Origin of the sequence: Pseudomonas sp. SID14000 (assembly GCF_002165135.1) — a bacterium.
Taxonomy (GTDB): domain Bacteria; phylum Pseudomonadota; class Gammaproteobacteria; order Pseudomonadales; family Pseudomonadaceae; genus Aquipseudomonas.
Genome location: NZ_NFZQ01000003.1, coordinates 1 through 55,567, shown reverse-complemented (window position 1 = coordinate 55,567; position 55,567 = coordinate 1). Strand labels below are relative to the sequence as shown.

General features: G+C 62.4%; 54 protein-coding genes and 1 pseudogene (1 of these 55 cut by a window edge). 27 read left to right on the top strand and 28 right to left on the bottom strand.

The genetic code is table 11. The features are described from left to right. On the bottom strand, positions 1 to 148 hold the 5' portion of the coding sequence (locus tag CAY82_RS05345; protein ID WP_003254922.1) for a cold-shock protein. The gene continues 62 nt to the left of window position 1, outside the view; 148 of the gene's 210 nt are visible here — the first part of the coding sequence; the start codon lies at positions 146 to 148; the stop codon falls past the left edge of the window. A 328-nt stretch (positions 149 to 476) separates the two neighbouring features. Between CAY82_RS05345 and dcd the strand changes: the two genes are divergently transcribed. Together dcd and CAY82_RS05335 are read left to right on the top strand one after the other, a co-directional pair. After that, complete coding sequence (gene dcd, locus CAY82_RS05340; protein WP_003258001.1) at positions 477 to 1,043, top strand: dCTP deaminase; 567 nt, start codon at positions 477 to 479, stop codon at positions 1,041 to 1,043. Positions 1,044 to 1,137: 94 nt separating this feature from the next. Beyond that, positions 1,138 to 1,365, top strand: coding sequence for a hypothetical protein (locus CAY82_RS05335; RefSeq protein ID WP_087500256.1), 228 nt, complete (start codon positions 1,138 to 1,140; stop codon positions 1,363 to 1,365). 24 nt (positions 1,366 to 1,389) lie between these two features. Here the strand turns inward: CAY82_RS05335 and CAY82_RS05330 are convergent, their stop codons facing one another. The 3 genes from CAY82_RS05330 to CAY82_RS05320 form a co-directional block, all read right to left on the bottom strand. Next, positions 1,390 to 2,505 carry a succinylglutamate desuccinylase/aspartoacylase family protein gene (locus tag CAY82_RS05330; protein ID WP_087500255.1) on the bottom strand — a complete coding sequence of 372 codons (1,116 nt, stop codon included), beginning with the start codon at positions 2,503 to 2,505 and terminating at the stop codon, positions 1,390 to 1,392. A 288-nt stretch (positions 2,506 to 2,793) separates the two neighbouring features. Next, positions 2,794 to 5,235: a penicillin acylase family protein gene (locus CAY82_RS05325; protein WP_087500254.1), complete on the bottom strand. Its 2,442-nt coding sequence runs from the start codon at positions 5,233 to 5,235 to the stop codon at positions 2,794 to 2,796. A gap of 185 nt (positions 5,236 to 5,420) precedes the next feature. After that, entirely contained in the window at positions 5,421 to 6,776 is a 1,356-nt protein-coding gene (locus CAY82_RS05320) for a PLP-dependent aminotransferase family protein (protein WP_087500253.1), read from the bottom strand. Between the two features lie 155 nt (positions 6,777 to 6,931). Here CAY82_RS05320 and CAY82_RS05315 point away from each other — a divergent pair, with 155 nt between their 5' ends. Then, positions 6,932 to 8,128: an MFS transporter gene (locus CAY82_RS05315; protein WP_087500252.1), complete on the top strand. Its 1,197-nt coding sequence runs from the start codon at positions 6,932 to 6,934 to the stop codon at positions 8,126 to 8,128. Between the two features lie 62 nt (positions 8,129 to 8,190). Here the strand turns inward: CAY82_RS05315 and CAY82_RS05310 are convergent, their stop codons facing one another. The 3 genes from CAY82_RS05310 to CAY82_RS05300 are packed head-to-tail and all read right to left on the bottom strand — an operon-like array spanning position 8,191 to position 9,360. Next, entirely contained in the window at positions 8,191 to 8,388 is a 198-nt protein-coding gene (locus tag CAY82_RS05310; RefSeq protein WP_003258907.1) for an SEC-C metal-binding domain-containing protein, read from the bottom strand. Between the two features lie 7 nt (positions 8,389 to 8,395). Further along, positions 8,396 to 8,881, bottom strand: a complete 486-nt coding sequence (locus CAY82_RS05305) for an LEA type 2 family protein (RefSeq protein WP_087500530.1) — start codon at positions 8,879 to 8,881, stop codon at positions 8,396 to 8,398. 2 nt (positions 8,882 to 8,883) lie between these two features. Beyond that, complete coding sequence (locus CAY82_RS05300; RefSeq protein WP_087500251.1) at positions 8,884 to 9,360, bottom strand: YchJ family protein; 477 nt, start codon at positions 9,358 to 9,360, stop codon at positions 8,884 to 8,886. 521 nt (positions 9,361 to 9,881) lie between these two features. Here CAY82_RS05300 and CAY82_RS05295 point away from each other — a divergent pair. Next, entirely contained in the window at positions 9,882 to 10,460 is a 579-nt protein-coding gene (locus CAY82_RS05295) for a hypothetical protein (RefSeq protein WP_087500250.1), read from the top strand. A gap of 72 nt (positions 10,461 to 10,532) precedes the next feature. Here the strand turns inward: CAY82_RS05295 and CAY82_RS05290 are convergent, their stop codons facing one another. From CAY82_RS05290 to CAY82_RS05275, 4 genes are all read right to left on the bottom strand, one after another. After that, complete coding sequence (locus CAY82_RS05290; protein ID WP_087500249.1) at positions 10,533 to 11,549, bottom strand: hypothetical protein; 1,017 nt, start codon at positions 11,547 to 11,549, stop codon at positions 10,533 to 10,535. A gap of 51 nt (positions 11,550 to 11,600) precedes the next feature. Further along, positions 11,601 to 12,002, bottom strand: a complete 402-nt coding sequence (locus CAY82_RS05285) for a hypothetical protein (protein ID WP_087500248.1) — start codon at positions 12,000 to 12,002, stop codon at positions 11,601 to 11,603. Between the two features lie 198 nt (positions 12,003 to 12,200). Next, positions 12,201 to 12,491 (bottom strand): hypothetical protein, encoded by a 291-nt coding sequence (locus tag CAY82_RS05280; RefSeq protein ID WP_087500247.1) that lies wholly within the window; start codon positions 12,489 to 12,491, stop codon positions 12,201 to 12,203. Between the two features lie 520 nt (positions 12,492 to 13,011). Then, complete coding sequence (locus tag CAY82_RS05275; protein WP_087500246.1) at positions 13,012 to 13,626, bottom strand: hypothetical protein; 615 nt, start codon at positions 13,624 to 13,626, stop codon at positions 13,012 to 13,014. A gap of 309 nt (positions 13,627 to 13,935) precedes the next feature. On the opposite strand from CAY82_RS05275, the gene CAY82_RS05270 reads away from it, so the two are divergent. Then, positions 13,936 to 14,181, top strand: coding sequence for a protein L (locus CAY82_RS05270; RefSeq protein ID WP_087500245.1), 246 nt, complete (start codon positions 13,936 to 13,938; stop codon positions 14,179 to 14,181). Between the two features lie 57 nt (positions 14,182 to 14,238). Here CAY82_RS05270 and CAY82_RS05265 read toward each other — a convergent pair whose 3' ends face one another. Both CAY82_RS05265 and CAY82_RS05260 read right to left on the bottom strand, forming a co-directional pair. Next, complete coding sequence (locus CAY82_RS05265; protein ID WP_087500244.1) at positions 14,239 to 15,501, bottom strand: site-specific integrase; 1,263 nt, start codon at positions 15,499 to 15,501, stop codon at positions 14,239 to 14,241. Positions 15,502 to 15,728: 227 nt separating this feature from the next. Continuing rightward, positions 15,729 to 16,223: a DUF6231 family protein gene (locus CAY82_RS05260; protein ID WP_087500243.1), complete on the bottom strand. Its 495-nt coding sequence runs from the start codon at positions 16,221 to 16,223 to the stop codon at positions 15,729 to 15,731. A 159-nt stretch (positions 16,224 to 16,382) separates the two neighbouring features. On the opposite strand from CAY82_RS05260, the gene CAY82_RS05255 reads away from it, so the two are divergent. The 4 genes from CAY82_RS05255 to CAY82_RS05240 all read left to right on the top strand — a co-directional run bounded on the left by CAY82_RS05255 (position 16,383) and on the right by CAY82_RS05240 (position 19,009). After that, on the top strand, positions 16,383 to 17,075 hold the full coding sequence (locus CAY82_RS05255; RefSeq protein ID WP_087500242.1) for an OmpA family protein: 693 nt from the start codon (positions 16,383 to 16,385) through the stop codon (positions 17,073 to 17,075). Between the two features lie 89 nt (positions 17,076 to 17,164). Next, complete coding sequence (locus CAY82_RS05250; RefSeq protein WP_087500241.1) at positions 17,165 to 17,884, top strand: OmpA family protein; 720 nt, start codon at positions 17,165 to 17,167, stop codon at positions 17,882 to 17,884. Positions 17,885 to 17,982: 98 nt separating this feature from the next. Continuing rightward, positions 17,983 to 18,258 (top strand): DUF1145 domain-containing protein, encoded by a 276-nt coding sequence (locus tag CAY82_RS05245; protein WP_087500240.1) that lies wholly within the window; start codon positions 17,983 to 17,985, stop codon positions 18,256 to 18,258. After that, a complete protein-coding gene (locus tag CAY82_RS05240; protein ID WP_087500239.1) occupies positions 18,251 to 19,009 on the top strand; it encodes a hypothetical protein in 759 nt (252 codons plus the stop codon). Before CAY82_RS05245 ends, CAY82_RS05240 begins: the two co-directional genes overlap by 8 nt. A 36-nt stretch (positions 19,010 to 19,045) precedes the next feature. Here CAY82_RS05240 and CAY82_RS05235 read toward each other — a convergent pair whose 3' ends face one another. Continuing rightward, positions 19,046 to 19,510, bottom strand: a complete 465-nt coding sequence (locus tag CAY82_RS05235) for a CopD family protein (RefSeq protein ID WP_087500238.1) — start codon at positions 19,508 to 19,510, stop codon at positions 19,046 to 19,048. A 98-nt stretch (positions 19,511 to 19,608) separates the two neighbouring features. Here CAY82_RS05235 and dinG point away from each other — a divergent pair, with 98 nt between their 5' ends. The 5 genes from dinG to pdxH all read left to right on the top strand — a co-directional run bounded on the left by dinG (position 19,609) and on the right by pdxH (position 27,114). Beyond that, complete coding sequence (gene dinG / locus CAY82_RS05230; protein WP_087500237.1) at positions 19,609 to 21,753, top strand: ATP-dependent DNA helicase DinG; 2,145 nt, start codon at positions 19,609 to 19,611, stop codon at positions 21,751 to 21,753. A 79-nt stretch (positions 21,754 to 21,832) separates the two neighbouring features. Next, positions 21,833 to 24,067: a beta-galactosidase gene (locus tag CAY82_RS05225; RefSeq protein ID WP_087500236.1), complete on the top strand. Its 2,235-nt coding sequence runs from the start codon at positions 21,833 to 21,835 to the stop codon at positions 24,065 to 24,067. A 158-nt stretch (positions 24,068 to 24,225) separates the two neighbouring features. Beyond that, positions 24,226 to 25,371: a serine hydrolase domain-containing protein gene (locus tag CAY82_RS05220; protein WP_087500235.1), complete on the top strand. Its 1,146-nt coding sequence runs from the start codon at positions 24,226 to 24,228 to the stop codon at positions 25,369 to 25,371. A 99-nt stretch (positions 25,372 to 25,470) separates the two neighbouring features. Next, complete coding sequence (locus tag CAY82_RS05215; RefSeq protein WP_087500234.1) at positions 25,471 to 26,448, top strand: OmpA family protein; 978 nt, start codon at positions 25,471 to 25,473, stop codon at positions 26,446 to 26,448. An 18-nt stretch (positions 26,449 to 26,466) separates the two neighbouring features. Then, entirely contained in the window at positions 26,467 to 27,114 is a 648-nt protein-coding gene (pdxH, locus tag CAY82_RS05210) for a pyridoxamine 5'-phosphate oxidase (RefSeq protein ID WP_087500233.1), read from the top strand. Between the two features lie 40 nt (positions 27,115 to 27,154). Here the strand turns inward: pdxH and CAY82_RS05205 are convergent, their stop codons facing one another. After that, positions 27,155 to 27,388, bottom strand: a complete 234-nt coding sequence (locus tag CAY82_RS05205) for a hypothetical protein (RefSeq protein ID WP_087500232.1) — start codon at positions 27,386 to 27,388, stop codon at positions 27,155 to 27,157. Between the two features lie 148 nt (positions 27,389 to 27,536). Between CAY82_RS05205 and CAY82_RS05200 the strand changes: the two genes are divergently transcribed. After that, positions 27,537 to 28,001, top strand: coding sequence for a glycine zipper 2TM domain-containing protein (locus CAY82_RS05200; RefSeq protein WP_013973925.1), 465 nt, complete (start codon positions 27,537 to 27,539; stop codon positions 27,999 to 28,001). A 67-nt stretch (positions 28,002 to 28,068) separates the two neighbouring features. Here the strand turns inward: CAY82_RS05200 and nhaA are convergent, their stop codons facing one another. The 8 genes from nhaA to CAY82_RS05160 form a co-directional block, all read right to left on the bottom strand. Beyond that, complete coding sequence (gene nhaA / locus CAY82_RS05195; RefSeq protein ID WP_087500231.1) at positions 28,069 to 29,244, bottom strand: Na+/H+ antiporter NhaA; 1,176 nt, start codon at positions 29,242 to 29,244, stop codon at positions 28,069 to 28,071. 249 nt (positions 29,245 to 29,493) lie between these two features. Continuing rightward, the gene (locus CAY82_RS05190; protein WP_087500230.1) at positions 29,494 to 31,101 is read right to left on the bottom strand and encodes an NAD(P)/FAD-dependent oxidoreductase; all 1,608 of its coding nucleotides are present in this window, start codon (positions 31,099 to 31,101) and stop codon (positions 29,494 to 29,496) included. A 103-nt stretch (positions 31,102 to 31,204) separates the two neighbouring features. Then, a complete protein-coding gene (locus CAY82_RS05185) occupies positions 31,205 to 31,879 on the bottom strand; it encodes a COG3650 family protein (RefSeq protein WP_087500229.1) in 675 nt (224 codons plus the stop codon). Positions 31,880 to 32,115: 236 nt separating this feature from the next. Next, entirely contained in the window at positions 32,116 to 32,817 is a 702-nt protein-coding gene (locus CAY82_RS05180) for an ABC transporter ATP-binding protein (protein WP_087500228.1), read from the bottom strand. Beyond that, a complete protein-coding gene (gene livG / locus CAY82_RS05175; RefSeq protein ID WP_013973920.1) occupies positions 32,818 to 33,585 on the bottom strand; it encodes a high-affinity branched-chain amino acid ABC transporter ATP-binding protein LivG in 768 nt (255 codons plus the stop codon). Beyond that, entirely contained in the window at positions 33,582 to 34,838 is a 1,257-nt protein-coding gene (locus CAY82_RS05170; protein ID WP_087500227.1) for a high-affinity branched-chain amino acid ABC transporter permease LivM, read from the bottom strand. Before CAY82_RS05170 ends, livG begins: the two co-directional genes overlap by 4 nt. Further along, complete coding sequence (gene livH / locus CAY82_RS05165) at positions 34,835 to 35,758, bottom strand: high-affinity branched-chain amino acid ABC transporter permease LivH (RefSeq protein ID WP_087500226.1); 924 nt, start codon at positions 35,756 to 35,758, stop codon at positions 34,835 to 34,837. Before livH ends, CAY82_RS05170 begins: the two co-directional genes overlap by 4 nt. 185 nt (positions 35,759 to 35,943) lie before the next feature. Continuing rightward, a complete protein-coding gene (locus CAY82_RS05160; protein ID WP_087500225.1) occupies positions 35,944 to 37,059 on the bottom strand; it encodes a branched-chain amino acid ABC transporter substrate-binding protein in 1,116 nt (371 codons plus the stop codon). Between the two features lie 358 nt (positions 37,060 to 37,417). Here CAY82_RS05160 and CAY82_RS05150 point away from each other — a divergent pair, with 358 nt between their 5' ends. Together CAY82_RS05150 and CAY82_RS05145 are read left to right on the top strand one after the other, a co-directional pair. Next, positions 37,418 to 37,729, top strand: coding sequence for a DUF2288 domain-containing protein (locus tag CAY82_RS05150; protein ID WP_087500223.1), 312 nt, complete (start codon positions 37,418 to 37,420; stop codon positions 37,727 to 37,729). 207 nt (positions 37,730 to 37,936) lie between these two features. Continuing rightward, positions 37,937 to 38,824 carry an NAD(P)-dependent oxidoreductase gene (locus CAY82_RS05145; protein ID WP_087500222.1) on the top strand — a complete coding sequence of 296 codons (888 nt, stop codon included), beginning with the start codon at positions 37,937 to 37,939 and terminating at the stop codon, positions 38,822 to 38,824. Here the strand turns inward: CAY82_RS05145 and CAY82_RS05140 are convergent. Together CAY82_RS05140 and rapA are read right to left on the bottom strand one after the other, a co-directional pair. Further along, a complete protein-coding gene (locus CAY82_RS05140; protein WP_087500221.1) occupies positions 38,724 to 40,988 on the bottom strand; it encodes a bifunctional diguanylate cyclase/phosphodiesterase in 2,265 nt (754 codons plus the stop codon). The two genes, CAY82_RS05145 and CAY82_RS05140, sit on opposite strands and share 101 nt — an antisense overlap. A 234-nt stretch (positions 40,989 to 41,222) precedes the next feature. Beyond that, positions 41,223 to 44,069 carry an RNA polymerase-associated protein RapA gene (gene rapA / locus CAY82_RS05135; protein ID WP_087500220.1) on the bottom strand — a complete coding sequence of 949 codons (2,847 nt, stop codon included), beginning with the start codon at positions 44,067 to 44,069 and terminating at the stop codon, positions 41,223 to 41,225. Between the two features lie 163 nt (positions 44,070 to 44,232). Here rapA and CAY82_RS05130 point away from each other — a divergent pair, with 163 nt between their 5' ends. The 7 genes from CAY82_RS05130 (at position 44,233) to CAY82_RS05105 (ending at position 49,033) form a co-directional block, all read left to right on the top strand. Then, positions 44,233 to 44,928, top strand: coding sequence for a M949_RS01915 family surface polysaccharide biosynthesis protein (locus CAY82_RS05130; RefSeq protein WP_087500219.1), 696 nt, complete (start codon positions 44,233 to 44,235; stop codon positions 44,926 to 44,928). A gap of 63 nt (positions 44,929 to 44,991) precedes the next feature. Next, positions 44,992 to 45,321 (top strand): aspartate-semialdehyde dehydrogenase, encoded by a 330-nt coding sequence (locus CAY82_RS05125; protein ID WP_085590175.1) that lies wholly within the window; start codon positions 44,992 to 44,994, stop codon positions 45,319 to 45,321. A 67-nt stretch (positions 45,322 to 45,388) separates the two neighbouring features. Next, positions 45,389 to 45,550, top strand: a complete 162-nt coding sequence (locus CAY82_RS26625; RefSeq protein WP_087500218.1) for a hypothetical protein — start codon at positions 45,389 to 45,391, stop codon at positions 45,548 to 45,550. A 135-nt stretch (positions 45,551 to 45,685) separates the two neighbouring features. Beyond that, complete coding sequence (gene ccoM, locus CAY82_RS27210) at positions 45,686 to 45,802, top strand: cytochrome c oxidase subunit CcoM (RefSeq protein ID WP_003254862.1); 117 nt, start codon at positions 45,686 to 45,688, stop codon at positions 45,800 to 45,802. A gap of 179 nt (positions 45,803 to 45,981) precedes the next feature. Continuing rightward, positions 45,982 to 47,970, top strand: coding sequence for an FUSC family protein (locus tag CAY82_RS05115; protein ID WP_087500217.1), 1,989 nt, complete (start codon positions 45,982 to 45,984; stop codon positions 47,968 to 47,970). Then, complete coding sequence (locus CAY82_RS05110; RefSeq protein WP_087500216.1) at positions 47,957 to 48,163, top strand: DUF1656 domain-containing protein; 207 nt, start codon at positions 47,957 to 47,959, stop codon at positions 48,161 to 48,163. The genes CAY82_RS05115 and CAY82_RS05110 overlap by 14 nt, the downstream gene beginning before the upstream one ends. A gap of 12 nt (positions 48,164 to 48,175) precedes the next feature. Then, the gene (locus tag CAY82_RS05105) at positions 48,176 to 49,033 is read left to right on the top strand and encodes an HlyD family secretion protein (protein ID WP_087500215.1); all 858 of its coding nucleotides are present in this window, start codon (positions 48,176 to 48,178) and stop codon (positions 49,031 to 49,033) included. Between the two features lie 25 nt (positions 49,034 to 49,058). Here the strand turns inward: CAY82_RS05105 and CAY82_RS05100 are convergent. Further along, positions 49,059 to 49,196 (bottom strand): annotated as a pseudogene (locus CAY82_RS05100) (SDR family oxidoreductase); the annotation flags it as partial. Between the two features lie 177 nt (positions 49,197 to 49,373). On the opposite strand from CAY82_RS05100, the gene CAY82_RS05095 reads away from it, so the two are divergent. Continuing rightward, a complete protein-coding gene (locus CAY82_RS05095) occupies positions 49,374 to 49,709 on the top strand; it encodes a DUF2025 family protein (RefSeq protein WP_087500214.1) in 336 nt (111 codons plus the stop codon). Between the two features lie 175 nt (positions 49,710 to 49,884). Here the strand turns inward: CAY82_RS05095 and CAY82_RS05085 are convergent, their stop codons facing one another. After that, a complete protein-coding gene (locus CAY82_RS05085) occupies positions 49,885 to 52,470 on the bottom strand; it encodes an EAL domain-containing protein (protein WP_087500212.1) in 2,586 nt (861 codons plus the stop codon). A 46-nt stretch (positions 52,471 to 52,516) separates the two neighbouring features. Further along, positions 52,517 to 53,590: a diguanylate cyclase gene (locus CAY82_RS05080; protein ID WP_087500528.1), complete on the bottom strand. Its 1,074-nt coding sequence runs from the start codon at positions 53,588 to 53,590 to the stop codon at positions 52,517 to 52,519. Between the two features lie 130 nt (positions 53,591 to 53,720). Here CAY82_RS05080 and CAY82_RS05075 point away from each other — a divergent pair, with 130 nt between their 5' ends. Further along, complete coding sequence (locus CAY82_RS05075) at positions 53,721 to 54,812, top strand: MBL fold metallo-hydrolase (protein WP_087500211.1); 1,092 nt, start codon at positions 53,721 to 53,723, stop codon at positions 54,810 to 54,812. Between the two features lie 528 nt (positions 54,813 to 55,340). After that, positions 55,341 to 55,567 (top strand): hypothetical protein (locus CAY82_RS26900; protein ID WP_218190826.1); only part of this gene is annotated, 227 nt, incomplete at its 3' end.

Below are 55,567 nucleotides of genomic sequence, written 5' to 3'. Positions count from 1 at the left end.
CAGCCTGGCCTTCTTTCAGGGTTTTGAAGCCGTCAGCTTGGATGGCTTTGAAGTGCACGAACAGGTCGTCGCCCGACTGAGGGGTGATGAAGCCGTAGCCTTTCTCATCGTTGAACCACTTAACAACACCGGATTGACGGTTGGACATTTTTCTGTCTCCTTGGACAATTTGATAACGGTCAGGAAAAACCCTGGCCGGGACTGAGCGCAAAGAGAGCAGAAAATTCAGCGATGGGCCGATCAGGATCGTGCATCAAACTAGAGATTCTCGGTGTCACGTGCAGCACAGTGGCGCCACCTTACCCCACTTTCCGCAACCTGCCAATGGTCAGAAGGCGCTTTACGCAATTTCGGATCGGCGGCGGCTGCAGCCCCCGCCCGGCGCGGGATGAGGGATGGAACTTTAACCTGGGCGCCGGGACCGGTAAGATGCGCGTCTCGATTTTCACCTCGCAACTCTCTCAGGACACCCCGCCATGAGCATCAAATCGGACAAGTGGATTCGCCGCATGGCGCAGGAACACGGCATGATCGAACCGTTCGTCGAGCGCCAGGTGCGCGGCGAACAGGACAGCCGGGTGATCTCCTTCGGCGTCTCCAGCTACGGCTACGACGTGCGCTGCGCCGACGAATTCAAGGTGTTTACCAACATCAACTCGGCCACTGTCGACCCGAAGAACTTCGATGCCGGTAGTTTCGTCGACATCAAGAGCGACGTGTGCATCATCCCGCCGAACTCCTTCGCCCTGGCGCGCACTGTCGAGTATTTCCGTATTCCGCGCGACGTGCTGACCATCTGCCTGGGCAAGAGCACCTACGCCCGCTGCGGCATCATCGTCAACGTCACCCCGCTCGAGCCGGAGTGGGAAGGCCACGTGACGCTGGAATTCTCCAACACCACCACGCTGCCGGCGAAGATCTACGCCAACGAAGGTGTGGCACAGATGCTTTTCCTGCAGTCCGACGAAGAATGCGAAGTGTCGTACAAGGACCGTGGCGGCAAGTACCAGGGCCAGCGCGGCGTCACCCTGCCGCGTACCTGAGCCGACGAGCGCGGGGAATTTCCCCGCCCCTTTGGCACTCTAACGGGTAACGCCGGTGCGCATCATGCGCAGCGGCTCTCCTCAGGAGCTGCCAATGAAACTCCACCCCGCAATCAGTGCCAAGCTGGCTGGCCTGCAGCCCAATCACGTCGGTTTGCTGTCATGGTCACTGCTGGCGTACCCGCTGCCTGTACAGGCGGGGGGCGTACCTCACCAGCCAGATCCCGATGACCCGCAGCCACCGGATCCCGGTGAAAAACCACCTATGGAGCCGGGCGAGCCGACCCTGCCTGACGAGCCGCCACCCGCGCCTGTGGCCTGAGCAACACTGCGACGGTTTGCCTGATCAGTTGCCCAGCAGGTAGCCGCTGCGGCATAGCTGCTCGCCGGCGACATGGGCGATGACCATGCCAGCGGTTGCCATGCGCCGCACGCTGCGGGCATACAGCAGGCCAGGCTGGCTGTTGTGCACGGCGGTCACCCGGTCGCTGAGCGGGTCGATGACTTCGGCAATCAACTGGCCGGCCTCAAGGTGCTGCCCCGGTTTTGCGTGGTACACCAGCAGCCCGCCCAGTGGCGCTATCACTGGTTCGACGGCGGCCAGCGGCGTGGCCGGGCAGCGCAAGGCGGGCAGGGCGGCTATGGCACCTTCGATTACCCCCGCGTGGGTCAGGAAGTCGAGGATTGCCTGGCAGTCCTTGCTGGCCAGGTCGTGGCTGACATCTGCCTGGCCACGCAGCTCGACGGTGACCGAGCAGCAGCCGAGCGGGATCGGGAAACGTTTGCCGAAGCGTTGCTGCAATTGCCACCAGACCAGGCTGAAGCATTCATCGAACGACTGCCCGCCCGAGTCGGTGGCCAGCAGGCTGGCCTGGGCCCCCAGGTAGCGGGCCAGCGGTTCAATCTGCGGCCAGGCATCGGGCGTGGTGTACAGGTGCTCGACCGCCTCGAAGTCGCAGTGCAGGTCCAGCACCATGTCGGCATCGCAGGCCAGGCGTTGCAGGATCAGGCGCTGGGCCTGCAGCGGCGTGCGCGTGGGGTGCGCGTCCAGCCCTCGGCGCAGGTATTCGCGGATCAGCGCAAGGTTGTGTTCCGGGTCCGCGGTCAGGTGCTGCTCGATCTGGTCACCGATATTGTCTGACAGATCGACGAAATTGCGGTTGAAATTTTCCCCGCTTTGCAGCTCGAAGCGCCCCAATGGCGCATCCAGCAACACCTGTTCCAGGCCGACCGGGTTGGCCACCGGGACCAGGATGACCTCGCGCTGCAGGCGGCCTTGCTGCTCCAGTTCGCCCAGGCGGCGCTTGAGGTGCCAGGCCACCAGCATTCCGGGCAGTTCGTCGGCATGCAGCGAGGCCTGGATATAGACCTTGCCACCACCGCGAGGGCCGAAGTGGAAACTGTGCAGTTGGCGCGTGACGCCCGGAACGGGGGAAAGCAGGTCGTGGGTCGAATGGTGCATGGTGGTCCTGGCTGCGTGGCGAAAACGGTCTGCGACACGGGTCGGCACACAGATAGAAGCATAGATTTGCCGGGTGTGCCTCTTTGCAGGCTCGGTGAACCTGTACTGGCCCTGTAGGGGCGAGCGTGTCGAGGCGTCGAACCGCCGCGAACACCGGCGCAGCCGGTGCAAGGCACCGTGTGGGATTCTTCGCGGGCACGCCCGCTCCCACACGGTATCGCACTGAGTTCTCTGCGCGACGGCGCAGCCCAAAGGGCTGGGCGATCTCCCACAGGGATCCCCCTGCTATTACCTGCCTGGCACCAGGGTCAAGCGTTGGTTGCCATACGCCCGCCCGAAGTTCTGCTGCTGCAGTGGCAAGCTCATGAAGCGCCCTTTGAACCAGGCATCCAGCCCGTCGCTGTAATGCTTGCTGGCCGGGTTGCCGGACTGCCCGCTGCTGGTCAGCACCTGCAACGGCTCGGCCTGGCCGAAGTCGACGATTATCCGTGCCGAAGCCGGCAGGCGGGTGTCGAAGTCGCTACCCCAGGCGTATGGCGTCAGGGCCAGGGTGGTGAAATCGCCACCGGCTGCCAGCGGCGAGCGGCTGATGGCATCGCCCAGACCATGGGAGGCCGGTGCCGGCCAGCGGTACTGGTGCAGCTTGCCCCACTGCCAGGTGCGGCGGTCTGCGCCCAGTCGCGCGGTGCCGGCATCCACCGCGCCAGCCAGGCTGCGGGCGAGGACGGCCGGCTTGTCTTCCTTCTGCGGGGTGTTGCGGTCATCCCAGAACGGGCTGTCGTCGCGGCCCAGCAAGTGGTCGGCCTGCGCCGAGAACGACAACCGCGCATTGCCGACGAAGGCCTGCCAGGCCGGGCCTGATTCCGGGCCCAGGTCGTCAAGGAAGGTTTGCCGGGCCACTTCCTGGAGGAATAGTTCGTACAGTGCGGCATCGGCTGACACCGGGCTCAGGCGGCCATCGAAGGCCTTGAGCCGGGCCAGCGCATCACGGGCCTTGTCGCGCTGCGCGGCGGGTAGGGCATCGATCGCCTGTTTGAGTGGCTGGGCCATGCCGGGAGCGTCGAACATCTGCTTGAGCTTGTCGGCCAGCAGAGTGGTCTGATCGTTCTGCAGGGCCATCAGGCTGCGGCTGTCATGGCGGCCGTTGCCGGCCAGCTGGGCCAGGCGTTCGGCCCGTTCCGGGTAATACCAGGTGCTGGACAGCTGCATGCCATAGCCCCGTGGCAGGCTGCGCTGGTTGGCGTGGCCGATCCAGCCTGCAGGTGGGTCCTGGTCGTAAGGGTGCAGCATCGGGTCGGCATAACCGTCCCAGTCGTAGCGCCCGTCCCAGCCCGGCGAGGGCAGCAGGCCCTGGCCTTCGCGGCGGTTGGGGTAGCGGCCACTGACCTGCCAGCCGATGTGCTCGGGTTCGGCGAAGACGAAGTTGAGGGCGGCGGCGGTCACTTCACGGGTACTGTCGAAGGCACGCTCCACGCTCTTGGCGCGGGTCAGGTCGAACAGCGCATCCAGGCTGCGATCGCCTTTGAACTGTGGCAGGTTCAGCGCCAGGCCCAGGCTGGCATTGCCTGGCTGGGCCAGCAGGGTGCCGTGGCGGGTGTCATACATCACCTCGCGCAGCGGGCGCTGGCCGCGGACGAAGAAGGTTTCGCTACGGGCGCGGGCCGGCAGCCATTTGCCGTCGGCCAGGTAGCTCAACTGGCTGCCCTGGTGGCGCAGTTGCTCCAGGTACAGGTCCTGGTTGTCGGCCATGACCGCGCTGCTGCTCCAGGCCAGCTTGCCGTTGTAGCCGGCCAGCACGATCGGCAGGCCGGGCAACGACAGGCCGGCGACTTGATACTTGCCGGTGTGGATCTGCACCGGGCTCAGGGCCCAGGCGGCTCGGCTGTCGCTGGCCAGCAGGCTCTTGCCACTGCGGCTGCGCTGCGGCGCCAGGGCCAGGTTGGCCGAGCCCGGGCTACCCAAAAGGTCGAGGTCGGCCAGCTTCTGGCTGGCAGCAGCCAAGGCCGGTAGCCCCGGTAACTGGCTGGCCAGGTTCAGGCCTTTGAGCTTGTCCACTTCTGCTTCGGCCAACGGCTCGTCCGGGGCACCTGGTAGCAGCCAGGCCAGCTTGTCGCTACCGGCTTTCTGCGCCAGGGCCAGGGCACTCAGTTCTTCCTGCAGGTTCACCGACTGGCTGAAGGCGTACAGGCTGAAGATCAGCGCCGAGTCTTCGGGTTTCCAGTATTCGGGGCGGTAGCCACTGCTGGCCAGGCCGGCAGGCAGTTTGTCGCGGTAGCGGAACAGGTAGGCGTTGACCCCGCGTGCGTACACCTCGAAGAAGCGCTTGAGCCGTGGCGAGGCGTCGGCGTACTGCTGGGCGGCGCTCTGCTTGAGGTTGGCCGCGCGCATCAGGCGGTCGATGTCCAGCGCATCGCTGCCGGCCAGTTCGGCCAGGCGGCCCTGGGCGAGCAGGCGCATGGCGACCATCTGCTCGATACGGTCGCCGGCGTGCACATAGCCCAGGCTGAACAGGGCGTCATGGAAGCTGCTGCTTTCGATCAGTGGCGCACCCATGGCGTTGCGCCGTACCGAGACGTTCTGCGCCAAGCCCTTGAGCGGCTGCACGCCGCTGGTTGGCGGCACGCTGTCCTGATAGCCGCCCGTCTGGCAACCGGCCAGCCCGAGCATGCCGAGCAGCGTGGCAGCGGTTACGAACCGCGGGCGGAAGGGAGGAAAGGCGGGGGCGGCCATGACAAGGGCTCCTGCAAGGCGTGGCGGGTTTGGAAAGGCGCTAAGGTAGTTAGCGCACAGGCGCCGTGCAAGGTCCCTGTGCGGATTATTTTCAGGCTTGGCGTGGGTTGTGTGGCGCCTGTGAGATCGAGCGCCGCGCGGGCGGCGCTCGATTTGCGCGCCACCTCAAAAATCAAGACATGCACTCAAACCTTGAAATGCTCGGCCACGGCGTCGGAAAAGTGCGTGCAATTGATGCGCGCATGGCGCTGATAGTCACGGCTGACGGCGAAGGCCGAGCCTGGCATCAATAGCACCTTGTGTTGTTCCAGGCGAACCATGAAGGGCTGCAGGTCGGTCAGTTCGGGGTGATGGACCCACAGGAACATACCGCCTTGCGGCGTTATGTCGAACTGCCAGCCACGCGCCCGCAACAACCGCTGGGTCTGTGCCTGCTGCCGGATCAGGCGCTGCTGCAGGTCTTGCATGTGCCGGGTATAGGTGCCGTCGGACAAGATGGTGTTGACGAAACGTTCGCAAAACGCCGGCACCGCCACGCAGGTCAGCAGCTTCAGGCGCGTCAGCGGCTCTATGAGCTCTGCCGAGCAGGCGATGTAGCCAACGCGCAATGAAGCGGACAGGCATTTGGAGAAGCTGCCGATGTAGATGACCCGCTCAAGGTTGTCCAGTTCGGCAAAGGTCTGGCGCACGCCCGGGCTGAAGTCGCCGTAGACATCATCCTCGACTACGAAGAAGTCGTGTTCCACCGCCAGGCGCAAGACGCTGAAGGCATTGTGCGGGCTGATATTGCCGCCCGTCGGGTTGTGGAAGGTACTGTTGCAGAAGAACGCCTTGACCTTGTGCCTGGCCAGGTGGTCCTTCATGTCTTCCACGCTCGGTCCGTCCTGGGTTCGCCGCACCCCGACCACGTGGCCACCGGCCAGCTGTATCAGCTTGATCAGGTTGCCATTGCCGGGCTCGTCGACGAACACGTGATCGCCTGGCTTGATCAACAACCGCGCCACCAGGTCCAGCGCCTGGGTGGCGCCCAGTGTGGTCAGCAACTGGCTTGGCCGTGTGTCGACACGGGTCAGGCGCTTCATGTGCGCGCATAACTGTTTGCGCATGGGCAGGTAGCCCTGGATGTCGCCATATTCCACCAGCGAACTCTGCTCCAGCCGCGCCGTGCGCCGAATCGCCTTGGCCAGCAGCTCGGTGTTACTCCAGGCAGGTGGCAACCAGCCGCTGCCCAGTTTGGTGTAGTACTGGCCACCTTGCAGCAGCTTGAACAGTGGGTCACCGGCCATGCTAGCGGGGGCATCCGCAATGCCTGCATTAACAGCGCCCGGTTGCCGGGTATTACTGGCGACGAAATAGCCGCGCCCAGGGACAGCGGTCAAAACACCTTCGCTAACCAGCCGGGCATAGCCGGAGACGGCATCGTGATGACTGCAGTCTGCCGCCGCCATCAGTTTGCGAATGGACGGCATGCGTTGGCCAGGCAGCCATTCGCCAGCTTCGAGGCGCTGTTTCAACTGGTCATGAAGGCTATGCAGGCGCATGTCGGGTCCAGCAACTGTTAGAAAAAACAGCCTAACAGTTAACCGGAAAGTGCGTCGACTGTTCGCATTTCAGCACGTGACAGATGCGACCATGCATCTGTCGGCACTTTTCGCGATGTCGAAACCACCCCGTCCACCTACCGTGAGCACATGCTATGTCGAGCACACTTCCGCGGCGCACGTATCTGTTTTTCACCGCGCAATCGATCAACCTGACGACTGCAGTCATGTCCGTGACCATGGCGGCCATCGTCGGGGCGGCACTGGCGCCTGCCGCCACGTGGTCCACGGTGCCTTACGGTTTCCAGTTTCTCTGTATGATGCTGGCTACCTACCCGGTCTCCGGGCTGATGAGCCGTATCGGCCGCAAGCGGGCGTTCATGCTGGGCTCCATACCTTTGGCGGTGTCCGGCATCACCGGTTATCTGGCCGTGCTGTATCAGCACTTCCCGACTCTGGTGATCAGCCATTCGGCATTGGGCATCTATATTGCGTTTGCCAACTTCAACCGCTTCGCGGCCACCGACAATCTGGCCCAGAACCTGAAGCCCAAAGCGCTTTCCCTGGTCGTGGCAGGTGGGGTGATAGCTGCCGTGGTCGGGCCGGCACTCACCGAGTGGCTGCGCGACGTTGGCGGGTATCCGCTGTTTTCGCTGTGTTACGCCGCCTTTGTCGGCCTGGCGGTGATGTCCTTGCTGATAGCGGCTTGCTTGCCAAGCGATAGCGGTATCGCCAGAAACGACGGTGCAGCGAAACCGGCTGGTACAGCCGCCGAGCCGCTGAGCCCTGTCGTTGCCGTGGCCATGGCCGTGGCCGCCCTGGGCTATGGGATCATGAACTTGCTGATGATCCAGGCATCGATGCAAATGAAACACATGCATGAGGACTTTTCCGACGTTCGCCTGGCGATTCAATGGCATGTGATAGCCATGTTTGCCCCGTCGTTCTTCACCGGCGCCATCATCCACAAGCTTGGGATCAGGGCTACCATCTGTCTCGGCCTGGGGCTGTTGATCGGCTGTACGGCCTTGAACATGTGGTCGCACAGCTACGCGATGATGACCTTGTCGCTGATAGCCCTCGGTTTGGGCTGGAACCTGATCTACGTGGGCGGAGGCGCGCTGTTGGCGCAAACGCTGCAGAACAGCCCGGCAGCGATGCAGATGCAGGGCAAAAACGATCTGGCCATTGCGGTGTTCGCGACCGTTGGCGCATTCAGCCCGTCGCTGTTGCTGGGCACGGTCGGCTGGGGCGGCACCAATGCCATTTGCATGGCCCTGTGCATCGTGCTGCTCATGGCAACCGCCGGGTTGTTGCAGCGTAAGGTATCAGGGCCTGCCAGAGCCAGCTAGGCAAGACGGCCCCGACTACCCACAGCGCGGCCCGCAGCAGGGACGCGCAAGTGCTGTTCAGGTCAGGCGCCGTGGCACTTCTTGAACTTTTTCTGGCTACCGCACGGGCACGGGTCGTTACGGCCAACGTCCTTCAGGGCGTTACGTACCGGCTCCTGGTGGCCGTGGTTGCAGTGCGGGCCGTGTACATGGCCATGATCGTGGTGGTGATCATGATCGTGGTTGCAGTCAGGGCCATGAACGTGGGGTTGTTGGGACATTGCAGGGTTACTCCGGGTTGTAATCACCGGGGATTATCTCACCACTGCGCGACAAGTGCAGGTCCCGATGGATGAGCAACCCGGTCGCCAGCTCGCCCTGCAGGCTGTAACGCAGCGGTTGCTCGCTTTTCAGCAGTTTGGCCAATGGTTTCAGGTGCTGCCACAGGTTAGTCCGTGCGGTGATCTTGAAAGTGCGCCGGGCATGCCCGCCTACACTGCGCCACACGCTGGTTTCATCCTGCACCAGCAAGAGGTCGTTGAGGCGTATGGCATACGACAGGTTGCGGATGAACAGGCGGCTATCATTGGGGTTGTCGACCCGCAGGTGCAGCACGAATTCCTGCTCCATCAACCTGGCCTTGACGGTCTCCACCTCGACCAGGTGCACCTCGGGTTCACGCCAGTCGTCACCGCCCCAACTGGCGCAGCCCGCCAGCAGTGCCAGCCATGCCATCAGCGTGGCGAGCAGCAGCGGGCGGGCGCGGGCGATCATGGTCAGTTGCCCACGTAACTGGCGCAGCATTTCTTGAACTTCTGGCCGCTGGCGCAGGGGCAGGGGTCGTTGCGCCCGGCCTTGAGCCCGACCGTAGGGTCGATGAAGTACCAGCGCCCGGCATGCTGGACGAATGCCGAGCGCTCGCGGTGCTGATGGTCGCCCTCTTGGTCGTGCCAGCGTGCGGTGAAGGTGACAAAACCGTGCTCCGGTTGGCCGCCCAGCACTTCTGCGCTTTCAACCTCCAGGCCCAGCCAGGTGCTCTGAGCGCTCCAGGCGGCCATGGCGGCACGGTCCAGGCCGGCTTGCTGGGCTGGCAGGGTGGTAGCCACCAGGTAGTCGATCAGGCCCAGCACATAGGCACTGTAGCGTGAGCGCATCAACGCCTGGGCATCCGGCGCCGGGGTGCCGGCATGGTAATGCCCGCAGCAGGCGTCGAGCAGGTTGCCACTGCCACAAGGGCAGACCGAGACACTCATCATCACCACCAGTACTTGCCGAAGTTTTCAGGGTTGGCCCAGAACTGAGAGGGGCATGGTGGCAGGCCAAGCGTAGCGGGCTTCATAGAGGACCTCAAGGAAATTGGTGACAAAGCTGGTGACAGTGTTGGTGACAGACGGCGAGACCGCAAGGGCGAATTGGCAGGGGTCCTTATCGCCTTTGCGGACCTGCGCGAGGGCCTACGGGGGGAATCTCGGGGAGTAGAGGCAATGAGATGGTCTCTGAGATTTTTTTGTCAGATTTTCGAGGACCCTTAGGGTGCCTATGCGTCCGTGCCCAGACAACGACATGGACAACAATGCAGACCCAGTAGGCAGCGTGTAGCGTGTCCATGAGGTTCTCCTTTACATTGGTTGATAGGCTCCTGCATGACCTTGGGGAGTCACCGAGGATACCGGCCATCTCTCGTAGCGGTGCCAGACTGACTTAAAGGCTTTACCATTGAAATCGCTTTGCTTGGCATCATGTGAGAAATAATCAATATCTATAAGGAATGCTTGTGCTTGATCAAGAGCGCGATAATTTGAGTAGCGATGACAGCGTAACTGGGCCTGATGATGCAGGGGCGTTTATAGGTGTGACCAATTTGGTCAAGGCGGCGAGGACTGAGGATGAGATAGGATGCGTTCTAAGGAGCCACTTGATAGCTGAAAGTATAATGGAGAAGTATTTGGTTAGTAGGACCCAAGAAAAGCTTTCGCGATTTTTCAGGTTCAAGGACGGCCGAATGAGTTTTGCCACAAAGGTCCAAATGTGTCTGGCCTTCGGCATGCCAGCCGAGTTTGGTGATTTCTTAGTAGTGCTGAATAAAATCAGAAATAAATTCGGTCACAATGTTGATTCCGAGTTGAACTCAAAGGATCTTGATGGATTAGCTGTGATTTGCGATAAATATGACTGGTCTGCAGACAAACCTATAAGAGCAAAAAAATTAGAGATCACCACCGATGGCGTCTCTAAGGAGTATCGGTATGGCGAGGTGAGTCGAAGAGTTGACTTTCTGATTATCTTTATTACCTTCCTACCTGTGTTTTCGGGTTGGGCCCTCTTTTTCTGTCGCCGTGACAACATCAATTAAACCCCTGCCGATCCCTCTTGGATCGGTCTTACGGGGCCCTCGTGGACGACAGCTCAAATCTGAGCCGTCCGATTAACTCAGCTTGATATTGGTGATCATTGGGAATGCCACCATCTCGGTCTGAAGGCCATCAGTAGTCAGTTTCACCTTGACCATGCCGTTGGCGATGATGTCCACCTCAGCCATGATCTCAAGGTCCCAGCCTTGGGCGTTCGGGTTGCGGGTCGCTTCGATGCGCCAGATGTTGCCGTCCCGGCGCTCACGGTAGCTTAGCGAGGTGAACAGCTTGGGCAACATGAAGATGCCGTGATTGGTACCAGTATAAAGTTGGATGCCTGCGCCGATGTGAGATTCGACATCATCACCGAGACCCGCACGTTGGGAAGCACGTTCAAGGACAGCCAACAGCGACACTGGCAGCAGGATCACGAAGTCACTCAGCGAGGTCCCTACAGTCTGGTTAACGTGGGTCGTGAGGATGTCGATGAGGTCCTCAGCGATCTCGGCAGGCTTACCCGTAGGCATGGCAACGGAGAAACTCTCGGTGCTTGGGGCAGTCGTCAAGATGGCAGCGACCTTACCGGCTGCACTGTAAGTAATGTCATCAAGCATCTTCTCAGCGGTCTGCTCCATGGACTGGACAGTGAAGCCCGCTTGAATGTTGTGGTCGAGAATGGTGACACGATGGCTGATGGCCAATGCCGTGTCGGTGGCCTCGGTGAAGATCACAGAACCAGCCAGGACTTCGCCCTTCTCGACGGTCTGGTTATCCCAATTCTTGCGAGGGTCGAAGGTGACGGTGCGGTCGGCCATGGTGAAGATCTGTTGTCCAGTGGCCTCAGAGCCAGCCGGACGGAACTCGCACGGGGTTGCCTCCATGGCAGCCTCTCGCCACCCATCGCCGTTCAGGTGCTCATCAAAGGCTTCCACAAGGGCCTCCACATAGACGGACACATCGGTGGCCGCTTGGGTCTCTGGGCGAACATCGGCAGTGTTGAATCGAATCGACCCGCTCAAGTGTCCGTTGCCATCGTGGTAGGTGGCAGTGGTGTAGGTCGAAGGCTTGGTGTACTGGAATGGTTGTTTCATGGGAATGGGTCTCCTGAATAATTGAATGAAGTGGTGTCGGGACTGGCGTGATTACCAACCACCACTATTGGCACGAGAGGCGGCTCGGATACGTTCACCCTGCTCACGAATGGCAGCGGCTCGGGCCACCCGATCAGCCTTCGCTTGGGCGATCTCACGTGGCGTATGCTCACGGCATCGCTCAGCATGGGCGTTGGCCTCAGCCTGCAAGCGAGCACGTTCCTGAGCCTTCTGGTACTGGTCTTGGCGGTACTCTCGGGCGACATCGGGAATCGCTTGGAGCGACAGACCGGCCTCATCGAACGCCTTAACGATCTCGAATTGCTGGCCCTTCACGGTCCCGCATTGGGCGACCAGCATGGGCAACATGATGTTCTCGACGTACTCACGGGTCTGGGTTTGGCCGCAGATGGTGACTTCGTTCTTCAGGACTTTGGTGATGGTGATTTTCATGGTTTGGGTTCTCCTATTGGGGACCCTTTGATTCGTCCTTGCGCCATAGACGCGCACGACCAGACGGCCAAGGAGAAAGCCTTCGCGGGCATCTTCAAGGACGATCAAAAGGTTCTGGGTTTCAAGTGGTGTTGATGACGCTGATTCAGGACATGGCGGGCCTGAAGGGCATCGAAGGATCAACCGTGGCGACGGTCGTCAAGGGCGGGCTGTGAGGGCCACAGGTACTGCATTGACAGCATGGTAGAAACGAATCAAATCGAGGCCGGTGGCCTTTAAGGTTTCCTCAAGGGGAACTAAGAGGAACGCGCCCAGTTTGCCTGACACATACTCAAGGCATCGCTCAGGGCCATTGCTGGTCCGAAGGTTTAGGATCTTGAAGTTAAAGACAGCCAGACGATGGCGACCGGTGGGCATGGCTGCCTCAATAGACAACAGGGTCTCTTGGCGTCCTTGTGGAATACCGTCAAGTACAAAGTGGTAATTCATTGAGACCTCCTTGAAGGCAACTGATCGAATAGGGGGTTATGATCGCAAGATCGATTCCAAAACTTAGAGGTAGAAATTAGATTATCTTTTAGTTCTTGTTTTCAGATTGATACAAAGATATTAATTATAGAGTTACTCAAAGAGAATCTCTAAGTTAAGGCCCCGTACAACTTGAGCGATACACGGTGGCCCCAATCCCGTGCATGGTCTACCCAACGGTGCCCTTCGTGGGCATCGGTTCATGGATCAAGACAATATCAAGCTGTGCTCCTTCCTACTGGAGCCAGACACTGAGGTCTGCTTATCGAGGACTGTTGGCGCTGGCTCGCATCACCGTAGTGGTGGCTGGTCTCTTATCGCTTGGTCGTCGCTGATCGGGATCGCAAGGATGCCCGGTAGGGATGGCAGGACACTTTGAGATTTCTTGGTGGTCTCTGTGTGTCCTGGCCATAGTGAGGGTTTTTAAATTCTGGTTGACAGCGGTACGTTGCTTGACCCTCTGAGACGCCCTTAAGGCGAATTAGCGACTGGTCTCGCCGGTGTTCACATTCAGGTACACCTTGTTGCTTAGGGTCATACCACCGCAATAAGTAAAATACATCCCCTTGCCTTTATTGGGAGAGGACATCCAGCCGCCCATTTCCTGAAAGTCACCCTCAGTGCAAGTCCCGTCATTGATTAACTTTCTTGCACCTTGAGAGAATTGCGTCTTGTAGAGCCGATAGTCATCTGACCCTTTAATAAGGGCATCATCACCGCTTGCCCCACTGGCCGGGTCTTGAGGGCGCTCCACAACCAAATCCTTGGTTTGAACCCACTCAGCAAACTTACCATCAGCAATGCCGTTAGAGGTTACGCACGCTGCATTACCTTCCTTCACATATTCACTTTTCCCGTTGACGCATGACGCTGAGTACCGTTTGGTTACCCTCACCCACCCAGCTTTCTTTTCGAGAACTTCGACGCCCTCTCTAAACATCAGACGACCTGCCACCCCGCAGTCAGTAGAAGGGCAAGTGTGGCGCTCAGTGCGGTCTGTATTAACCCACAACTGATTCTCTGCCATAGCTGGCAAGGAAACCATCTGAAATGCGACACAAAGAGTGGCACTTAAAGCGAAATGTCCTTTAGTCATTTGAAGCTCCTACGGTGTTGCGTTTAGGGTGTACAGGACGCTACTGGATGTTACCGCCTCCCTGCATCCTCAGACCAGTTTCCAGTATCAGGCTCAGAAGATCCATCCCAGAGCCATGGCGGCGCTTATGTTCCGATCATGAGTTCGCTGGTTTTTTTCAGAGCAGCACCACGGGCCATCTTGGTCGCCACAAAAAGCACTTCATGCTGAGGGTGACCCACGAGGACATCAAGCTCGATGCCCATGAAGTCGTATTGACATCACCCGGGTGTTGATGATCCGCTACGTGTGCCATCATACGGAGGATTTATGGCTTACTACACCGATAACTCAAAGTTTGACAAGATCACTAACCCAAGCGATGTGTGGTCAAAACAGTTTGGCCCTGCTGAAACTGTCCCTGCCTCGGGCATATACCGTTGCATCGGCTGCAAAAAGGAGGTCACCTCTAACAAAGGCGACAAATTCCCACCTCAAAACCATCACCAGCATGCAACATCGGCTGGCCCAGTAAAGTGGCAAATGAACGTGTGGACGAATACTGAAGGCAAGTGATGTTGAAGACTGCTCAACAGTTTCTGTGCGGACAGTTGAGCAGTTTCATTCATATAGCTACCTAAAAGCCTTCATCAGGGCCTGATGGAGCGTCCCGACAGGAACCCTCTGAGACCCCGCATAGAGGTCATAAGTGATGTTCCCTGAGCTATGCCCGGTGATGCTCTGCGCGATGACCTCAGGGGTCGCAGCGACCTTCAGCAGCCCCGACAGGGAATGCCTCAGCGAGTGGAACGACTGGTCACTGCCTGCCTTCAATCCCAGCGGCTCACGTAGGGCCTCATTGAGCGGCTTGTTGAAATAATGAGCCTTCGCCTTGAACAGCTTGCCGGGTTCCGATGCGACCCACCCAAGGAAGGTCTTGAGGGAGAACCCATAGGCCCCATCGACCAGAGGCACCTGTCGAACCGAGAAGTCATTCTTCAGGGTTTTACCTTGCTCATCTTTGTTGATGTCGATGACAGTGATGCCATCCACCTGCTTCACATCGGCCTGAGTCAGTTGGTAAAGCTCGCCAATGCGAAGCCCTGTGAGGACACCCAGAGACAGCGCCCAGCGCTTCCAGTCGGTCGCAGGCAAGGCATTAGCGTGGTTCATGATAGTTACCACCTCGTCACGAGAGAACGGCCTACGCTCGCTGTCAGCCCCTTTCTCGATCTTCAACCCCTTGTCAAAGGATCGCTCAAGGAAGCCATTGTTTACGGCCCAGTCCATGACAGTGGATAGCTGGGTCAGCAACTTGTTGACTGTCAGGACCTTGCGACCATCCATGACACGCTCCTTGAGCGCCACCATGTCAGCCCGCGTATGAGCCTTTATGTTGAGGTCTCCGAGAAGCCCCGAGAGCGTCCTACAGTTCGATTGGATGGCCTTTAGGGTTGAGCCTTCCACGTTGCCCTGGCGTTCCTTGATGAACAGTTCAGAGAGGCCCTCGAAGGTAATCGGGTCTGTCGAAGACGCATTTACAGATAGGGACACGGAAGGGGCTACAGACGTGCTACAAGACAGCTCCCCAATTATCTCTGTGAGTTCCTGAGGGCGACCCTCAAGACGCTCCTGAGCAGCCCTGAGAACCCGCTGGCCTGTGCCAATGGCTCGCTGCTGGCTCCCAGTGAACCGACCAAGCGAGGCAGCCTCAGCGAGGTGGTTGCTCATCTGGTCATAGATTTCCATGTAGAGGCCCCGTGAGTCCTCGCTATGGCCCTGTAGGGCGTCCTCAGCGATCTCCTTGAGTCGCTCCTTGAGGTCCTCCCACGAAGCCTCAGGGCGGTCGAGGTGGAAGACAGCCAGTGTCTTGAGGATGTCCTTGGAGAACTGCATAGCGGTTGGCCTATCGGTGGAACGGAGAGAGATGGCGAGACTACGGGTAGAGCATCCCCGAGGGCGAACCCTCAGGTAATAGATTCCTGACCGTCTGTAATGCCAGACCGAAAGGGCCTGAGATAGTCGTTGGTGACAAGGCTGGTTACAGGCTGGTGACAGTTGGCCCTGCTCGGGCATAGCTTCGATAGCGTTCATTGTGATGTAAGCCCTTGATATTCATGGGTTTACCACCAGTACTTGCCAAACATTTCCGGGTTGGCCCAGAACTTGGCATTGAGCCAGTCCGGCACCTGTTTGTAGTCATGTAGATCATAGGTGAACAGGCTCAATACCTGCTGGTCACGGCGGAATTTCTCGCTGGCCGACAGGGCCAGGGCAAAGAAATCGGTATCTTGCCAGCCACATGCGGCCAGGTCGGCCAGCACAGCGACCCGGCTGGCATTGAGGTTGCGAATGCCGCCGAGCAATTCCAGTCCGGTGCGTTTGGGCAGGTGCTCCAGGCAGTCCACCAGTACCGCCAGGTCAAAGCGCTGGGCTGCCAGCTCGGCCGGTAGCGGGCCTGGGGCGGCAGTGGCGATAGTTACCTGTGGGTGCGCCTGGGCGAAGGCGTCCAGCGCCGGGAAGCGCGTGCCCACCAGCAGCAGGCGTTGCGGGGTGAAGCGCTCGAGCAGGGCCGCCAGGGCCTGCTGCGGGGTGCGTTGGGAAAAACCGTCGGTCATTGGCAATCCTCGTTGAAGTCGTCCAAGACTAGCGGGCCGCAGCGTGCGGGCAAAGAGGCATGTGACCGTGTCGTGGCTTATTGGTGGCAGGGATCAAATGCTCGGTCTTTACTCCCAGAGATCGGCCTTATGCCGATTCCCCCTAGGAGAAGCAATGAAATGAGCATAGTACGCACAGCGATACCCCTGGTCCTGCTCACCAGTGTGTTGACTGGTTGTGCAGGTTTGCAAAAGACCGACTGGCCGAAATGTGCCGCCGTCGGGGGTGTAGGCGGCGCTGCCCTGGGCGCCATCGAGAGTTCCAGCTGGGCTGGTTGGGGCGCGTTGCTGGGCGGTGGCCTGGCGGCGGGCTATTGCTGGGCCCATGGCGATGGCGACGAGGATGGCGACGGCGTGCCGGACAGCCGTGACAAGTGCCCCGGCACCCCGCGCGGCGTGCAGGTCGATGCCAATGGTTGCCCGCCGGAGCCGGCTGCGGTGGTCGAGGAAGTAGTGGTGCAGAAGGAAGAGGTCATCGTCATCCGCGATGTGCACTTCGAGTTCGACTCTGCGCGCCTGACCGCCAGCGACAAGGAGCGCCTCAACACAATTGCCACGCGCCTGAAACAGGAAGCGCCGTCCGCCCGCCTGAGCGTCAGCGGCCATACCGACAGCGTCGGCTCCGACAGCTACAACCAGAAACTGTCTGAGCGCCGTGCCCACTCGGTGACCGATTACCTGGTCGAGAGCGGTGTGCCGCGCAGCAGCTTCGTGTCGGTGGTCGGCGCCGGCGAAACCCAGCCGGTGGCAGACAACGCCACGGCCGATGGGCGTGCCATGAACCGCCGTACCGAGATCAAGATCCAGCGGTAGAACGGCGTGCGCCCGTGCCTTGAGCAGTGGCACGGGCGTGCCTTTACGGCGGTCAGCCGTTCGTGGCCAATGACACAGGAGCATTCAGCATGAGTGTGACGTCGAAGGCGGCGCTGCCGCTGTTGGTGGCTGCCAGCCTGCTCGCGGGCTGCGCCACCCACAGCGATGGCAGCGCGCCTCTCAACCAAAGGACCTGGCCCATCTGCAGCCTGCTGGGCGGCCTGGTCGGTGGCGGCTTGGGCGCCATCGAAAGTTCGAGCTGGGCCGCTGGCGGAGGTGCCCTTGGTGCTATTGCCGGGGGGCTGATCTGTTACGCCCAGGATGGTGACGAAGATGGCGACGGCATTTTCGACCGCCGCGATCGTTGCCCCGATACCCCAGCCAACACTGCGGTCGACCACATGGGTTGCCCGCTGAAGCTGTACCCCGCATCGCCGCCTGTCACTGAACCTGAACCCTCGCCAGAGGTGATCATCCTGGATGACAACGGCGTGGTGATGTTCGCCTTCGATTCCGCCGAGCTGACCCCGGCGGCCCAACAGCGCCTGCAAGGCCTGGTAGCTAAACTCGATTCACCGACGGTGGCCAAGGTCAGCGTGATCGGGCATACCGACAACGTAGGCTCCGACAGCTATAACCAGGCACTTTCCGAGCGCCGCGCCAGCAGCGTGGCCGAGTACTTGATCGGCCAGGGGCTGGCGCCGGGCAAGGTCACCAGCCAGGGGCGCGGCGAGAGTGAACCGCTTACCGACAACGAAAGCGAGGAGGGCCGCGCCCGCAACCGACGGGTGGAGCTGCACCTCAACTGAGCAGTGCTGGCGCCTGCCTTGACATTGCAGTTAATGTTGGTCGAACGGCCCGCTCGAACGGGCCGTCTCGACATAACAACAATCTATAGGGGCGGGGTATGAAGTTCATCCTGGGCCTGGGCAAGGCCCTGACAGTCGCTTTCTGGGGTGTGGTGTTGTTCAATCAGTTGATGCCACAACCCTTGCCCTTCAATCTGCTGATCAATGCCGCCGGCATCGCCTTGCTGGGCCTGCACCTGCTCGAAGTGCTGTTCTTCAATGGCAGTCTGCGCGGGCGCAGCCACCGCTGGTTCGATCGTTTGCAGATCCTGTTGACGGGTATCTTCCATGTCATGTCCATTCCCCGTGCGCAGGAGGCGCCGAGAAATGCGTAATCTGATGTTGCTGGCCATGTTGGCCGTTCCCTTGGCCCAGGCTGAAAGCCTGGAGGTCGCTGCCAACTCCATGCTGCGCCTGCCCGACAAGTCGGCCAGCGTGCACCTTGCGCACCTGCGTGTCGCCGACGCCGCAACCCTGCTGCTGCCTGCCACGCTCGCGGAACTGAAGGTCGACCAGCTGGAACTGGGGCGCGATGCGCGTATCGCCATTGCACCGTCCGATAGCCCGTTGCTGATCGAGGCGCGCAGCGCGCGGCTGGGTGAGGGCAGCGAGTTCAGTGCGCCGGGGGCGGCGGGCACCTACCAGCGGGGAGCCCGCTCGGGTCGCAGCCTGGACCTGAAACTGGCTGAAGTGGATGCCGAGCGGCTGGCGATCGATGCCCGTGGCGGTGCTGGTGCGCCGGGTTACGTGGGGCTCGATGGCGCCAACGGCCAAGCCGGTGGCTGCACTTGGGGCCAGGCCAGTCGCGGTGCCAATGGCGATGACGGCGGCAACGGGCACGATGGCGCGCCGGGTGGGCGCATCCGCCTGAGCGTGCCGCAGGGCTTTGCGCAGGAACGCATCGTGGTGCGCCTGGACGGCGGCGCACCGGGCAAGGCCGGGGCGGCAGGCAAGGCCGGTAAAGGCGGCGCGAGCAAGAGTTGCCTGGTGTACCGTACCGATGCCGGTGCCAATGGCCGGCCGGGGCAGCCGGGCCAGCCTGGGTTGGCGGGGGCTGCAGGTGAGCTGATTCTGCAGCGCCTCTGAAGCCTTGCCGCTCCTACAGGGGCGGCGCAGATCCTGTCAGATCACCAGCCGAGAACTGGCCACGGCTACCACCGCCAGGCCCAGCAGCAGGTTGATTCCCACCATCCGCCGAATTCGCCCCAGTACTGCCGCACCCGCCGGCCAGTCCTCGGCCTGCACCGCCGCCTTCAGGTCCGGCAGCAGCAACGCCTGGATGCGCATGAACAGGGCAAACATGGCGATGCCCCCACCGATCATCACCTGCACATACTTCGGTGCGGTCTCGAAGCCGCTGAAGCGCATGTGCAACATGCCGATACCACTTATCGCCAAAATCGCCACGGCCAGCCAGACCCAACCGAAGAAGCGTCGGAAAACTTCCACCCACAAGCGCAGCCGGGCAGGCCCTTCAAGGGCTGCAACCGTTGCCGGGCGCAGTATCAGCCAGGCGAAGAACATGCCACCGACCCACACCAGGGCGGCCAGGACATGCAGTGTGTAGGGCAGGGCAAAGGCAAGCATCCGGATCTCCATGCGGCATAAAGGGCAATAGCGGGGTATGATAGCCGCCCCATGCGAAACACTGAAAATATATCCAGCCCTCCGGGCGCCTGCAGACCATGATCAGCAACGAACTCAAAGCCACCATCCAGGGCGCCTATACGCGTTTTCTCGAAGCCAAGAGCCTCAAGCCGCGCTATGGCCAGCGCCTGATGATCGCCGAAGTGGCCAAGGTGCTTGGCGACATCGCCTGCGACGAAGAAGGCCGCCGTTCCGGCGAACCTGCCGTGGTGGCAGTGGAGGCGGGCACCGGTACCGGCAAGACGGTGGCCTACAGCCTGGCAGCTATTCCGGCCGCCAAGGCCGCCGGCAAGCGCCTGGTGATCGCCACAGCGACCGTGGCGTTGCAGGAGCAGATCGTCTTCAAGGACCTGCCCGACCTGATGCGCAGCAGCGGGCTGAACTTCAGCTTCGCCCTGGCCAAGGGCCGTGGCCGCTACCTGTGCCTGTCCAAGCTCGATATCCTGCTGCAGGAGGGCCACGCCCAGTCGGCCACTGCCCAGCTGTTCGAGGAAGAAGGCTTCCACATCGAAGTCGACGAGCGCAGCCAGAAGCTGTTCAACAGCATGATCGAGAAGCTTGCCGGCAACCGCTGGGACGGTGACCGCGACAGCTGGCCCGAAGCCCTGGAAGACCAGGACTGGGCGCGTCTGACCACCGACCACAGCCAGTGCACCGGCCGTCATTGTCCGAACTTCCAGCAGTGCGTGTTCTACAAGGCCCGCGAAGGCATGGGCAAGGTCGACGTGATCGTCACCAACCACGACATGGTGCTGGCTGACCTGGCCCTGGGCGGCGGCGCAGTACTGCCCGACCCGCGCGACACCATGTACGTGTTCGACGAAGGCCACCACCTGCCAGACAAGGCCATCGGCCATTTCGCCCACTATTCGCGCCTGCGCTCCACTGCCGACTGGCTGGAGCAGACCGCCAAGAACCTGACCAAGCTGCTGGCCCAGCACCCGCTGCCCGGTGACCTGGGCAAATACATCGAGCAGGTGCCGGAGCTTGCGCGGGAAGTGCGCACCCAGCAGCAGTTCATGTTCACCCTGTGCGAGCAGGTTGCCGACTTCCGCCCCAGCGAGGATAACGAAGGTCGTGAGCGCCCGCGCTACCGCTTCGAAGGCGGCGTGGTGCCGGAGCAGATCCGCGAAGTGGGCATCGAGCTGAAAAAAGGCTTTGCCCGCCTCAATGATCTGTTCACGCGCCTCGCCGATCTGCTCAAGGAAGGCATGGACGGCGAAGTCAACATCGGCATCGCCAGCCACCAGGCCGAGGAGTGGTACCCACTGTTCGGTAGCCTGGTCACCCGTGCCCAGGGAAACTGGGAGCTATGGACGGCTTTTACCGCCGAAGACCCGGAAGACAGCCCGCCCATGGCCCGCTGGTTGACCCTGGCCGAGAGCGGTGCGCTGTTTGACATCGAAGTCAACGCCAGCCCCATCCTGGCCGCCGAAATGCTTCGCCGCAGCCTGTGGAGCGTGGCCCATGGTGCGCTGGTGACGTCGGCGACACTGACCGCGCTGGGCAAGTTCGACCGCTTCCGCATGCGCTCGGGGTTGCCGCGTGACGCGGTCACCTGCGTGGTGCCAAGCCCATTCGTGCATGGTGATGCCGGCCTGCTGCGGGTCCCCGACCTCAAGGCCGATCCGCGCGATGCGGCAGCGCATACCGCGGCGATCATCCGCGAGCTGCCGAATATCGTCGAAGACGCCCGCGGCGCGCTTGTGCTGTTCTCCTCGCGCAAGCAGATGCAGGACGTGTTCGATGGGCTTGACCGTGACTGGCGCAAGCTGGTTCTGATCCAGGGCAACCTGTCCAAGCAGGAAACCCTGAACAAGCACAAGGCGCGGGTCGACGATGGCCAGCACAGCGTGCTGTTCGGCCTGGCCAGTTTTGCCGAGGGTGTCGACCTGCCGGGCGCCTACTGCGAACACGTGGTGATTGCCAAGATTCCCTTTGCCGTACCCGACGACCCGGTCGAAGCGGCACTGGCGGAGTGGATCGAGGCGCGCGGCGGCAACCCGTTCATGGAAATTGCCGTGCCCGACGCCTCGCTGCGGCTGATCCAGGCCTGTGGTCGCCTGCTGCGAACCGAACAGGATCGCGGTGTCATCACCTTGCTTGACCGGCGCCTGGTCACCCAGCGCTATGGCAAGGCTATTCTCAATGCGCTGCCGCCGTTCCGGCGGGAAATTTCCTGACCGCCGGAGCACTTGCTCCGGCGCGTTGTCCATTACTCAGTCGTGGGCCATGAGGGCCCTGAAGGAGAGTCCAAGCCTTATGGTCCGCCGCACCCTGCCCGCCGTTTTTGTCCTGTTGTTCAGCTCGCCCTTGCTGGCTGGGCAGCAGATGCTGTTCAGCTTCGTGCGCCCGGCCTCGGTGGTCAACGTGGCGACCGAAGATGCCGGCATGCCGCAGTACAATGCGGAGCAGACGGCTGAAGGCGAAGTGTTGCGGCGCGTGGTGTTCAACCCGGCCCAGCGGCCCACCCTGCGCCTGAGCCCGCAAAGCGGTGTGTGGGACTGGTCCAGCGGGCAATTCCTGACTTTGCGCCTGCAAAGTGCGATGGATTGGGCGCTGACCGTGGATGTCATGGTGCAGGGCAGTGATGGCCGCACGTTGACCAGCCGCATCGACCTGCCCGCCGGTCCTGCACAAACCGTAATGGTACCGCTGAAGGCCAGTTCGCCGCTGAGCCAGGGCATGCGCGCCGGCCCGCCCATGCCCTGGAGCCATGGCGGCCAGCGCCTGCTGCTGACCAGCAGCGCTGGCGTGGTCGACCTCAAGCAGGTGGCTTCGGTCAGCCTGAGTATTCCCAACCCCAAGGTGGCGCAAAGCCTGCTGATCGAGCGGGTGGGCATCCAGGATGACGACCAGGCCTACAAGGCGGCATACCACCAGCTCATTGATGCCTATGGCCAGTCCACCCGCGGCCATTGGCCAGAGAAGGTTGCCAATGACAAGCAGCTCAAGGCGGCTGATGTGCGCGAGCAGCAACAGCTCAAAGGCTGGCTGGCAGAGCGTGGCAAGCAGCAACTGGACGCGTACGGTGGCCTGCTGGCCGGGCCAGCGTTCGAGGCCAAAGGTTTCTTCCGCACCGAAAAGCGTGACGGCCGTTGGTACCTGGTAACGCCCGAGGGGCATCCGTTCTATTCCCTGGGGGTGAATGCCGTGGCCGCGGATGGCGGGCGCACCTACGTAGCCGGGCGTGAAGGGATGTTCAAGGCCTTGCCGGGCGAGGGCGATGCACTGGCCGCATTCTATGGCGACGGCAACAACGACGACGGCAATGCCTCGTCGCAAGGGCGCAACTTCAAACAGGGGCGCTGGTTCGATTTCTATGCCGCAAACCTGCAGCGCACCTATGGCAAACCCTGTCCGCCCGCGGTAGAGGGGCAGCCGGCCAACTGCCCACCTTTGGCGCTGGATGCCACCCGCTGGCAGGCGCATGCGCTCGACCGCCTGCAAGCCTGGGGTTTCAACACGCTCGGCAACTGGAGCGAGCCGGCCCTGGGCCAGGCCAAGCGCATGCCGTACACCTTGCCGCTGTCGATCGTGGGGGACTACGCCAGTATCAGCACCGGCATGGACTGGTGGGGCAGCATGCCCGACCCGTTCGACCCGCGTTTTGCCATGGCCACCGAGCGCGCCGTGGCCATTGCCGCCCGCGATCACCGTGACGACCCCTGGCTGATCGGCTATTTCGCCGACAACGAACTAGCCTGGGCCGCTCCCGGTAGCGACCCCAAGGCGCGTTACGGCCTGGCCTACGGAACCTTGCGCCTGACCACCGATGTGCCGGCCAAGCGCGCCTTCCTCAAGCAGTTGCGCGACAAGTACCGTAACCAGGAAGGGCTGTCCAGGGCCTGGGGCATCGAACTGACCGCCTGGGAGCTGATGGAGGACCCGGGCTTCGAGGCTCCGTTGCCCGACCCGGAGCACCCGGAAATCGAGCGTGACTACCAGCACTTCCAGCAGGTATTCGCCGAAACCTACTTCAGGACCATTGCCGACTCATTGAAGTGGCATGCGCCCAATCACCTGCTGTTGGGGGGGCGCTATGCCGTCAGCACGCCGGAGGCGGTCAAGGCCTGCGCCGAGTTCTGCGATGTGCTCAGCTTCAACTTCTATACCCTCAAGCCGCAGGACGGCTACGACTTCGCCCGCCTGGCCGAGCTGGACAAGCCGGTGCTGGTGTCCGAGTTCCAGTTCGGCTCGCGCGATCGCGGGCCGTTCTGGCCGGGGCCGCTGGAAGTGGCGCGGGAAGAAGACCGCGGCCCGGCTTACGGCAGCTTCCTCAAGGCGGCCCTGGCGCAGCCGATGATCGTTGGCGCGCACTGGTTCCAGTACCTCGACCAGCCGGCCAGCGGGCGCCTGCTCGATGGCGAGAACGGCCACCTCGGGCTGGTGGCGATTACCGACATACCGTATTCAGGGTTTGTCGAGGCCGTGCGCAAGAGCAACCTGCAGGTTATGACCCAGCTGCGCTCCGAGTTGGAAAAACCTGCGCCCTAGGTAAAGAAAGGCTGACGCGGTCTTGCTTTTGTGGGAGCGGCCTTGTGTCGCGAAAGGGCGCTCCCACAGTGACCACCCAGCCCAAGCCAGTTTGCAAAACGCCAAACTACTGAAACAATGCACACCATTTTCGGAAATGGTCGTACGGAGAACAGCGGGTGCAGATCCAGGGTCACTATGAGCTGAAGTTCGAAGCAGTGCGCGAAGCGTTCGCCGCGCTGTTCGATGATCCCCAGGAGCGTGGCGCTGCGCTGTGTATCCAGGTCGGGGGCGAAACCGTGGTCGACCTTTGGGCTGGCAGTGCCGACAAGGACGGCCAGCAGGCCTGGCACAGCGACACCATCGCCAACCTGTTCTCATGCACCAAGACCTTCACTGCCGTCACTGCCCTGCAGCTGGTAGGCGAGGGCAAGCTGGCCCTCGATGCCCCGGTAGCCAACTACTGGCCCGAGTTCGCCCAAGCCGGCAAACAGGCGATCACCCTGCGCCAGTTGCTCAGCCACCGTGCCGGCTTGCCGGCCATCCGCGAGCTGCTGCCGGCCGAGGCGCTGTATGATTGGCAGGCCATGGTCGATGCGCTGGCCGCCGAAACACCCTGGTGGGCACCTGGCACCGAGCACGGCTATGCCGCCATCACCTACGGCTGGTTGATCGGCGAACTGATCCGCCGTGCCGACGGCCGTGGTCCCGGCGACTCGATCGTCGCCCGTACCGCCCGGCCGTTGGGGCTGGATTTTCATGTAGGCCTGGCGGACGACGAGTTCCATCGTGTGGCGCATATCGCCCGTGGCAAGGGCAACGCTGGGGATGCTGCGGCGCAGCGCTTGCTGCAGGTGACCATGCGCGAGCCAGAAGCCCTGTCGACCCGTGCCTTCACCAATCCGCCGGCGATCCTGACCAGCACCAACAAACCGGAATGGCGGCGCATGCAGCAACCAGCGGCCAATGGCCATGGCAACGCGCGCAGCCTGGCAGGCTTCTATGCCGGGTTGCTGGACGGCAGCCTGCTCGAATCCGAACTGCTCGACGAACTGACCCGTGAGCATAGCCTCGGTCAGGATCGTACCCTGCTCACCCAGACCCGTTTTGGCCTGGGCTGCATGCTTGACCAGCCCGACGTGGCCAACGCCACCTTCGGCCTGGGTGCCCGCGCCTTCGGCCACCCAGGTGCCGGTGGCTCGGTCGGTTTCGCTGACCCGGAGCACGATGTGGCCTTCGGTTTCGTGGTCAATACCCTTGGCCCTTATGTGCTCATGGACCCGCGAGCCCAGAAACTGGTACGGGTCCTTGCCAGTTGCCTTTGATCGGGTAATGCGGGTATTGCCCCGTCCCTTTGACTATCCTCAATGCCAACGCCTGAAGGGTGTAGGCAAAATTTCTTTCTATTTCATGGTGTATCGCTGATGTCTTCACACAAAACCTTAGCACTCGCCCTGTGCCTGACCGCCGTTACCGGGTGCGCCAGTCACTCCCAGGACGCCTCGAAGGACAGCGGCTCGAGCTGGTGGCCCTTCGGTTCGGACAAGGTTGCCGAGCAGGAAGTGAAGCAAGCCGTCACTGAAAACGTGGCCAAGGCCGACGCCAAGTCCGAGAATGCCAGCCGTTGGTGGTGGCCGTTCGGCGGTGAAGAGAAGCAGGCCAAGGGGCCGGTGGTACCGAAGATCGACCAGAAGGCCACCCAGGCCTGGCTGGACGAGTACGAGCCCAAGCTGCGTGAGGCAATCAAGGGCAGCAAGCTGGAACTGGAGCGCCGCGACAATGTGCTGGCCGTGACCATTCCGGTGGACAGCTCGTACAACCCTGACCGTCCGAACATGCTGCTGCCGATGACCCTGGGCCCGATTACCCGTGTGGCCAAGGCCGTCGAAGGTGATGCCAAGACCGCCGTGTTGGTGCTTGGCCATGCCGACAGCAGCGGTGTCGCTGCCGCCAACCAGAAGCTCAGCCTGGAGCGTGCCGCTTCGGTGTCGGCCATTTTCCGTCTCAGTGGCCTGCAGCGTGACCGCCTGAACCTCAAGGGCATGGGCTCGGAAATGCCGCGCGCCGCCAATGACAGCGCCGAGGGCCGCGCCCTTAACCGCCGTGTGGAAATGCTGTTGACTCCGCAGAACACCATGGTCGCCCTGCTGGCCAAGTACCAGCAAGCCGCCCCGGCGCGGGCCCCGATGGTGGCAGTGCAAGATGTCAAGGCGCCTGCTGCCAAGGCTGCCGACAGCAAGCCGGCTGCCAAGGCTGTGGCGAAGAAACCTGTAACCAAAGCCAAGGCCAAGTCGCCAGCCAAGACCACGGCCAAGAAGAAAGCTGCGCCGGCCAAGCCCGTCGCCAAGAAAGCTACCGCTGACAAAAAAGTAGCTGCCAATAGCCCTGCGAAGACCAACTGATCGTCAAGGAACGCAGCAATGACCCAATCCCTGGCCGATATGCGCCGCGACTACACCCGTGATGGCCTGGCGGAAGCTCAGGCCCCGGGGGAACCGTTCGCCCTGTTCCACCAGTGGTTTGCCGATGCGGTGAAAACCGAGCAGGTACCAGTGGAAGCCAACGCCATGACCTTGGCCACTGTCGATGGTGAAGGCCGCCCTCACTGCCGCATCTTGTTGCTGAAGGGGCTCGATGAGCGTGGTTTCACCTTCTTCACCAACTACGAGAGCGCCAAGGGCCAGCAGCTTCTGGTTAACCCCTTCGCCGCCATGACCTTCTTCTGGCCGGCGCTGGAGCGCCAGGTGCGTATCGAAGGGCGGGTGGAGAAGGTCACGGCCCAGGAGTCGGACGCCTACTACCAGGTGCGTCCGCTGGGTAGCCGCCTGGGGGCCTGGGCTTCGCCGCAGAGCCAGGTGATTGCCGGTCGTGAGGAGCTGGAGGGGCTGGTCAAGGCCACCGAGGCGCGCTTCTCCGACACCCAGCCGCATTGCCCGGAGCATTGGGGGGGGTATCGCTTGCTGCCTGAACGCATCGAGTTCTGGCAGGGGCGGGCCAGCCGCCTGCATGACCGGCTGAACTACCGGTTGGTGGATGGGCAATGGCTGCGGGAGCGGCTGGCGCCCTGAGATTGTTGGGGCCGCAAAGCGGCCCCGGCAATCCATCAGGCTACCCCGGATACCCCGCAGCCTCCCGTTCCAACCACCCCGCCAACTGCTTGCGCCCCACCTTCTCCACCCGCGCCTGCTCCAGCCTTTGCAGCATATACGCGCGTTTTCCAGCGTCCGGCCCAGCCAGCGACAACGCCAGGTCACGGTCGATCCAGCGGCGCATGCGCACATACAGCCACCAGTGGAAATACAGCCCCGCAACGGTGGTGACCACGACGATGAAGTAATCCATGGCTATCCTTGGTCTCACTTGAAATGGCCTCGACTCAGCCACACAGGCTGTACCTTGGCTGAATGAAAACAATTTTATTACGTTTGTGCCGTGACAGCCGTCAACGTGCAGCGTCTAATGGACATCATGACTTATGGAGACCTTACCTATGCGTAAATCCGCTCTGCTGGTGGCGACCTTTACCACCATGTCGCTGTTGCTGGGTGGCTGTGCCTCGAGCCTGACCGGTGACAGTTACTCCCGTGATGAGGCCCGCCGCGTGCAAACCGTGCGCATGGGTACCATCGAATCCCTGCGCCCGGTCAAGATCGAGGGTACCAAGACCCCGATTGGCGGTGGTGCTGGCGCCATCGTCGGTGGCGTGGCCGGCAGTGCCGTGGGAGGGGGGCGTGGCAGTATCGTCGCTGCAGTGATCGGTGCCGTTGCTGGTGGCCTGGCCGGTTCCGCCGCCGAAGAAGGCCTGACTCGTACCCAAGGTGTCGAAATCACCGTGCGTGAGGACGATGGCAGCATGCGTGCCTATGTGCAGGCGGTGCAGCAGAACGAGATCTTCCGCGTTGGCGACCGCGTGCGCATCATGACCGTCGACGGTACCAGCCGCGTCACGCACTGACCGTAGCGCAACAAAACAAAACCCCGACATGGCTTTCGCCAGTCGGGGTTTTTTCATGCAGGCCAAGTCAGCCGAAGCTGGGCTTGCGGCTGGCCATGGCGGTTACGGCATAGCCGAACACGGCCGCGAAGAATGAACCGGTGAGAATACCCATGCGGTCCATCCCGGCATAATCACTGCTGCCAGGCACAAAGGCGAGTGAGCCGACGAACAGGCTCATGGTGAAGCCGATACCGCAGAGTATCGCCACACCCAGCACTTGCCCCCAATTGGCGCCGGCAGGCAGTGCGGCCAGGCGCAGTTTGACCGCGACCCAAGTCAGGCCAAAGACTCCCACGGTCTTGCCCAGCAGCAGCCCGGCTGCGATGCCCAGGGGCACCGGGTGGGTGAAGCTTTCCACGGTCATGCCTGTCAGCGATACACCGGCATTGGCGAACGCGAATAGCGGCAGGATGGCGTAGGCGACCCACGGATGCAGGGCGTGTTCCAGGGTGAGCAGTGGCGAGTGTTCGGCAAGGTGCGTGCGCAGCGGGATGCACAGGGCCAGGGCAACGCCGGCCAGGGTGGCATGCACGCCGCTCTTGAGCACGCAGACCCACAGGATCAGGCCAACGATCATGTACGGCCCAAGCTTGACCACGCCAAGCCGGTTCATGGCCACCAGCAGTACCAGGCAGGCCGCAGCCAGCAGCAGCGACACGCTCGACAGGGTGCCCGAGTAGAACAGCGCAATGACGATGATTGCACCCAGGTCGTCGATGATCGCCAGGGTCATCAGGAACAGTTTCAGTGACACCGGCACGCGCTTGCCCAGCAGGGCCAGTACGCCGAGGGCGAAGGCGATGTCGGTGGCGGTCGGGATAGCCCAGCCGGCCACGGCTACCGGGTTGTCACGGTTGATGAACCAGTAGATCAGTGCCGGTATCACCATGCCGCCCACGGCAGCAGTGGCGGGCAAGATCACCTGTGAGGGTTTGGACAGGTGGCCGTCGACCACCTCGCGCTTGACCTCCAGGCCGATGAGCAGGAAGAACAGGGCCATCAGGCCGTCGTTGATCCACAGCAGCAACGGCTTGGCGATGTGCAGCGCGCCGACCTGGACGGCGACGGGGACGTCGAGCAGGCCGCTGTACAGGTAGGAGAGCGGCGAGTTGTTGATGACCAGGGCCAGGATGGCCGCAGCGATCAGCAGCAGGCCGCTGGCGGCTTCTAGCTGGAGGAAACGGGTTAACAGGCTACGCACGGGCTATGGGCTCTCCATGAGCAGTTGACGATTGGAACGGGCTTACACCCTAGCCTGCGGAGATATGCTTTCAAACAAAAACCATATTCGTTTTTGTTATATGGTGTTGCTGGCTAGGCTGAGGGAAGCCTAGATGCAGATGGGGAAGGAGGGGGGGGGAAGTCTGATGTTGGTTGTGGACTTTTCTGATGCCTGCAAGGGCCCTTTCGCGGGTTTACCCGCGAAGAGGCCCTGGCAGGCGACAAGGAATCAGAGGCCGAGCATATCCCGCGCCACCGCCTCGGCAATGCGAATCCCATCGACACCCGCCGACAGGATCCCGCCCGCATACCCGGCCCCTTCACCCGCCGGGAACAGCCCCTTCAGGTTCAGGCTCTGGAAATTCTCACCGCGGGTAATGCGCAGCGGCGATGAGGTGCGCGTCTCGATCCCGGTCAATACCGCATCATGCAGGTTGTAGCCCTTGATCTGCCGGTCGAACGCCGGCAGTGCTTCGCGGATGGCCTCGATGGCGAAGTCCGGCAGGCTCGGCGCCAAGTCGCCCAGGGTCACCCCCGGTTTGTAGGACGGTTCGACACTGCCCAGCGCAGTCGACGGCCGGCCGGCAACGAAGTCACCCACCAGTTGCGCCGGGGCCTGGTAGTTGCTACCACCCATCACGTAGGCGTGGGCTTCCAGGCGCTCCTGCAGCTCGATGCCGGCCAGCGGGCCGCCTGGGTAATCGCGCTCGGGGTCGATGCCGACGACGATACCGGAATTGGCGTTGCGCTCATTACGCGAGTACTGGCTCATGCCGTTGGTGACCACACGGCCCGGCTCGCTGGTGGCGGCCACCACGGTGCCGCCCGGGCACATGCAGAAGCTGTACACCGAACGACCGTTCTTGGCGTGGTACACCAGCTTGTAGTCGGCGGCACCGAGTTTCGGGTGGCCGGCGTACTTGCCCAGGCGCGCCTTGTCGATCAGCGTTTGCGGGTGCTCGATACGGAAGCCTACCGAGAATGGCTTGGCTTCCATGTACACGCCCTTGGCGTGCAGCATGCGGAAGGTGTCGCGTGCACTGTGGCCCAGGGCCAGCACCACATGGCGCGAGTGCAGCTGTTCGCCGCTCTCCAGCACCACGCCGGTCAGCTGGCCATCCTCGATCAGCAGGTCGGTGACCTTCTGCTGGAAGCGCACTTCGGCACCGAGGGCGATCATGTCCTGACGCATCTGCTCGACCATACCGGTGAGGCGGAAGGTACCGATGTGCGGCTTGTTGATGTACAGGATCTCGTCCGGCGCACCGGCCTTGACGAACTCTTCCAGTACTTTGCGGCCGTGGTGCTGCGGGTCCTTGATCTGGCTGTACAGCTTGCCGTCGGAGAAGGTGCCGGCGCCGCCTTCGCCGAACTGCACGTTGGACTCGGGGTTGAGCACGCTCTTGCGCCAAAGGCCCCAGGTGTCCTTGGTACGCTGGCGCACTTCCTTGCCGCGCTCGAGGATGATCGGCTTGAAGCCCATCTGTGCCAGCAACAGGCCAGCGAAGATACCGCACGGGCCGAAACCGACCACGATCGGGCGCTCCTGCAGATCGGCCGGGGCCTGGCCGACGAACTTGTAGGTCACGTCTGGCGCTGGGCCGATGTTGCGATCGTCGGCGAACTTGCTGAGCAGCTCGGCTTCGTTGCTGGCTTCCAGGTCGATGGTGTAGATGAACAGGAGCTCGCTGTTCTTCTTGCGCGCATCGTAGCTGCGCTTGAACAGGTTGAAGCTGAGCAGTTGCTCGTCGCGGATGCCCAGGCGCTGGACGATGGCTTCACGCAGGGCTTCGTCGGGATGGTCCAGGGGCAGCTTCAGTTCGGTGATTCGTAGCATGGCAGGGTCCAGTATCCCGGCCATGGGCGGCCGGCGGCTTTACACAAACCGCCAAGTATAAGCTGTTCGCCGCCCCGACTGGCAGGATAAAAGTGCCCGGCGATCAGTTGTCGCGCGCACCGCCGTAGTAACCGCAGCCCTGCAGGGGCTTGCCGTCGATGCGCAGTTCGGCGCGCAGGTGGTGGATGGCACCGGTGGCGGTGTCTACGCAGCGTTGTGGCGCGACCCACAGCTCCACGTGCTGGCCGTTGGCTTCGCTGGTCAGGGTCAGGCCACCGCCGGGCACTTCTTCTTCCAGGAAGGGCAGGGGCAGGGGTTCCTGGCCGACGCGATTGAGCACCATGCCTTTGCCGCTGGCCTTGATGTCCCAGTCTGGCTCGTGGCCGTTGGCGCGTAGAGTCAGCTGCTTGAAGTTGGGGTCTTCGCAAGCGCGGGTGGAAGGTTCCAGGCGGTACAGGCGGCGTACTTCCAGCCAGCCGTCGTTGTTGGCCTGCTTGCTGCCGGTGAGGCGGCCACGGACATCGGCGAACAGCTTGTCGTTGGCGTCCTTGGCGAGGTTGGCGGCTTCCTGCAGGATGCCGGTGGCGGCGACGTCGTTAATCACGAAAGTGCGGTTTTCGCTGCAGGGTTTGAACAGCAGCTGGCCACCGCCTGCACGCAGCTCGCCCTGCATGCGCGTAGTGCCGATGTTCGGGTCGCTGGGGGCGTCAGCCATGAGCTGGCAGCCGGCGAACAGGGGCAGCAGGGCGGTGAGCAGCAGGGTGGGGGTGAGGCGCATGGGGCGGGCTCCGGGGGATCTTTAGCCAAGGAGCTGGCACGTTACTCAGGCTTTGCCGGGATCACAAGTTTTCGGTCAACTGTGCTGGCCTCTTCGCGGGTAAACCCGCTCCCACAGAGATAGCGCAAGCTTGAGTGTGGCGCCGTACCTGTGGGAGCGGGCTTACCCGCGAAGAGGCCAGCACACACGATATAAAACCGGCAGGCAGAAAAAAGGGCCCGAAGGCCCTTTTCCCATCAACCCCCCAGGTACGCGTCGCGCACCTTCGGGTCGGTCAGCAGTGCTTCACCGGTACCCTCCATCACTACCCGGCCGTTCTCCAGCACATAGGCACGGTCAGCGATCTTCAGCGCCTGGTTGGCGTTCTGTTCCACCAGGAACACCGTCACGCCATCACGACGCAACTGTTCGATGATGTCGAAGATCTGCTGGATGATGATCGGCGCCAGGCCCAGCGAGGGCTCGTCAAGCAGCAGCAGCTTGGGCTTGCTCATCAGCGCCCGGCCAATGGCGAGCATCTGCTGTTCGCCACCGGACATGGTGCCGCCACGCTGGATATAACGCTCCTTCAGGCGCGGGAACAGCTGCAACACCTTGTCCAGCTGCTCCTGGTAATCGCCCTTGTCGGTGAAGAAGCCACCCATCGCCAGGTTTTCCTCGACGGTCAGGCGGGAGAACACGCGGCGGCCTTCCGGCACCACTGCGATGCTCTTGCGCATGATGTGCGAAGACGGCTGGCCGACCAGTTCCTCACCCAGGTACTTGATGCTGCCGCTGTGCGCCTGCGGCGAGCCGCACAGGGTCATCAGCAAGGTCGACTTGCCGGCACCGTTGGCGCCGATCAGGGTAACGATCTCGCCCTGGTTGATCTCCACGTTGACGCTGTGCAGCGCCTGGATCTTGCCGTAGAAGGTGGAAACGTTTTCGAACTTCAGCATTTACGCTTCCCCCAGGTAGGCTTTGATCACGTCAGGGTTGTCGCGGATCTCTTCCGGCGTGCCGTGGGCCAGGGGGGTGCCCTGGTTGATCACCACGATATGGTCGGAAATGCTCATCACCAGCTTCATGTCGTGCTCGATCAATAGCACGGTGACGTTGTGCGATTCACGCAGGTAGGCGATCAGCGCCTTGAGGTCTTCGGTCTCCTTCGGGTTCAGGCCCGCTGCCGGTTCGTCGAGCATGATGATGCGCGGCTGGGTCATCATGCAGCGGGCGATTTCCAGGCGGCGCTGCTGGCCATAGGCGAGGGTGCCGGCGGTACGGTTGGCGAATTCGGTCAGGTTGACCTTCTCCAGCCAGTACTGCGCGCGCTCCATGGCCTCCTTCTCGCTGCGGCGGAAGCTCGGGGTCTTGAACAGGCCGGCGAAGAAGTTGGTGTTCAGGTGGCGATGCTGGGCGATCAGCAGGTTTTCCAGCGCGGTCATTTCCTTGAACAGGCGCACGTTCTGGAAGGTCCGCACCACGCCCTTGCGGGCGATCTGGTGCCCGGCCAGGCCCTGGATCGGCTGGCCATCGAGCAGGATGGTACCGCCGCTGGGCTTGTAGAAGCCGGTCAGGCAGTTGAACACGGTGGTCTTGCCGGCACCGTTCGGGCCGATCAGTGCCACCACCTGTTTTTCCTTGACGGTCAGGCCCACGCCGTTAACCGCCAACAAGCCGCCGAAGCGCATGCTCAGGCCGCTGACTTGCAGAATTTCGCGGCTCATCGACGCAGCTCCATGTGTGGACGTTGCATAGGCAGCAGGCCTTGCGGACGCCAGATCATCATCAACACCATCAGCGCACCGAACATCAGCATCCGGTATTCGCTGAACTCACGCATCAGCTCGGGCAGCAGGATCATCACGATGGCCGCGAGAATCACGCCCAGTTGTGAACCCATGCCGCCGAGCACGACGATGGCGAGGATGATCGCCGACTCGATGAAGGTGAACGACTCCGGCGTGACCAGCCCCTGGCGCGCAGCGAAGAAGCTGCCGGCGAAACCGGCGAAGCAGGCACCCAGGGTGAATGCCGACAGCTTGATCACGGTCGGGTTCAGGCCGAGTGCGCGGCAGGCGATCTCGTCTTCGCGCAGGGCTTCCCAGGCGCGGCCGATCGGCATGCGCAGCAGGCGGTTGATCACGAACAGCGCCAGCAGGGCCAGCAGCAGGGCCACCAGGTAGAGGAAGATGACCTTGTTGATCGAGTTGTATTCCAGCCCGAAGAACTCATGGAAGGTCTGCATGCCCTCGGCGGCACGGCGTTCGAAGGTCAGGCCGAAGAGTTCCGGCTTGGGGATGTTGCTGATGCCGTTGGGGCCGCCGGTCCAGTCGGTGAGGTTACGCAGGAACAGGCGGATGATCTCGCCGAAGCCGAGGGTCACGATCGCCAGGTAGTCACCGCGCAGGCGCAGCACCGGGAAGCCGAGCAGGAAGCCAAAGGTAGCGGCCATCAGGCCGGCGATCGGCAGGCATACCCAGAAGCTCCAGCCCAGGTAGTGCGAGAGCATGGCATAGCTGTAGGCGCCGACGGCGTAGAAACCGACGTAACCCAGGTCGAGCAGGCCCGCCAGACCGACCACGATGTTCAGGCCCAGGCCCAGCAACACGTAGATCAGGATCAGCGTGGCAATGTCGACCGCACCGCGCGAGCCGAAGAACGGCCACACCAGTGCCGCGACGATCAGGCCCATGATCACGTAGCGCTGGGTTTTCGGCAGGGTCAGGTAGTTGCTGACAGCCGGCGGGATCAGCTTGCGATCCGAACGGCGGCCCATTACCGAGCTCCACTGCTTGTCGAACAGCACGCGCAGGAACATCAGCACCGAGCACAGGGCAATGATGCTGAGGTTGAAGGAACCCTGGCTGTGCACGGACAGGCTGATGCCGTCGATGCTCAGTTTCAGGCCCAGTACCGGGAACGCTACGGCCCATACCAGCAAGGCGCTGAAGAACGCCTGTTTGAGATTTCTGTTCATACTTTTTCAACCTCCGGGCGGCCCAGGATGCCGGTCGGCCGGAATAGCAGGACAAGAACCAACAAGCCGAATGCCACCACGTCCTTGTACTGGTCGCCGAAGATATCGGCACCGAACGCTTCGGCCACGCCCAGCACCAGCCCGCCGAGCATGGCGCCCGGAATGCTGCCGATGCCACCCAGTACCGCCGCAGTGAAGGCCTTCAGGCCCACCAGGAAACCGGCGTTGGGGTTGATCACCCCGTACTGCATGCTCAGCAGCACGGCCGCCACCGCCGCCAGGGCGGCACCGATGACGAAGGTGAGGGCGATGATGTTGTTGGTGTTGATGCCCAGCAGGTTGGCCATCTTGATGTCCTCGGCGCAGGCGCGGCAGGCGCGGCCCAGGCGGGAACGGGAGATGAACAGGGTGAGGCAGGTCATGGCCACCAGGGTGACGGCGAATACCAGGATCTGCATGTAGCTGATCAGTACCTCTTCTGCACCGCCTGGCCCGAACGAGAAGCTTCCGGGGATCAGGTTGGGGATGGACTTGTCCTTGGAGTCTTGCGACAGCAAGACGGTGTTCTGCAGGAAGATCGACATGCCGATGGCGGAAATCAACGGGATCAGGCGGTTGCTGTTGCGCAGGGGGCGGTAGGCAACCCGTTCGATACTGTAGCCATAGGCACTGGTGACGAAGATCGTCGCGACGAAGGCGACGGTCATGAGGATCGGCAGCGAATGGATACCCATCATGGCCAGGCCCGCCAGGGCGATGAAGGCCACGTAGGAACCGATCATGTACACCTCGCCGTGGGCGAAGTTGATCATGCCAATGATGCCGTACACCATCGTGTAGCCGATGGCGATCAAGGCATAGGTGCTGCCGATGGTCAATCCATTAACCAGTTGTTGGAAGAAATGGTAGATCTCAGGCATTACAGCGCTCCTAAAAACCTGATTTGCATTTCGCTGGCGGGGGTAAGGCCAGGAAACCGCGGGTGACGGTTTTAAGATTTTCAGGTGAGCCCGCCCCCGGATCGCGGGGATCAGGCCCATGAACCTCATAAAACAAAGCCCACTGCTCGCACAGTGGGCTCGTAGGTCAGCTATTAGTCACGCAGTTACTGAGGGGAGACTTCGGTCTTCGGCTTGCCGAAGTGCCATTCGTAGACCACGAACTTGAAGTCTTTCAGGTCGCCTTTGTCGTCGAACGACAGCTCGCCGGTCGGGGTCTTGAACTTGCCGGCGTGAATGGCGGCAGCCACCTTCTCGGTGTCGTCGGAGCCAGCAACCTTGATACCTTGGGCGATCAGCTCGACAGCCGAGTAGGCCGGGAACACGAACGGACCGCTTGGGTCCTTGCCGTCAGCCTTGATAGCGTCGACGATCTTCTTGTTCGCAGGGTCGGCGTCGAACGACTTCGGCAGGGTCACCAGCAGGCCTTCGGACGCGTTCTGGGCGATCTGCGAGATGGAGTCGTTGCCCACGCCTTCCGGGCCCATGAACTTGGCTTTCAGGCCTTTTTCCTGAGCCTGGCGCAGGATCAGGCCCAGCTCTGGGTGGTAGCCGCCGTAGTAGACGAAGTCGACGTTGTTCTGCTTGAGCTTCTGGATGATCGAGGAGAAGTCCTTGTCACCGGCGTTCAGGCCTTCGAAAACGGCAACCTTGGTGCCTTTGCCTTCCAGGGTCTGCTTGACCGCGGTGGCGATGCCTTCACCGTACTGCTGCTTGTCGTGCAGGACGGCGACTACCTTCGGTTTGACGTGGTCGGCGATGTAGTTGCCGGCGGCCGGGCCCTGGGCGCTGTCCAGGCCGATGGTGCGGAAGATCAGCTTGTAGCCACGGGCGGTGATTTCCGGGGAGGTAGCGGCCGGGGTAATCATGATCACGCCTTCGTCTTCGTAGATGTCGGACGCAGGCTGGGTGGAGCTGGAGCACAGGTGGCCGATGACGAACTTGACGCCGTCGTTGACCACTTTGTTGGCGACTGCAACGGCCTGTTTAGGGTCGCAGGCGTCGTCGTATTCCTTGGCTTCGAGCATCTTGCCATCCACGCCGCCCGCGGCGTTGATATCCTTGATGGCTTGCTTGGCGCCGATGAACTGCATGTCGCCGTACTGGGTCACGGGGCCGGTTTTGGGGCCTGCAATCCCGATCTTGATGGTATCGGCGGCAAACGAATGGCTGGCTACCCCGGCCAGAACCATTGCGGCGAACAGCTTGGAAATCTTGATCATAGTGCTCCACTCATTCTGTTGTAATTCTTATAGTCCTGGCGGCCAGGGCTACAGACCGGGCGGGATTTGCGGCGTGGCCATGCCAACGCGCAAGCCCACCTTCCCCCGGAACATGTCCCGGAACTGTACCGGTGCAGTGTAGAGCGCTGTTCGAGCGCTTGAAAAGCGGTCGAAAAGTGCCTGTTTCCTGGGTTGTCGCTTGATCGACACAAAGATACAGAAAGGCGCCATCAAACTGCCTGCATCTGTGACCCCGCCCCACAACTTCGGGATCCATCGACCAAATTACATATTTGAAACCGGGTTTTTCTGCAAAAATGCCGGCCTTTTTATTGGCCGATTTTTGCGGATACCACCCATGACTGATCAAACAAGCACCCTCTATGCCAAATTGCTTGGCGAGACGGCAATCATCGAGTGGAAAGCGCTGGAGCGCTTCTGGGCCAAGGGTGACCTGATTTGGGTCGACCCAAGCCTCGACCTGATCGCCGTTGCCGAGGCGATGGCCGAGAATCGCAGCGAGATCTTCGCCAAGTGGCGTAGTGATGGCACTGTTGGGCCGGTGACGGCCGAGCAGGCTCAGGACCTGCAAAGCCGCGATCCAGAGATCTGGGCGGTGGTGGTTTCGCCGTTCATCGTGATCCAGGTGAAGCGCCCGGCAGAGGTGTGATCTTTTTTGGTGCGCGAAAATGCGCAGCAGGCCTGTTTTGGTGCTTGAGGGCGCTCAGGACAGGTAGAGGGAAGTAACAATTCGGCGTGGCGGTAACAGTTTACGGGATGCGTAATGGGGGCTGCCTTGCAGTCCTGTTGCAGCGGGCGTGCCCCGCGAAGGCCGCAAAGCGGCCCGGATCGATATCGAATTTGTTTGGAGTCATTGATGAGCTCACAACTACCTTCGCTTGGATTCGCCGGCATCGGTCTGATGGGCTTGCCCATGTGCCGGCGCCTGCTGGCTGCAGGCTACCCACTGACTGTGTGGAACCGCAGCCCGGACAAGTGCGCCGCACTGGTCGCCGCTGGCGCGCGCCAGGCCAACAGCCCTGCCGAACTGTGCCGCGACAGCGAAATGCTACTGCTGTGCCTGGCCGACACGGCGGTAGTGCGCGAGGTGGTGTTTGGCGAGCAAGGCATTGCCCTGGGCGGGCGCAGCGGCCAATTACTGATCGATTTCTCCAGCCTGGAACCCACCGCCACCCGTGAGATGGCCGCCGAACTGGCGGCGCTGTGCGGCATGGCCTGGCTGGATGCGCCAGTGTCCGGCGGTACGCCCGGTGCCGAAGCCGGCACCCTGGCGATCATGGTTGGTGGCGAGGCGGCCGACCTGCAGCGCGCCCGGCCGGTGCTGCAGGTACTTGGCCAGCGCGTGACGCACATGGGGGCGGTGGGTGCGGGCCAGGTGACCAAGGCCTGCAACCAGATGATCGTGGCCTGCAATGCCTTGGTGATTGCCGAAGTGGTGGCCTTGGCTGAACAGTCCGGTGTCGACGCGACTCTGCTCGCCGAAGCGCTGGCTGGCGGCTTTGCAGATTCCAAACCGTTGCAGATCCTCGCGCCGCAAATGGCCGAGAGCCGCTTCGAGCCGATCAAGTGGCACGTGCGCACGCTGCTCAAGGATCTGGATGGTGCGGTCAAGTTGTCCCGCGAACAGGGGGCGGCGACGCCGCTCAGTGGCCTCGCTGCGCAATTGATGCGCCTGCACGGAAGCCAGGGCTATCTGCAAAAAGATCCGGCGACCCTGGTTGAACTGTACCGCCGCAAGGGGTGAGCACACTGCTCTGGCGCTGCAGCCGCTCCAGTAGTGGCCGCAGTTCGGCCAGCGGCTCCGGGCGGCCCAGCAGGTAGCCCTGCAGGTAGTCGCAGCCGTGGGCCTCGAGGAACGCCAGCTGTTCGTCGGTTTCCACGCCCTCGCTGACCACCTGCAAATGCAGGGTATGCGCCATGACGATGATCGCCTGGACGATCTCGCGGTCCTTCTGGGTACCCGGTACATCCTGCAGGAAGCTGCGGTCGATCTTCAGCACGTCCAGCGGCAGGCGCTTGAGGTAGGCCAGCGACGAGTAGCCGGTGCCGAAGTCATCGATCGACAGCGCCACGCCCAGGGCGCGCACGCGCTTGAGCAGGTTGACCGTGCGCTGGATGTCACCCATCAGGGCGTTCTCGGTCACTTCCAGTTCCAGCTGCCGGGGAGCGAGCCCAGCGTGGAACAGCGCCTTCTCCACCTCGTTGGGCAGTTCGTCGTGGCTGAGGGTGACGGCGGAGCAATTGACCGTGACCTTCAGGTTGCCGTCGCCATGGCGCTGCAGGTAGGCCAGATCGGCGCAGGCGTGGCGCAGTACCCACAGGTCGAGGTCTAAAATCAGGCCGTTGGCTTCGGCGATGGCGACAAAACGCTCGGGCCCGAGCAGACCGTGTTGCGGGTGTTGCCAGCGCACCAGGGCTTCCAGTTTGGCCACTTGCCTGCTACGCAGGTCGAAAATCGGCTGGTAGTGCACGCATAGCCCATGCTCCTCTAGCAGGGCCAGGCGCAGTTCTTCTTCCAGTTGCAAGGCAATCGACGCCCGGGTCTTCAGGCTGTCGTTGAAGAAGTTCAGGCTGTTGCGCCCGCTGCCCTTGGACTGGTACAGGGCGAGGTCGGCATGTTTGAGCAGCTCTTCGGCGGTGATGCCATCGTCGGGGAAGATGCTGATGCCAATGCTGGTGGTCATGACCATGCGTCGGCCGCCCAGGTCGATGGGCTCTTTCATCCTTTGCATGATGCGCTGGGCCAGGTGGCGGGCTTCGTCGCGGCTGTTGAGGCTGGTGACCACGCAGAACTCGTCGCCACCAAAGCGCGCGACCAGGTCGTGGTTGCGGGTGGCGGCCTTGATGTGGCTGGCGATCACTTTGAGCAGTTCGTCGCCGGCGTCGTGGCCGAGGCTGTCGTTGATGCGTTTGAAATGGTCGATGTCGAGGAACATCACCGCCAGGCGGCTTTCCGTGGCCTGGTGTTCGGCCAGGCGTTCGGCGAACACCTGGTTGAAACCGCGGCGGTTGACCAGGTTGGTCAGGGCATCGTAGTGCGCGGCCTGCTGCAGCGAAGCGCGGGCCTGGTCCAGTTGGCTGAGCAGCACGCTGACCCGGCGCAGGTCGTGCTCCTTGCTTTGCAGCTTCTTGTCGGCCAGTGCGGTACTGATGCTGGCACCACTGATCAGCAGGGTGATGAAGCCGATACCCAGCCCCAGTTGCAGGCTGTTGTCGCCAGAGGGCAGGCGCAGGGCAGTGTCGGCCGGGATGACCAGGGTCATGGCCGACATTGCGGTGAAGTGGGTGGCGACGATGCCGCCGGCCATCAGCACGCTGGCGCCGTACTTCATGGCCTGGTGCAGGGTACCGCTGCCCTGACGGAAGTAGCGGGCCAGGCACAGCGCCGTCAGGCTGGTGAGCAGGGCAATGGTGGTAGAGGCCAGCAGCAGGCCGCTCTGGTAGTACTGGCGGGCGCCGGTTTCCAGGGCGGCCATACCGACGAAGTGCATGAGGATGATGCCCAGGCCGATCAGCACTGCACTTTGCAGGTAATGGTGTGCGCGCATCTGGCTGCGGTCGAGGCTGTGCATGGCCAGCCAGGCAACGGCCAGAGCGATGAGCAGCGAAAGGATGGTCAGCGACGCGTCATAATGCACTTCCACTGGCGCCTGGAAGGCCAGCATGCTGATGAAGTGCATGGCCCAGATGCCACCGGCCAGGCAGCAGGCACCGAGCATGTTCCATTGCCGGTGGGCGGTCGGGTCTTCGCTGTGGGACTGGCGCTCGGCCATGTCCAGGGTGGCGAAGCAGGCCGCACAGGCGACGAAGTAGGCGAGCAGGACCAGGAACGGGTCATGCCGGCAATCGATGACAATGCGCCCGGTTGCCGGCAAATCGGCGAACAGTTGCAGCCCCAGCCATTCCATGGAGTGCCTCTTGGTCGAGTTTTCACTCGTCTGCGCTACAACCCTGTGCAGACTGTCCAGAGGCAGTATAGGAAGAGGTGTTTAACCCTTCCTGACTAATGGCACATTGATTCCTACGATTTGGTTATGAACCTGATCGCAGCCCGGAATATAGAGTTTGCCCCTGTGGGAGCGGGCATGCCCGCTCCCACAGGATGCAGCACAAGGCAGCCCTATGGGAGCTCTGGGTCGGGACTAGCCAGCCACCAGCACGCGAATGGCTTCCAGGCGCAGTGCCGCTTTCTCCAGCATCGCCAGGCCCTCTTCGCGCTGCTTGCGCAGCGCCTCGATCTCGCTGTCGCGCACGCTCGGGTTGACCGCTTGCAGCGCGACCAGACGGGCCAGCTCTTCGTCGGCTTCCGCTGCCAGGCGGCGTTGGGCCTCGGCCACGCGCTCGACGTGGGTCGGCATGACCTTGGCCTCGCCACTGCCGATGCGCTGGGCCAGTACGTCACGCTGGGCCTGGACGAACTTGTTGGCGCTGGCGCGCGGCACGCTTTCCAGCTGGTCGTTGAGGGTTTCGAAGGCAACGCGGGACGCGAGGTCGTTGCCGTTGGCATCGAGCAGGCAGCGCAATGCCGCCGGTGGCAGGTAACGGCCCAGTTGCAGGCTGCGCGGTGCCACTACCTCGCTGACGAACAGCAGTTCAAGCAGCACGGTGCCGGGTTTGAGCGCCTTGTTCTTGATCAGCGCCACGGCAGTGTTGCCCATCGAGCCGGACAGCACCAGGTCCATGCCGCCTTGTACCATCGGGTGTTCCCAGGTGAGGAACTGCATGTCCTCGCGCGACAGCGCCTGGCCACGGTCGTAGGTGATGGTCACGCCTTCGTCATCGCCCAGCGGGAAGCTGGCGTCGAGCATCTTCTCGCTCGGCTTGAGGATCAGGGCGTTCTCGGAATGGTCTTCGCTGTCGATGCCGAAGGCGTCGAACAGGGTCTCCATGTAGATCGGCAGGGCGAACTGGTCGTCCTGCTCGAGAATGGCCTCGACCAGCGCCTGGCCTTCGCCGGCACCGCCGGAATTGAGCTCCAGCAGGCGGTCACGGCCAGTATGCAGTTCGGCTTCCAGGCGTTCGCGCTCGCTGCGGGCCTCGGCCACCAGGGCTTCCCAGGCCTTGCTTTCGCCACCTTCGAGCAGCGGCAGCAGGCGTGGGCCGAACTGGTGCTGCAGGGCGTTGCCGGTAGGGCAGGTGTTGAGGAAGGCGTTGAGGCCTTCGTGGTACCACTGGAACAGGCGCTCTTGCGGGTTCTCCTGCAGGTACGGGATATGCAGCTGGATGGTGTGCTTCTGGCCGATACGGTCGAGGCGGCCGATGCGCTGTTCGAGCAGGTCCGGGTGCGCTGGCAGGTCGAACATCACCAGATGGTGGGCAAACTGGAAGTTACGGCCTTCGCTGCCGATCTCGGAGCAGATCAGCACCTGTGCGCCGAACTCTTCGTCGGCGAAGTAGGCGGCGGCACGGTCGCGTTCGAGGATGCTCATGCCTTCATGGAATACCGAGGCCGGGATGCCGGAGCGCACGCGCAGGGCGTCTTCCAGGTCCATCGCTGTCTCGGCATGGGCGCAGATCACCAGCACCTTGGTGCGCTTGAGCATCTTCAGGGTGTCGATCAGCCAGTCGACGCGCGGGTCGAAACGCCACCAGCGTTCGTCGTCGGCCACCTCGCCCTGGGCCTGGAAGGCGACTTCCGGATACAGCTCGGCGTGCTCGCCGGCTGGCAGGTCGCGGTACTGCTCGGGCGTGGCCAGTGGGTAAGGGTGCAGCTGGCGCTCCGGGAAGCCCTGGATCGCCGCGCGGGTGTTACGGAACAGCACGCGGCCGGTGCCGTGGCGGTCTAGCAGCTCGCGGATCAGGCGCGCACTGGCCTGGGTATCGCCATCGCTGACCGCGGCCAGCAGGGCTTCGCCTTCGGCACCCAGGAAGCCCAGGATGGTGGCGTGGGCCTTGGGCGACAGGCGGCCTTCGTCGAGCAGTTCCTGTACGGCTTCGGCCACCGGGCGATAGTGTTCGCTCTCGGCGCGGAAGGCGGCCAGGTCGTGGAAACGGTTGGGGTCGAGCAGGCGCAGGCGGGCGAAGTGGCTGTCCTGGCCGAGCTGCTCGGGGGTGGCAGTGAGCAGCAGCACGCCCGGGATCACCTGGGCCAACTGTTCAACCAGGCCATATTCGGCGCTGACCTGGTCTTCGTGCCAGACCAGGTGGTGGGCTTCGTCCACCACCATCAGGTCCCAGCCGGCGGCGAACAGCGCGTCCTGGGCCTTTTCATCGTCGACCAGCCACTCCAGGGCCACCAGCGCCAGCTGGGCATCCTCGAACGGGTTGCTGGCGTCGCTTTCGATGAAACGCTCGGCGTCGAACAGGGCTACCTGCAGGTTGAAGCGGCGGCGCATTTCCACCAGCCACTGGTGCTGGAGGTTTTCCGGCACCAGGATCAGCACTCGGCTGGCCCGGCCCGACAGCAGCTGGCGGTGGATCACCAGGCCGGCCTCGATGGTTTTGCCCAGGCCCACTTCGTCGGCCAGCAAAACGCGCGGCGCGCTGCGGTCGGCGACTTCGCGGGCGATGTGCAACTGGTGGGCGATGGGTTGGGCGCGGCAGCCGCCCAGGCCCCAGAGCGCCGACTGCATCTGTTTGCTGGTGTGCTGCAGGGTGTTGTAGCGCAGGCTGAACCACGACAGCGGGTCTATCTGCCCGGCGAACAGGCGGTCGCTGGCCAGGCGGAACTGGATGAAGTTCGACAGCTGGGTTTCCGGCAGGGTGCGCGGCTGGTTTTGCCCGTCCAGACCGTGGTAGACCATCAGCCCGTCGATATCCTCGACCTCGCGCACGGTCAGCTTCCAGCCCTCGAAGTGGGTGATCTGGTCACCTGGCGAGAAGCGCACGCGGGTCAGCGGCGCATTGCGCAGGGAATACTGGCGGGTGTCGCCAGTGGCCGGGTAGAGCACGGTCAACAGGCGGCCATCCTGCGCCAGGATGGTACCCAGGCCGAGCTCGGCTTCGCTGTCGCTGATCCAGCGTTGCCCCGGTTGATACTGCTGCGCCATACTGCCTGAACTCCCGCGATGAAAAAGCCGATTATGTTAACGGATCGGCCGGTCAGACCAAAGTGCCGAGCGCATCGAAAGGTGCCGAAGTACGATAGGTAGTGCAACAGTCTAGCCGCTTCATCGCCCCCCACCGCGCTGCCGACGAGGGCTCCGGATCGACATGTCTGCCAAGCACCGCTGGATCAGCACCTCGATGGCCGTGGGCAGCCTGTTGCTGCTGGCCGCCTGCGAGCAGAAAAACTTCGAGACCTTGCCCGCCATCCCGATGGAGCAGCTTGAGGTACTGGGTGTGCAGACGCCGATCAAGAGCGTGCACTTTCGTGACCGCGACGGTGAAGGCCTGCTGGTATTGAGCCGCAGCGATGGCCAGGCCAGCGACCCGGAAAGCGAGCAGGAGGTGGACAAGGTGGTACTCAGGGCCACGCTGTACGGACGCACCGCCGAAAACGACGCGTTCAAGGCGCGCTGGCAGATCGAGCAGGAAACCACCTGCCCGGGCCTGGACCTGGATGTGGACTTCTACAATGACGTCAGCGATGTCGGCGACCTGAACAAGGATGGCGTCGCCGAGGTGACGGTTGCCAGCCACGCCTTCTGCGGCGGGGGCATCGACCCGCACGACATCGCCATCGAAATGCGCGAAGGGCAGGCCAGCTACAGCATCACCGGCCAGTCGCTGATTATCCCGGCAGGTGAAGAGCCGATCGGCGGTGAGCGCGAGGACAGTGCCTCGCTCAAGGCTGCGCCGCAGCTGCTGCGCGAGCACATGGACGCGGTCTGGCAGCAGGTGTACAAGCGGCCCTGGAGCGAGGCCAGCTCGCCAACCGACGACGGCCCTGACGACGAAGCCGAATAAGTGTTGTGCATGCCATCAAGGTAAAACCGCACCTGCCGATACAGGGGGCATAGGAGAACGTCCATGTTGCCACCGATCATTCCGCTCAGTGCCGCCCCGGTGACCTCGCAACAGGACCCGGTCAAGCCGACTCCCGATATCAAGCCGGTGGTGCCGACGCAGCCTGCATCCGGCGAAAGTGCCATCGACCTCAAGCACCAGCGTGACCCGCAGGAGCAGGCGCTGCTGCTGCGCGATGAGCAGCGCCGCCAGCAGCAACGCCGACAGAAGGGTGACGACGAACGCTACAGTGCGATGCCGGGTGACGAGGTCAACGCCGACAATACCGTGCCGGTGGCGCCATTGATGGGTGAGCATGTACGCCAGGGGCTGCTGGTGGACATAGAAGTCTGACGCGGGGCTGGTCAGCGCCTGCGCCTGGCTTCATCATGCAAGTCTCAGTTGATCGTCGAGCCCAACCATGAGCCAAGACAACCTCATCGATTTCGATGCCGAACGCGCCAAGCGCGTCCACGACCTCAAGGAAAAGCGCCTGAACGAAATGCGCAATGCGTTCGAGCAGGCCCTGCCGTTGAACACCTCCAGGAAAAAGAAGCCCAAGGGCAAGCCGAAGAAGCGCTGAAACTTGACGCAGGTCAACCCTGCACCCGCCTCGCGTGCCCGGCCCCGGGCACCATTGACACCGATCAATTTTCCCCGCCCTAACATTGGTTAACTTGCACCCATCGGACAACGGCAAACGAATGGGGAGGCCAGCATGTTCTTCGACAATGTGGTTATCGCCGGTGTGGTAACGGTCGGGTTGATGGTCGCCTTCTTTGCCGGTCTGGGCATTTTCATCTGGAAGGACTCAAACAAGCGCAAACCGCGCTGACCTTCCGGGTACACGAGCACGCAAGGCATTTAGGGCGACTTCGGTCGCCCATTTTTTTTGCCTGCAATTTTTGTGTTGCCTCTCAGTAAAGATGATTAGCTAGCTAATTAATCGTTTCCGCTTTATCCTTCCCACCATTGTCTATCTTTCTACAAGACCATCCCCGCAAGGTCCGCCTCGTGCCCATCACCCTCCAGGCCCTGTTCGCCCCCAGCAGCCTCGCCCTCAAGTTCGCCATCAAGACCCTGCTCGGTGGTGGCCTGGCGCTGTGGCTGGCGATGCGCTGGGGCCTGGAGCAACCGTCCTGGGCACTGATGACCGCTTTCATCGTCGCCCAGCCGCTGTCGGGCATGGTGGTGCAGAAGGGCTTGGCACGGCTGGCCGGCACCCTGGTCGGTACGTTTGCCTCGGTGCTGTTCATCGGCCTGTTCGCCCAGACCCCATGGCTGTTCCTGCTTACATTGGCCCTGTGGCTGGCCCTGTGCACCGCCGCCTCCACCCAGCTGCGCAGCGCCTGGGCCTATGCCTTCGTGCTGGCTGGCTACACCGCGGCGATCATCGCCCTGCCGGCCATCGACCACCCGTTGCAGGTGTTCGACCAGGCCGTGGCGCGCTGCACCGAGATTTGCCTGGGTATCTTCTGTGCCACCGCCAGCAGCGCCTTGCTCTGGCCCATGCGGGTAGAGCAGCAACTGGGCGGGCAGGCCCGCCAGGCATGGCAGAACGGCCTGCAGGCCGCCAGTGCCATGCTGGGCGGTGAAGACGAGGCGCGCAAAGGCTTGCTGGAGAGCCTGGGGCGTATCGTTGCCATCGACAGCCAACGCGAACACGCCTGGTTCGAAGGCAATCGTGGGCGCCAGCGTGCCCGCGCCATTCGAGGCCTGAGCCAGAAACTGATGGTGCTGTTGCGCATCTCCCGCTCGGTACGCCGGCAGTGGCGGCAACTTGATGAGCGTGAGGCCGAACACCTGGCACCCTGGCTGGAGGAGGTGCGTGCGCTGCTGGGCAAGCCTGACCAGCCCAGCCTGTTGTTGCTGCGCCAGCGCATCTGGGATGTCGCCCACGATGAACAGATCAGCCCGGTGGAGCACTTCTGCCTGGCGCGTATGGCGCTGCTGCTGGATTACGCCATGGCCGCCAGCCAGGCGCTGGATGATGTGGAGGCGGGCAGGGCGCCCAAGGATGTGTCCCAGGGCCTGGCTGCGCACCGCGACTGGTCGCTGGCCTTGCTGTTCGGCTCACGCAGTGCGCTGGCCTTTCTGGTAATGAGCGGCTTCTGGCTGGCCACTGCCTGGCCTTCGGCACCGGGGGGCCTGGTGCTGACCTGCGTGGTCTGCAGCCTGTTCGCCAGCCGCGAGAACGGTGCGCAGATCGGTCTGAGCTTTTTGCGCGGGATCTGCCTGGCGATACCCACGGCGTTTCTGGTCGGGCAGATTCTGCTGCCGCAATGGAGCAGCTTCGCCATGCTGTGTCTGGGCATGGGCGTGCCGCTGTTTCTCGGTGCGTTGGGTATGGCTCACCCGCGGACTGGGGCCACGGCTACCTCCTATTGCCTGCACTTCATCGTGCTGGTGTCGCCGCTCAACGTCATGCAGTTCGGTGTGGCCAGCATGCTCAACAGTGCCTTGGCCATGCTGGTGGGAGTGTCGGCGGCGGTGATGGCCTTCCGCTTGTTGGTGTTTCGCCACCCGGCCTGGCTGGGCCGGCGCCTGCGCGCAGCCACCCAGAGCGACCTGGTGCGCCTGACCCGGCGCGACTTGCGCGGCGCTGACAGCTGGTTCGGTGGGCGCATGGCTGACCGCCTGATGCAACTGGCGCGGTATGCCGGCGAGCTGCCCGAGAGCGAGCGCAAGCGCTGGGATGACGGCCTGCATGGGTTGGATATCGGCGATGAACTGGTGCACCTGCGCATGTGCCTGGCGGTCGCCCAGGCCCCGTTGGGGCAGGCCGAGCGCGAATACTTGCAGCAGGTAGAGGCAGTGCTGGCCAAGGGGCCGGCGCCCGGGCGTGGTCAGCGCCTGGATGCAGCCAGCGAACAGTTCATTGGCGCCTTGCGCCAGCTACCCTCTAGCGATCCGTTGCGGTTGGCCGAAGGGGCCGTGCTGCAATTGCAGAAAAGCTGGGGCAAATGGTGCCGCTGGCAGGAGGAAGCCCATGGGGTTGCGTGAGTGGGAAGTGGGCGGCGTGCTGTTCAGTCCCTTCCTGGTTTATGTGTTACTGGCGCTGTTGCTTACCGGGCTGCTGCGTCTGCTGGTGCAGGCCACGCCGTTGGGGCGCTGGATCTGGCATGAAGCGCTGTTTGACGCGGCGCTGTTCGTTTGTGTGTTGTTCCTGGTAGTGCGACTGCTGGGAACTTTATAAAGGAGTGTTTCGATGCGTGCGGCCGTACGTACCTTGGTCACCTTGTGTGTAGTGGCCGTTGCCGTGTTCGCCGGCTATCAGCTGTGGCAGTACTACATGCTCACCCCCTGGACCCGCGATGCCCGAGTGCGCGCCGATGTCGTGGTGATCGCCCCCGATGTGTCTGGCTGGGTGCGCGAGCTGAAGGCCCGAGATAACCAACAGGTCAAGGCCGGTGATCTGCTGATGAGCATCGACCGCGAACGCTTCCAGGCGGCCTTCTACCAGGCCAGTGCCGTGACCGAGACCCGCACCCAGCAACTGCGCCTGCGCGAGCGTGAAGCGGCCCGGCGTACTGCCCTGGGGCCGGAGGCGATCAGTGCCGAATTGCGGGAAAACGCCCAGATCAATGCGGCCATTGCCCGCGGTGAGCTGCATGAGGCTGAGGCGCAGTTGCAGGTTGCCAAAATCAACCTGGCGCGCAGTGAAGTGCGGGCACCGCGCAGCGGGCATATCACCAACCTGCGCCTGGCCGAGGGCAACTATGTGAATACCGGGGAGCCGGTGATGGCCCTTGTGGACGATTCAACCTTCTATATCCAGGCCTATTTCGAGGAAACCAAGCTGCCGCGCATTCGTGTGGGGGATGCGGTGAAGGTCTGGCTGATGGGGGCGGGTGAGCCGATGCAAGGCCATGTGGAGAGCATCAGCCGTGGTATCACCGACCGCAACAGCAACCCGGACAGCCAGTTGCTGCCGGAGGTTGAGCCGACCTTCAACTGGGTACGCCTGGCGCAGCGGATACCGGTCAGGATTCGCCTGGACCAGGTGCCGGAGGGGGTGACCCTGAGCGCGGGGATGACCGCCAGTGTGCAGGTGCATGAGCAATGAAGCAGGGGGCCACTTTGTGGCCCCGGATTCTCGAATTCAGAGGAACATCCCGCACCACTCCGCCACCCAAATCAGTCTCGATCGCCCCCGGCGCCAGAATGTTCACGCGAATGCCACGCGACCCCATTTCCTTGGCCTGGTAGCGGGTCAGCACTTCCATCGCTTCATGCAGTGGCTGGGGGAGGTGCTGCATTCGCAGGTTGATGGTGGCTGCTGATCGATGAAAAGCGTAGCGTCTGTGCGGTGGCTTGCGCTAGGCTGCCAGTCACGAGTTGCCCGGCAGAGGCGACCCTTTCCTGTCTGGCGTGCGTATCTTCCGATTTCATTGCGAGGTTACGTCATGGCCATCACTTCCCAGGATATTTGCAACGCTGCCGACCAGCTCAAGGGCTTTGTCGGTTTTCATGGCAAGCGCGGTGTGCATATCGTGCGTTTTTCCGAAGATTCGTTCGGCATGGACGTGGCCGACGCCAGCATCACGCCTTGTAGCGAGTTTGTCTGGCGGCCCGAGCAAGGGCTGCGCATGGCCCTGTGCCGTGAACGGCTGGCGCTGTTGCTGGAGCAGCACGTGGATGACCGTTTGAACATCGGTGAACCGCTGCGCACCTACCTGAGCCGACGCGACCTGCCAGAAATCGTGGCTGAGCGCAGGTTGCAGCGGAATTCCGCTCTGTAACAGCGGAGCAATCGCCTCGCTCGAACTTCGAAAGCCTGCACTATCCCTGTGGGAGCGGGTTCACCCGCGAACACCGGCGAAGCCGGTGCCATGTACCGCGCCGCATTCTTCGCGGGTGAACCCGCTCCCACAGGGGTAATCATTCAAACCAGGGCAAGACAGTTACTTCCACGCGCTACAGGTAGGGCGCCGAACGCTGGGATGCCTGCTGCAACAACGCCTTGAGCCCCGCACTGTCCAGCGGCCGGCTCAGGTAATAGCCCTGCACCTCATGGCAACGGTCCTTCTCCAGTGCCATGAGCTGCTGCTCGCTCTCCACCCCTTCGGCCGTCACCGTCAGGCCCATGGCTTCGCCCAGGTTGATGATGGCCTGGACTACGGCGCGGTCGCTGCCGCCGGTGTTGTTCAGCCCGCTGATGAAGCGTTTGTCGATCTTGATGCTGTCGAACGGGTAGGTGCGCAGGTAGCCTAGCGACGAGTAGCCTGTGCCGAAGTCGTCCATGTTCAGGCGCACGCCCAGCTCCTTGAGCGATAGCATGGTGCCTAGCGCACCTTCGATGTCGTTGAGCATCACGTTCTCGGTAATTTCCAGCTCCAGGCGCTGGGCAGGGAAGGCGGTTTCCAGCAGGATCTCGCGCACATCGGCCACCACATCGCTGCGCAGGAACTGCGCAGGCGACAGGTTCACCGAAACCAGTACGTCGGCAGGCCAGTCGTGGGCTGTGCGGCAGGCTTCGCGCAGCACCCAGCGGCCCAGTGCGACAATGATGTCGCTCTGCTCGGCCAACGGAATAAAGGTATCCGGCCCCAGCAATCCCTCCTGCGGATGCTGCCAGCGCAGCAAGGCCTCGACCGCGACGATGCGCAGGTCGCTAAGGCGGTAGCGCGGCTGGTAATGCAGCGCGAACTCCTGATTGCGCAGGGCCCGCCGCATGTCGTTCTCGAGTTGGCGGCGGTACTGGATCTGCTGGTTCATTTCGGCAGCGAAATAGCGCCAGGTGTTCTTGCCGTCGGCCTTGGCCTGGTACAGGGCGATGTCGGCACAGCGGATCAGCTCGCCGGCATCGAAGCCCTGGGTGCGGGTCTGGGCGACACCGATGCTGGCGCCAACGTGCAGGGGCTGGCTATCGAAGACGATGGGTTGCTGCAGCAGGCTGATCAGGCGCGCACAGAAGCGGTCGATCTCGCTGCGGTTGTCCATGCCACTGAGCACCAGGAGGAACTCGTCTCCGCCCAGGCGTGCGACCAGGTCGCCATCGCGGGTACTGTCGCGCAGGCGGGTTGCTACCTCTTGCAGCACGGCGTCACCGGCGGCATGGCCGAGGGAGTCGTTGATCGGCTTGAAGTTGTCCAGGTCCAGCAGCAGTAAGGTCAGTGGCGGTGAATCGCTGCCGCGCAACAGTGCCTGCTCGAGGTGTCGGGCGAGCTTGTTGCGGTTGGCCAGCCCGGTCAGTGGGTCGTGCAGCGACAGGTGCTGGATGCGCGCATGGGCGTCGACTTCGTCGGTGATGTCGCTTGCGGTGCCGCGAAAGCCGACGGGCTTGCCGTCGTACCAGATGGCGCGGGCCGAAACCCGGCAGTAGCGGTTCTGGCCATTCTGGTCGCGGTAGGTGCAGCGCAGGTTGGCCAGTTGTTGTGGGTCGGCCGCGGCCAGGGCATCCAGCCACGGCGAGAGCGGTGTGGTATCGCAGGCCAGCAACTGATTGAGCGGGTGGCCGAGCCAGTCGTTTACCGGGTAGCCGGTGACGTTGACAAAGCGTTGTGACAGGTAGGTCAGGCGTTGATGCCGATCGGTTTCCCAGATCCAGTCGGAGGCCGACTCGGCTACCGCACGAAAACGCTGCTCGCTGGCCTCCAGTGCCTGGTTGCTCTGCTGCAGATGGGCGAGCGTGAGCTCGATCGCCCGCGAACTGCGCAAGGCATGGCGGAACAGGTACAGCATGACCAGACCGAGTATCAGCAAGGCACCTGCCAGTGGGGGCAACACAGCTCGCAGCAACTGGTGCCCTGGCAACGGGCTGCTCCAGGAGAGGTGGTAGCCCGTATCGCCGAGGTCGATGCGCAGGTGGCCGTGCTCACCCACATCATCTTTTTCCACATGCATGCCAGTCAGGCCGGCACCGCTGCTCAGTTGCGCCAGCTTGTCCTCGGTGAGCTGGTCGACGAACAGCATCACCGGCGCCTGACTGACCTCGCTATCGGTGACATCCCGGTCCGGGCGCACCGCCGCCGCACTGAGCACGGCCGGCCAACCGTTGAACAGGACGAAACGGGTGATCTGTTCGCGTGGTATGGCTGCAGCCCGGGCCTGGTCGATGATTGGCTGCAGCGCTGCATCAATATAGGTATTGGCCGCTGCCTGGGTAGGCTGGCCTTTGAACAGCGCGTAGGTGGTGCGTGTGTCCTCCACCACGAACACCCCTTCATAGCCGCTGGCGCTGTACAGCGATTCGCCCACGTTCTTTTCTTCGTAGGCCCATTTCCAGTCGGCCTGGCCCGCCAGGTGTTCAAAGGCAGCATCCCACACGGCGTAGCTGGACAGGAACTGGCGCGAGGCAAGCAGGCGTTGTTCCAGCGCCTTGGACGCCTGCAGGGCACTGCGCTGGCGCTCCTGATGGTCAAGAGTACCCGCGATATTGAACAGGGCGCCGAGGATGACCAGGCAGGCCAAGCCGAAAACTGCGCTGAAGCCTGCAATGAGGTGACGCACCTGGAAGCGCGGTGTGGGGCTGGAGGGTGGAAGGTTGGCGGTCCTGGCCATGCGGGCTCCTTCAGGCAGCCTCCCGCCAGGCAGTCAGGAAGGAGGTTCAATCAGGATAGGCCAGCCTGAGCGCCGCAGCGTCGCTGCGGGCAAAATTGATCTGGTCCCGGCCAGCATGCTTGGCGGTGTATAGTGCCTTGTCCGCCTGTTCGAGCCAGTGTTCGGGTGACTCCAGGTCGGCTTCGAATGCCGACAGGCCGATGCTTAGACTGATGCGCAGGTGCGGCAACTGCGGGTTACGGTAGCTGGCGACCCGCTCGCGCAGGCGCTCCATGGCCTGGCAGGCTTGGGCCTCGCTGGTGTCCGGCAAGATCACACAGAATTCGTCACCACCGTAGCGCCCGGCCTGGTCGCCTTCGCGCAGGTTGCGCCGCAGCTCGGCGCTGAGCTGGCGCAGCACACAGTCGCCGACCACGTGGCCGAAGGTGTCGTTGATGGTCTTGAAGTGGTCGATGTCGATCAGGGCAATCACCGCGTGCCCTTGCTGCTGCTGGCAGGCCTGGAACTTCAGCAGCAGCAGGTCTTTCCAGGCGCCGTGGTTGAGCAAGCCGGTCAGGCTGTCGGTGAGGCTCAGGGCGCTTAGCTGGCGCTTGTGGTCGGCCAGTTTGATGGCCAGCTGGTAGCAGACCCAGCCCAGCGCCAGTGGGTAGAGCGTCAGCATCGGCAGGCAGGCATAGATCTGCAGCGGCGTGGCGTTCAGTTGCAGGCCGGGGCCGAGCAGCAGGATCGCGACGAGCATGCCGGCCAGCTGGGCCAGCACCCCGCGAACGACCAGGCGTTTGCCGCCGGCGGCGACGTTGTTCATGGTCATCATCGACAGCACGGTCACGCTGGGCAATGGGTTGAATTGCATGGCGGCGGTCCAGAACCCACCCATTAGGGAGTCCAGCACCAGGTTGCGCTGTTCTGCGTGGTAAGGCGCGGCCGAACGGGTAGCCCACAGGTAGGCCGCATGCGGCCACAGCAGACCGTTGAACAGCACCAGCAGCCATACCCAGGTCGGCGGCGACAGCGGTGCCATGGCGGCCATGACGCTGAACAGGCCGATCCCAAGGCCGATGACACGCGGCAGGTAGATGCGTTTGACGAATGAAAGGCCTTTGCCGCTGTGTTTATCCATCATGGTCATCGTTCTCCTGCCGGAGTACCGTTTATCGCATAACTCGCATGAACATTGTTGAACAGTGTTTCATCGACGAAAAATGACCTTACAAGCCAATTCACGGTTGATCCGATCATTGTGGGGTAGCATGAAGGCTTTCCTGTTGCTCGGATTGTTGCTGATGGTCCCTTTGGCCAACCCTGCCGGCGAGCCGGCGCCCCAGCGGGAAGGACGTTTTCACAACCAGGCGTCGTTGCCACAGGATGGCGTATTGAAAAAGCTGCGCATCGGGCTCAAGTACGTGTTCCTGCGCAAGCCGCCGGAAACCCGGCCAACCACCCCGTTCAGCCTCCAGCCCATGACCCGCCAGCAGGTGCTTGACGCACCCGACCGTAGCCTGTGGCGCCTTGGCCATTCCACGGTATTGCTCAAGCTGCGCGGGCGCTTCTTCATTACCGACCCGGTGTTCGCCGAGCGCGCCTCGCCGGTGCAGTGGGCCGGCCCACTGCGTTTCCATGCGCCACCCCTGTCGCTGGACCAGTTGCCGCCGTTGGCTGCGGTGGTGCTGTCCCACGATCACTTCGACCATCTGGACGAACAGGCGATTCGCCAGTTGGCACCGCGCACGGGTATGTTCCTGGCGCCGCTGGGTGTCGGCAACCTGCTGATGACCTGGGGCGTAGCACCGGCGAAGGTGCGGCAGTTGGACTGGTGGCAGGAAAGCGAGGTCGAGGGCGTGCGCTTTGTTGCCACCCCGGCGCAGCACTTTTCCGGGCGCGGGCTGCTGGACAGCAACCGGACCTTGTGGGCGTCGTGGGTGATCGTCGACGAGGATGTGCGAGTATTCTTCAGTGGCGATACCGGCTACTTCGATGGATTCAAGCAGATTGGCGAGCGTTTTGGACCGTTCGACCTGACCCTGATCGAGACCGGGGCCTACAACGTCGCTTGGCCCGATGTGCACATGCAGCCGGAGCAGAGCTTGCAGGCCCATCTGGATTTGCGCGGGCGCTGGCTGTTGCCGATTCACAACGGCACCTTCGATCTTTCCATTCACGGCTGGCAGGAACCGTTCGAACGCATCCTGGCGCTGGCCAACCAGACACAGGTGCGTTTGAGCACGCCGCAGATGGGGGAGCGGGTCAGCCTTGACTCTCCGCACGCCGGGCAGAACTGGTGGCAGCCGCGGCCTGTGCGTCAGCGGGGGCAGGCGAATGAGCGCGTGGTGGCGGCGCGCTGAGCCTCACTGGTTGTGAAAGGTGCCTGCCTTTGTTCTTCTGGCGCCTGTGAGATCGAGCGCCGCCCTCGCGGCGCTTCGCAGCACAAGGCTGCTCCTACATCTGTTTCGGGCCAGTCTCTCCTGTGCCTGGCGCGCGCGACCGTCTTGTCTGTTCCATTCAATATCGAAGGTTGCGCCTGCTGTTCTTCATCAATCTCCTGCCATGCACCCAGGGTGCGCGCGCCAATGGCGCAGGAATAATTGGCCCGAAACAGATGTAGGAGCAGCCTTGTGCTGCGAAGCGCCGCGCGGGCGGCGCTCGATCTCATAGGCGCAGAAGGTGTTGTGGCGAACACCTGGTGGCCTTGATACGGTCTTCGCCTGGAATATTTCGAATAAATGAAATTAGAGGTTGACGGGGTTCTGAATCCCCTTATAATGCGCCCCACTTCCAGCGACATCGGAACGACAAAATTCTTGAAATTCAATGAGTTAGGTTGTTCAGGGAGAGCTGAAAGGGCTGCGATCAAATGATCGCCAGCGGTTGAGATGATGGTTGACAGCGCTTCTAAACGCTGTATGATTCGCCTCCCGCTACGAGAGATCGCAGCGAGTCAAGTGTTTGAAGCTAAACGAGTTTCTCGCAAAAAACTTCAAAATAAACGCTTGACAGCAAATGAGGAAAGCGTAGAATGCGCGCCTCGGTTGAGACGAAAAGCTCTTAACCAAACGCTCTTTAACAAATCGAATCAAGCAATTCGTGTGGGTGCTTGTGA

Excerpts from the sequence above, each read along its gene's own strand:
- dcd (WP_003258001.1), top strand. The coding sequence starts at position 477 with ATGAGCATCAAATCGGACAAGTGGATTCGCCGCATGGCGCAGGAACAC.
- CAY82_RS05335 (WP_087500256.1), top strand. The coding sequence starts at position 1,138 with ATGAAACTCCACCCCGCAATCAGTGCCAAGCTGGCTGGCCTGCAGCCC.
- CAY82_RS05330 (WP_087500255.1), bottom strand. The coding sequence starts at position 2,505 with ATGCACCATTCGACCCACGACCTGCTTTCCCCCGTTCCGGGCGTCACG.
- CAY82_RS05325 (WP_087500254.1), bottom strand. The coding sequence starts at position 5,235 with ATGGCCGCCCCCGCCTTTCCTCCCTTCCGCCCGCGGTTCGTAACCGCT.
- CAY82_RS05320 (WP_087500253.1), bottom strand. The coding sequence starts at position 6,776 with ATGCGCCTGCATAGCCTTCATGACCAGTTGAAACAGCGCCTCGAAGCT.
- CAY82_RS05315 (WP_087500252.1), top strand. The coding sequence starts at position 6,932 with ATGTCGAGCACACTTCCGCGGCGCACGTATCTGTTTTTCACCGCGCAA.
- CAY82_RS05310 (WP_003258907.1), bottom strand. The coding sequence starts at position 8,388 with ATGTCCCAACAACCCCACGTTCATGGCCCTGACTGCAACCACGATCAT.
- CAY82_RS05305 (WP_087500530.1), bottom strand. The coding sequence starts at position 8,881 with ATGATCGCCCGCGCCCGCCCGCTGCTGCTCGCCACGCTGATGGCATGG.
- CAY82_RS05300 (WP_087500251.1), bottom strand. The coding sequence starts at position 9,360 with ATGAGTGTCTCGGTCTGCCCTTGTGGCAGTGGCAACCTGCTCGACGCC.
- CAY82_RS05290 (WP_087500249.1), bottom strand. The coding sequence starts at position 11,549 with ATGAAACAACCATTCCAGTACACCAAGCCTTCGACCTACACCACTGCC.
- CAY82_RS05285 (WP_087500248.1), bottom strand. The coding sequence starts at position 12,002 with ATGAAAATCACCATCACCAAAGTCCTGAAGAACGAAGTCACCATCTGC.
- CAY82_RS05280 (WP_087500247.1), bottom strand. The coding sequence starts at position 12,491 with ATGAATTACCACTTTGTACTTGACGGTATTCCACAAGGACGCCAAGAG.
- CAY82_RS05275 (WP_087500246.1), bottom strand. The coding sequence starts at position 13,626 with ATGACTAAAGGACATTTCGCTTTAAGTGCCACTCTTTGTGTCGCATTT.
- CAY82_RS05270 (WP_087500245.1), top strand. The coding sequence starts at position 13,936 with ATGGCTTACTACACCGATAACTCAAAGTTTGACAAGATCACTAACCCA.
- CAY82_RS05265 (WP_087500244.1), bottom strand. The coding sequence starts at position 15,501 with ATGCAGTTCTCCAAGGACATCCTCAAGACACTGGCTGTCTTCCACCTC.
- CAY82_RS05260 (WP_087500243.1), bottom strand. The coding sequence starts at position 16,223 with ATGACCGACGGTTTTTCCCAACGCACCCCGCAGCAGGCCCTGGCGGCC.
- CAY82_RS05255 (WP_087500242.1), top strand. The coding sequence starts at position 16,383 with ATGAGCATAGTACGCACAGCGATACCCCTGGTCCTGCTCACCAGTGTG.
- CAY82_RS05250 (WP_087500241.1), top strand. The coding sequence starts at position 17,165 with ATGAGTGTGACGTCGAAGGCGGCGCTGCCGCTGTTGGTGGCTGCCAGC.
- CAY82_RS05245 (WP_087500240.1), top strand. The coding sequence starts at position 17,983 with ATGAAGTTCATCCTGGGCCTGGGCAAGGCCCTGACAGTCGCTTTCTGG.
- CAY82_RS05240 (WP_087500239.1), top strand. The coding sequence starts at position 18,251 with ATGCGTAATCTGATGTTGCTGGCCATGTTGGCCGTTCCCTTGGCCCAG.
- CAY82_RS05235 (WP_087500238.1), bottom strand. The coding sequence starts at position 19,510 with ATGCTTGCCTTTGCCCTGCCCTACACACTGCATGTCCTGGCCGCCCTG.
- dinG (WP_087500237.1), top strand. The coding sequence starts at position 19,609 with ATGATCAGCAACGAACTCAAAGCCACCATCCAGGGCGCCTATACGCGT.
- CAY82_RS05225 (WP_087500236.1), top strand. The coding sequence starts at position 21,833 with ATGGTCCGCCGCACCCTGCCCGCCGTTTTTGTCCTGTTGTTCAGCTCG.
- CAY82_RS05215 (WP_087500234.1), top strand. The coding sequence starts at position 25,471 with ATGTCTTCACACAAAACCTTAGCACTCGCCCTGTGCCTGACCGCCGTT.
- pdxH (WP_087500233.1), top strand. The coding sequence starts at position 26,467 with ATGACCCAATCCCTGGCCGATATGCGCCGCGACTACACCCGTGATGGC.
- CAY82_RS05205 (WP_087500232.1), bottom strand. The coding sequence starts at position 27,388 with ATGGATTACTTCATCGTCGTGGTCACCACCGTTGCGGGGCTGTATTTC.
- CAY82_RS05200 (WP_013973925.1), top strand. The coding sequence starts at position 27,537 with ATGCGTAAATCCGCTCTGCTGGTGGCGACCTTTACCACCATGTCGCTG.
- CAY82_RS05190 (WP_087500230.1), bottom strand. The coding sequence starts at position 31,101 with ATGCTACGAATCACCGAACTGAAGCTGCCCCTGGACCATCCCGACGAA.
- CAY82_RS05185 (WP_087500229.1), bottom strand. The coding sequence starts at position 31,879 with ATGCGCCTCACCCCCACCCTGCTGCTCACCGCCCTGCTGCCCCTGTTC.
- CAY82_RS05180 (WP_087500228.1), bottom strand. The coding sequence starts at position 32,817 with ATGCTGAAGTTCGAAAACGTTTCCACCTTCTACGGCAAGATCCAGGCG.
- livG (WP_013973920.1), bottom strand. The coding sequence starts at position 33,585 with ATGAGCCGCGAAATTCTGCAAGTCAGCGGCCTGAGCATGCGCTTCGGC.
- CAY82_RS05170 (WP_087500227.1), bottom strand. The coding sequence starts at position 34,838 with ATGAACAGAAATCTCAAACAGGCGTTCTTCAGCGCCTTGCTGGTATGG.
- livH (WP_087500226.1), bottom strand. The coding sequence starts at position 35,758 with ATGCCTGAGATCTACCATTTCTTCCAACAACTGGTTAATGGATTGACC.
- CAY82_RS05160 (WP_087500225.1), bottom strand. The coding sequence starts at position 37,059 with ATGATCAAGATTTCCAAGCTGTTCGCCGCAATGGTTCTGGCCGGGGTA.
- CAY82_RS05150 (WP_087500223.1), top strand. The coding sequence starts at position 37,418 with ATGACTGATCAAACAAGCACCCTCTATGCCAAATTGCTTGGCGAGACG.
- CAY82_RS05145 (WP_087500222.1), top strand. The coding sequence starts at position 37,937 with ATGAGCTCACAACTACCTTCGCTTGGATTCGCCGGCATCGGTCTGATG.
- CAY82_RS05140 (WP_087500221.1), bottom strand. The coding sequence starts at position 40,988 with ATGGAATGGCTGGGGCTGCAACTGTTCGCCGATTTGCCGGCAACCGGG.
- rapA (WP_087500220.1), bottom strand. The coding sequence starts at position 44,069 with ATGGCGCAGCAGTATCAACCGGGGCAACGCTGGATCAGCGACAGCGAA.
- CAY82_RS05130 (WP_087500219.1), top strand. The coding sequence starts at position 44,233 with ATGTCTGCCAAGCACCGCTGGATCAGCACCTCGATGGCCGTGGGCAGC.
- CAY82_RS05125 (WP_085590175.1), top strand. The coding sequence starts at position 44,992 with ATGTTGCCACCGATCATTCCGCTCAGTGCCGCCCCGGTGACCTCGCAA.
- CAY82_RS26625 (WP_087500218.1), top strand. The coding sequence starts at position 45,389 with ATGAGCCAAGACAACCTCATCGATTTCGATGCCGAACGCGCCAAGCGC.
- ccoM (WP_003254862.1), top strand. The coding sequence starts at position 45,686 with ATGTTCTTCGACAATGTGGTTATCGCCGGTGTGGTAACGGTCGGGTTG.
- CAY82_RS05110 (WP_087500216.1), top strand. The coding sequence starts at position 47,957 with ATGGGGTTGCGTGAGTGGGAAGTGGGCGGCGTGCTGTTCAGTCCCTTC.
- CAY82_RS05105 (WP_087500215.1), top strand. The coding sequence starts at position 48,176 with ATGCGTGCGGCCGTACGTACCTTGGTCACCTTGTGTGTAGTGGCCGTT.
- CAY82_RS05095 (WP_087500214.1), top strand. The coding sequence starts at position 49,374 with ATGGCCATCACTTCCCAGGATATTTGCAACGCTGCCGACCAGCTCAAG.
- CAY82_RS05085 (WP_087500212.1), bottom strand. The coding sequence starts at position 52,470 with ATGGCCAGGACCGCCAACCTTCCACCCTCCAGCCCCACACCGCGCTTC.
- CAY82_RS05080 (WP_087500528.1), bottom strand. The coding sequence starts at position 53,590 with ATGGATAAACACAGCGGCAAAGGCCTTTCATTCGTCAAACGCATCTAC.
- CAY82_RS05075 (WP_087500211.1), top strand. The coding sequence starts at position 53,721 with ATGAAGGCTTTCCTGTTGCTCGGATTGTTGCTGATGGTCCCTTTGGCC.